The organism is Lyngbya sp. CCY1209 (assembly GCF_035615495.1).
Classification (GTDB): domain Bacteria; phylum Cyanobacteriota; class Cyanobacteriia; order Cyanobacteriales; family Microcoleaceae; genus Limnospira.
In genome coordinates this window covers 1-57671 of record NZ_JAJENU010000700.1, presented here as the reverse complement: position 1 = coordinate 57671, position 57671 = coordinate 1, and the positions used below count along the sequence as shown (strand labels likewise).

Sequence of the window (57671 nt, the reverse complement as noted above, 5' to 3'; positions counted from 1 at the left end):
GGTTTTGACTTTCTGTCACCATCACCTCGGGGGGGGAGGTGCCGTTGGTTTTGCGGAGAAGGGCGTGGGCCAAACTCAGGCCGCTAATACCGGCGCCGACGATTAGGGTATCGAGTACGTTTGTCATAGAGGAATCGGTCGAAAAGTTGGGAATTGGACAGCAAGCCGGGGAGTCCGACAAATGGGGGGGCTGACGTCCTAGGCTAACCGGTCGGACTGGAACAGCGTTTCGAGGTAAATCCGGGCGGCTTGGCGGCAGCTCTGCAGGGCCTCCGGCGTGTTATTCCTTCCATTTTGCAACAAAAACAGTGACAGGGCTGCGGAAAAGACCCGATCCTGATCCCAGTCCGGATGCGTTTCGAGGTAGCCCTGGAGGGATTCGTGCAGCGTTTCAGGAATTTCGGCAAAGATGCTCACACTTGTGTTCATGAAACTGCTCCCAGGGTTGAAGGTACAGGACAATCCGCAATTTTTAAAGCTGGGAGGAAGGGGAGAATGGCCCGCTTTCCGATCGCCACTCCAAAAATTGGGTAGTCGATTTATTGTGTGCTATTGGGGGGTGGGGTTGTCAATGTTGCAAAGTGTTACAACCCCCGTCCGGGCGGGCCGGACTTCACGACGGAATGGGATTTTCAGCCCTTTTTTTGTTACAGAGCTTTACAAGAAATCGAAAATTTGCCCGTCGCAATGGGGGCGATCGCGAAATCCCCAATTCGACCGCAGGTCGTCATTCTGCGACGATTTCCTGTGGAAAAAAAACCGAAATCTGTGGAAAACCCCGGGAAAGCCTGTGGAAAATCTGTGGAATTTCTGGGGAAAAATCTGCGAAAAGATAAGAATTTTAAAGCGGGGGCAAAATGGGGAAAAGCGACCCGGCGTCCCCGTCAACCCCGGGAGTTCCGGTGCCAGTCCGCGGCCTTCTCGGCGATCGCGTCCAGTTCCTCCGGGTCGATCCGGTCCAAGTTGGCCAGCATCAAATTCATCCGCCCCAGGGACTTGAGCTTGTCCCGGTGGCGGGCTAGAAAGTCCCAGTAAAAGAAATTGAAGGGGCAGGCCCTTTCCCCGGTGCGATCGCCGCGATCGTACCCGCAGCCCCGGCAGTAGTCGCTCATGCGATCGATGTAATTCGCCGACGCCGCGTAGGGTTTGGTCGCCAGCAACCCCCCGTCCGCGAACAGTCCCATCCCGATGGCGTTGGGTTGCATCACCCAGTCGTAGGCGTCCACGAAAGCCGCGTGAAACCAATCCTCCACCGCCTGGGGAGAAATTCCGGAAATCAGCGCGAAATTCGCCAGCACCATCAACCGCTGGATGTGGTGGGCGTACCCCCGCCGCTCCACCTGGGAGAGCACCTGACGCAGGCAATTCATGTCCGTCTTGCTCCCGTCCCAAAAAAAGTCCGGCAGGGGGCGGTCATGTCCGAACCAGTTGCTCTGGAAATACTCCTCGTCCACCCAGCCGTAAATCCCCGCCATGTACTCCCGCCACCCCAATACCTGGCGGACAAACCCCTCCACGCTGTTGAGGGGCAAATCGCGGGTTCGGTAAGCCTCTTGTGCGGCTCGAACCACTTCCAGCGGTTGCAGCAACCCGAGGTTGAGATAGGGGGAAATCAACCCGTGCCACATCGTCTCCTCCCCCGTCACCATCGCATCCTGGTAGGGGCCGAAGGTGGGGAGGCACTCGTCCAGAAAATACTCCAGCACCGCCCGGGCTCCGTCGCGGGTCACGGCCCAGCCGAAATCGTCGAGGCTCCCGTACAGGGGAAACGGCAACTCCCGCACCCGTTCCATCACCTCCCGGGTGATGTCGTCCGGCTCGAAGTGTGGGGGTGACGGCCTGTCGGGGAGATTCTTGGGGGGTTTGCGATTCTCCCGGTCGAAATTCCAGCGTCCCCCGGCGGGTTCGTCGCCATTCATCAACACCCCGAACCGCCGCCGTCCTTGCCGATAAAAATCCTCCATCACCAGCCGCTTCCGACTTTCGGCCCAATTCTGAAATTCCGCCCGACTCCAGATAAAATGATTGTTGGGGATGCGGCGAATCGCGATCGGCAACTGCAAATTTTCAATCAAATCCCCAAAGGGGCGATCGCTCGGTTCCATCACCCACAACTCATCGACATCGTTGGCCTCGATCCAACGATTCAGGGGCACCTCAAAATCGTCGGCCTGGCGGACGTAAGTCACCGCCGCCCCCGACTCCTCGAGTTCCCGCGCAAAATGGCGCATGGCAGACCAAATCAACGTCAGTTTTTGCCGGTGGTACGGCCGGACCCGGGCGCGAGCGAGGGACTCGATCAGGATGACGGGGGTATCTGACAGGTCGCACTGTCGGAGGGCGGCCTGTCCGCGCCAGAGCTGATCGCCTAAAATCCAGATGCCAGTTGTCATAACAATTATGGGTTGGATTGGAAATTTTCCAGGGGGAGTGAGGCGCTAGAAATCCGGCCCCCCAAAAATGGCTCGCCCACTCGATTCTATATAATGAAGTGACAACAAAAATCAGACTCCGAGCCATATCCGCGCATCCGCTCCGCGATCGGCCTCGTGGCACGCTCCGCGATCGCACACTTCAGTTGTTGACCAATTCAGCTTATTATACGGGTTGACACCGACCAGTTGGGCGAACGACTCCTGAAAATCGAGCTGCCGTTGGGCATTGCACCTTCAGTTGGATTTGAATTATGCCTGAGCTAGGTCAATCCTCCTTTCGCCGTCTTCTTCTATCCCGGATTTTGCTGTTGAGCCTTCCGGTCCTATTGATTGGCGAGTACGTCACCTATCGTAAGGCTCGCTCGGGGTTGCTGGAAACGGCCCGACTCAACTTGACCGAAAGTGCCGTCAAAAAAAGTCAAGATATCGACGAATGGTCCCGTTCTTTGAAGTCGAGTTTGATTCTCGCGGCCCGCAGTTCCGTCTTGCAGTCGGGAAAACAGGAAAACTTCCAACCCTTTCTCGAACAACTCACCTCCCAGTTGCCGTTTATCGTCAACTGCCTGCAACTGAAGGATTTGCAAACCGATCGCATCGTGGCGAGTACCTGCGGCGATCGCGCGATCGGCCAGATGCCCACGGACTTGTGGCCCGCCTCCCAACCGCAAAACTGGACCCTCAATCAATCCCAAGTCTACATCTTCAATGTCGGCCTCCCCGACCTGACCACAACTTTGACCCCCCCCGGCGACGAGGCCGAACCCGACACCGGGGGCCAATCTCCCGTCGAACCCATCCCCCGGACGCCAGAAAATCAACTGCGGTTGGTCTCCGTCGCCCCGATTTACATTTCCGACGGGAAAACCAACCAACTCCGCTACGGGTTGGGTTTGGAATCCTCCTGGATGCTCGGCGGGTACGAGATCCCCAAATCCCTCACCGGAACGACGGTGATTTTGGATCAGGCGGGAACCATCGTCGCCCACCCCAACCCCCAATCCGTGGGCTTGAATATCGAAGAATACCCGGACTCGCTCCGGCTTCAGAGCCTGCTCGCCAGCGCCCTGGCCGGCCGCAGCAACTTCATCCACCTGTTCTCATTTGAACAGGATGGGGAAGAATTGCTCGCCGGGTACAACGCCATTCCCAGCCCCATTTCTCGGACACCGGAGAGTCAGTGGGTAATCCTGGCCGTCGCCAGTTTGGACGATGCCCTCTCCGGGCTGCGGGATATCAATTCAGTTTTGATCGTACTCACCCTCAGTTTGATCGTGGCGAGTATCATCGCGGCCCTCTACCTCTCCCGGGATCTGGCCCGCCCCCTGGAAAAGCTCCGAGATTACGCCCAGCGCGTCAACAGCATCGAATCCCCGTCGCAGGTCCCCCAAAATCTCAAGATTCGCGAGGTGGAACAGTTGGCCCAAGCGTTGCGGACGATGGTCGATCGCCTCCAGTCCCGGGCGCAAGCCCTGGAGTTCGCCACCCGGGAAGCCCAAGTCGCCAACCAACTCAAGGACGAATTCCTGCGGGTGATCTCCCACGAACTGAGGACTCCCTTAAACGGGATTTTGAATTCCCTGAACTTGATTCAAGAGGGGTTTTGCGACGATCGCGACGAGGAAATGGAGTATTTGCAGATGGCCAACGATTCCGCCCTGCATTTATTCAACATCGTCAACGACATTTTGGATATCGCCCTGATCGAAGAGGGCCAGTTGTCCCTGATGCTCGAACCCACCGACCTCAACGAAGTCCTCCAGGAAGCGATCGCCCTGCAAACCCTGGAACTCCAGCAGAAAAACCTGGATTTGCAAGTGATGCTGTCCCCCGAAACTCTCAACGTCCAGGCCGACCGGGACAAACTCAAACAGGTATTTCTCAACCTCCTCAACAACGCCGTCAAATTCACCAAAAAAGGGAGCATCACCGTTTCAAGCCAACTTGAACGCCTCCCCAATTCTCTCCCATACACTTCGTCGAAATCCCCCGACTCCGCCCCGTTTTTGGAACGGGCGAGTGTCACCATCGTCGATACCGGAATTGGCATCCTCCCCGAAAAACAATCGCAACTGTTCAAACCCTTCGTGATGGTGGACGGTTCCACCACCCGGGAAGCCGGGGGCGTGGGGTTGGGATTGGCGATCGCCAACCGCCTCATGGAGATGATGGAAGGCCGCATCGAACTCTACAGCGCCGGCCTCAACTGCGGAACTCGAGTGATCGTTTCCATGCCCACCCTCAACACCGCCTTGCCCTCCGCCCAACCCGCCCGCCCCAAACGGAAAACGAAGAAGCGGGTCAAGAAATAATTTTAGATTTTAGATTTTAGATTTTTATCCTCACCTGTTATAAATTAGGTAAAACTGACGGCATTCACTAAATTTTCCCCATGACTGAACCGATCGCCCCGGGATGGCACGGCCTTCTCAACCTCACTTATGCGCCCCAAAATGGCACGACTAAAATTGTCGATAAATATGCGCGATCGCCCTTTAAAATACAGCGTCCATTTTATCCCGCCGGCGAGGAGATTTGTCAGAGCGTGGCCCTGCACACGGCCGGGGGAATGGTGGGGGGCGATCGCCTCTCCCAAACCCTCCATTTAAAACCGGATGCCAGGGCATTATTCACCACCGCTGCGGCGAGTAAAGTTTATCGGAGTGCCGGAAAAACCGCCACCCAAACCGTCGATATCCGCCTAGAAACGGGATCTCATTTGGAATATTTTCCCCGGGAAACGATCCTGTTCGACGGGGCGATTTACCGTCAGGATTTGCGGGTGGAGTTGGAACCCGGCGCCACCTGGCTGGGGTGGGAAATTGTCCGGTTCGGCCGTTCCGCCCGGGGGGAACAATTTTTAAACGGGGAGTGGCGATCGCATACGGAAGTTTGGCAAAATGGATCGCCGCTGTGGGTCGATCGCCAGTGGCTACCGGGCGATCGGGCAATTTTGGAGAGTCCCCACGGTTTGGGCGGATGGCCCGTGGCGGCAACCCTCGTCTGGGTGGGACAACCCGTCGCCGAAGACACCCTAAATCGTGTTAGAATCCTCTGGAATCGAAGAGGGGCAAAAGGAGAAGCCGGGGCCACTCAACTTTTATCGGGGTTATTGTGTCGCTATCGCGGCCCTTCCACCGCAGAGGCGATCGCCTGGTTCACCGAAATTTGGCAGGGACTCCGCCCCAATTCTGCGGGACAAAAAATCGCGCCACCCCGAGTTTGGAGCGTTTAAAAAAATCGCCTAATTTGAGGAGTTATGAATGCAACTATCACCCCAAGAAAAGGATAAGTTACTGATTTTTACCGCTGCGTTACTCGCCGAACGGCGGAAAGAACGGGGACTGAAACTGAACTATCCCGAAACCGTCGCCTACCTCTCCGCCGCCATTCTGGAAGGGGCGAGGGAGGGCAGGACGGTGGCGGATTTGATGAGTTACGGAACCACATTATTGACCCGCGATGATGTCATGGAAGGGGTGCCGGAAATGGTGGAAGAAGTCCAGGTGGAGGCGACATTTCCGGACGGAACCAAGTTGGTGACGGTACACAACCCAATTCAGTAAGTCAACCGCCCTAATATAACCATCCAGCTTTTTACAGGCAGGATGCCTGTGCTACCTACGTTTTAAAGTTGATAAAGGAGCTATGATTCCAGGAGAATTGATTGTAAAACCGGGCGAAATCGAACTCAATGCGGGTCGCCCGACGCTCAATGTCACCGTAGCAAATGCGGGCGATCGCCCCGTGCAGGTGGGTTCCCACTTTCACTTCTACGAGGTCAATTCCGCCCTGCAATTTGACCGGGAATTGACCCGGGGAATGCGGCTGAATATCCCCGCCGGAACCGCCATCCGCTTTGAACCGGGGGACGAACGAGAAGTGGAATTGGTGGCGATCGCCGGGAGTCGCGAAATTTATGGTTTTAATGGCTTGGTGAATGGGGCATTGGAACCCAAAGCGTCAGGGGAAAAAAAGAAGAAAAAGGACAAGGATAAAAAGGGAAAATCGAAGAAAAAAAATAAGTGATGGGACTCTAGCCAACGCCGCCCTTGCCAGGTCGCACCGGGAACCCACCAGCCATTTTTCAGCGGAGAATGAAATGGTAAACTATGAAGTATGTTTGACAACGTTTGTCGCTACCTGACCGAGCACTTCAGTGCCGATATCGCCTCCTGGTTGTTGGGCGAACCCGTCGCTCTGACGCGCCTGAGTCCGACGGAACTGTCCCTGCAACCGTTGCGGGCAGATGCCCTGATTCTTCTCCAATCCGAGACGGTGGTGCTGCACGTCGAATTTCAGACCCAGCCCGACGCCGAGATCCCCTTTCGGATGGCGGACTATCGCCTGCGGGTGTTTCGTCGCTTTCCTCAGAAACGGATGCGTCAAGTGGTGGTTTATCTGCGAGAGTCTGCCTCCCCGTTGGTGTATCAAACCCGGTTCGAGCTGCCCGGAACCCGACATGAATTTCAGGTGATTCGTCTGTGGGAACAGCCCGTCGCGACCTTTTTGACATCGCCGGGATTGTTGCCCTTCGCGATATTGGCTCAAACGGGCGATCGCGCGGGGGTTTTGCAGACCGTCGCCCAGGAGCTAGAGGCGATCGAGGATTTGACAAGGCGGAGTGATTTGACGGCATCGGCGGGGATTTTGGCGGGGTTAGTATTAGAGAGAGAACTCATTCAACGACTGTTGAGGCAGGAACTTATGCGGGAATCTGTTATTTATCAAGAAATCTTGCAAGAAGGGGAAGCCCGGGGCAAAGCCGAAGGTAAAGCCGAAGGCAAAGCCGAAGGCAAAGCCGAAGGCAAGATGGAAGTGGCCATGAATCTGCTGACATTCGGGATGCCCATCGCCCAAATTGCCGAGGTGACGGGATTGACCCTGGAGCAAGTTTCACAATTACAAGCCGATCGCCCGGAAGCGGGGGAAGCGGAGGAAAATCAATAGCGTTTTTCAACTGTTATTTCGCCCTTTTGTCCCGCCGGGTCGTTTCATTCTCCCCTGAAAAATGGGGAGGATAGAACGGCTTTTCCCCGACCGAGGGAGAGGAGGTAAAATTATCGTTATCAATTGGGAGTAAAAAATGAGTTATCGGATGGATCGACAAGCCTACGCGGAAACCTTCGGACCGACGGTGGGCGATCGCGTGCGGCTGGCGGATACGGAATTATTTATCGAAGTCGAACGGGATCTGACAACCTACGGCGACGAGGTGAAATTTGGGGGCGGAAAAGTCATCCGGGACGGGATGGGACAGTCCCCCATTTCTCGGGAAGATGGGGCGGTGGATGTGGTGATTACCAACGCCTTAATTTTGGATTGGTGGGGGATTATCAAAGCCGATGTTGGCATTAAAGACGGCAAAATTTACAAAATTGGTAAAGCCGGAAATCCCTACATTCAAGATCATATCAATATCATTATCGGGCCGTCCACAGAAGCGATCGCGGGGGAAGGAAAGATCCTCACCGCCGGGGGAATTGACAGCCACATTCACTTTATTTGTCCCCAACAAATCGAAACCGCGATCGCCTCTGGAATTACGACGATGATCGGCGGCGGGACGGGGCCGGCGACGGGGACGAACGCCACCACCTGCACCCCCGGATCTTGGAACATTCACCGAATGTTGGAAGCGGCGGAAGCGTTTCCCATGAATTTGGGATTTTTAGGAAAGGGAAATAGTGCCCAACCCCAGGGGTTAGTCGAACAGGTGATGGCGGGGGCGATGGGTTTGAAATTGCACGAAGATTGGGGGACGACTCCGGCGGCGATCGACACCTGTTTGAATGTCGCCGATCGCTACGATATTCAAGTAGCAATTCACACCGACACCCTCAACGAAGCCGGGTTCGTGGAAAACACCATCGCGGCTTTTAAAGAACGGGTGATTCACACCTACCACACCGAAGGGGCCGGCGGCGGACACGCACCGGATATTATCAAAGTTTGCGGCTTGAAAAATGTGCTCCCCTCCTCCACCAATCCCACCCGTCCCTACACGACAAATACCCTCGAAGAACACTTGGATATGTTGATGGTCTGTCACCATCTCGATCGCAACATTCCCGAGGATGTCGCCTTCGCAGAATCCCGCATCCGCCGGGAGACGATCGCGGCCGAAGATATCCTCCACGACCTCGGCGCCTTCAGCATGATCGCGTCCGATTCCCAGGCGATGGGACGGGTGGGAGAAACCATTATTCGCACTTGGCAAACCGCCCATAAAATGAAGGTGCAACGGGGGTTATTAACGCCGGAAAATGAGGGAGAAACCCACGATAATTTCCGCGCCAAACGCTATATCGCCAAGTATACGATCAATCCTGCGATCGCCCACGGAATTGCCGATTCTGTCGGTTCTATCGAAGAAGGAAAACTCGCGGATTTGTGCCTGTGGAAACCCGCCTTTTTTGGAGTGAAACCGGAAATGGTGATCAAAGGTGGTGCGATCGCCTGGTCGCAAATGGGCGACCCCAACGCCAGTATTCCCACCCCCCAACCGATCCACATGAGGCCGATGTTTGGAAGTTTCGGAGGTGCGATCGCGGCCACATCCCTCACCTTCGTTTCCCAAGCCTCTTTGGAAGGCAAAACTCTGCAAAAACTGGGATTGAAAAAATCTTTAGTTCCGGTTTCAAATACCCGCAATCTGAGCAAATCTGACCTGAAATTAAATGAGTTTTTGCCTCAAATGGAAGTCGATCCGGAAACCTACGAAGTGCGGGCGGACGGGGAGTTACTGACCTGCGAACCCGCGACAAGTTTGCCAATGGCACAACGTTATTTTTTGTTTTGATAATAACGAAATTTTCGATTCAAAGTCCCCCTTTTGAAGGGGGATTTAGGGGGATCTTCCGGTTTCGGCAAAAGTGTAGATCCCCCCCAGCCCCCATCCCCCCCAGCCCCCATCCCCCCCAGCCCCCCTTTGTAAGGGGGGAGAAGGGGGGAGAAGGGGGGAGAAGGGGGGAGAATTGAACTCAAAGTCCCCCTTCTTAAGGGGAGAATTCAACTCAAAGTCCCCCTTATTAAGGGGGATTTAGGGGGATCTCTTAGCGAAAACCGCTATAATGTATCAACAAAAATATGGAGGAATAATGGTCGAAAATACGCAGACGCCCAAAGTCGTCGTTGTCGGGGCGGGTTGGGCCGGTTTGGGGGCGACACACCACCTGGCAAAACAGGGTTATGACGTGACACTGCTGGAGGCGAGTCCCCAGGCGGGGGGTTTGGTGGCGGGGTGGAAAACTCCCGGCGGACGTTCCGTAGAAGCCGGAATTCACGGGTTTTGGTATCCCTATCAAAACATCTTTTCCCTAGTCCGAGAATTGCGATTAGATCCATTTACCCCCTGGACTCGTTCCGCCCAATATTCCCCCGATGGGTTAGTTGTAGAATCTCCGATTTTTCAAGATTTGCCGCGTCTTCCGATGCCGTTGGGGACGTTTGTTTATACGCAATTTAAACGGTTGCCTTTGAGCGATCGCCTGTCCGCTTTGCCCCTTTTATATGCGGTGATTGATTTCGACAATTCCGAGGAGGCTTGGCGGCGTTATGACTGCATCACCGCCCGGGAATTGTTCAAACAATACGGCGTTTCTGCACGACTGTATCACGAAGCATTTAATCCGATGTTGTTGGTGGGTTTGTTCGCCCCTGGCGAACAGTGTTCTGCCGCCGCTGCTTTGGGGATGTTGTACTATTTTATTTTGGCACATCAGCCGGATTTTGATGTCGTTTGGTGTCGCGGAACGGTGGGCGATCGCATCTTCAATCCCTGGATAGAAACTATTGAAAATTCCGGCGGAAAAGTCCTGACTAACAGGCGAGTCAGCGATTTAAAATTGGACGAAACCGGAAAGGCGACGGCCGTCATTTGCGGGGACGAACAGTTCGATGCCGATGCGGTTATTTTTGCGGTGGGAATTGGCGGCATGAAAAAAATTGTCGCCGGAAGTTCCGCCCTCCAAAACCATTCGGAATTCCGTAATATTCAGAACTTGGGTGGGATTGATGTCTTATCAACTCGCCTGTGGTTCGATCGCAAAATTACCATTCCCAAACCATCAAACGCCTGCTTCGGTTTCGACCCGACGACGGGTTGGACGTTCTTCGATTTAAACGCCCTCCACGACGAATTTAAAGACGAATCCGGAACCGTCATTGAAGCGGATTTTTACCACGCCAACCAGTTTTTACCCCTCGACGACGATGAAATTGTGGATATCGTCCACGGGTATTTGAAAACCTGCATTCCCGATTTTAAGTCCGCACAAATTTGCGATCGCAGCGTGGTTCGCCTCCGCCAAGCCGTGACCCATTTCTTCCCCGGTAGCCACCAATTTATGCTTCCCGCCACCACCAGTTTTGAGAACGTTTTCATGAGTGGGGATTGGATTGTCAACCGCCACGGTTCCTGGTCCCAGGAAAAAGCCTATGTGACGGGTTTGGAAGCTGCAAATTTGATTTGCGATCGCTTCCAATACGGCAAAAAAGCCCAGATTATCCCCGTCGAACCGGACGAAGACCACGTTCAAGTTTTGCGACAGATGAATCGAAGCGTCCGAGATATTGCCAAATCGGTCATTCCCGATCTTTGGTTGCCGTAATGTCAGCCGAATTGGTGGGTTGTCAAAAAAATCAAAGTTTGATAAAATATCATTTGAGCTTGGAGAAAAATCCGATGGTTCAGGAAATTAAAACTCCGAAACAGTCGGGCATCGTTTACCCGGAAAGCGACGGCAAGCCGATGGCAGATAATACCCTTCAATTTCGTTGGATCGTAAAAATCAAAGAAAACATCGATTTTCTATTTTCCGATCGCGATGATATCCTCGTCGTCGGCGATTTGTTGTGGTATCCGGAGGAGGGAAATAATCAGATTTCTCGTGCCCCGGATGTGATGGTCGTTTTCGGTCGTCCGAAAGGCGATCGCCGTTCCTATTTGCAGTGGAGAGAAAACGACATTCCGCCCCAGGTGGTGTTTGAAATTCTCTCCCACAACAACACCCTGAAGGAAATGGCTCAAAAGCTGGATTTTTATCGGAAATACGGGGTTGAGGAATATTATCTTTACGATCCCATGTCCGTCGATTTCTGCGGGTGGCTGCGTTCCGAGGACGGTTTTACGGCTATTGATGAAATCGATAATTGGGTGAGTCCTCGGTTAGGAATTCGCTTTGTTTTGGGGACGGAAGAATTAGAAATTTATCGCCCCGACGGGAAGTTATTTTTAACCCCGGTTGAGTTGGCAAAACAGGCGGAACAAGCCGAAAACCGAGTCCGACAGTTGGAGGAACGGTTGAGGCAGGCAGGAATCGATCCCGAACAGCTTTAAAAAGCGGGGATATGTCGGCGACAAAATTTGATCGCGATCGCCCGATCTTCCGTGTATTGAGGATAGGCAATTTTGGGGCGATCGATGATAATTAAAGGCACTCCCAATTCCCTCGCAACCTTCCGTTTTATCCCCTCTCCCCCGGCGTTTCCCGATGCCTTGGTGACAGCCAGGGAAATCCCCCACTGTCGCCATAATGAGGCTTCCAACTCCGCCGAAATGGGGGGGCGGATGGCGATAATGCGATCGCCCGTAAAACCAGAATTTAGGGCGACTTCCAGCGAGACTAAAGACGGGAGAATCCGGGCAAATAATACCGCCCGATCCTGCCATATTTTAAACTTCGGTAACGTGCGATAACCCAGCGTCAACATCACCCGCTGTCCGGCGAGGTAATCCCCCGAAACGAGGGTATCGAAGCCGTCCAGGTGCAGGACATCCGATTCGGTCGTTTTATCCAATTCTTGAATTTGGGGGCGTTCGTAACGCAAATAGGGGACGTTGCGTTCTCGGGACGCAGCGATCGCCAACCGGGAAATTTCCGCCGCGTGGGGGTGGGAGGCGTCCAAAATTGCGCCGATGTTTTGCTCTTGTAAAAATTGCTGAATTGTGGTAAGATTAAGCTGACAGACCACAATTCTTAATTGCGGACAATTGACCGGATACAAACCCTTCGCCGATTCAGTGGTGACGGTAACGGTAAAGGGAATTTGAAGGGTTGCGATCGCACCCGCCAAAGCCGCACTCTCACTGGTTCCGCCGATCAGCCACAGCCGAGGATTCGAGTCCATATTTAATCAATTTAATAGAGCAATTTTCAATCCAATGAAACAGAGTCAATCCCCCTAAATCCCCCTTCAATCCCCCTCCCGTCCCCCTTAGTAAGGGGGAAGCCCAAGGATGCTTCGCTTTGATTTATACGGGGACTTTGACTCCCTCTCTCTGTGTCCTCTGTGCCTCTGTGGTTAAAATCCAACTTAAGAAAACCGCACTTTATACATTTGAAATAACTCTCCAGACTGCCGTTTAACAACCTTCGCCCCCGAATTTTTAATCAACTCCTCCCAATCCGCGATCGCCTCCAAATAAACCTCCGTCCCCAAATACGTCTCCAAAATTGCCCAATCTTCCGCCAGAGGCATTTCCGGATTGAGGACATCAAAAACGAAGATTCCCTCCGGTTTCAACACACGTTTAACTTCGCCGATTACCTCCTTCCAATAATCCAGAGGATAGTAACAACTAAACCCCGTCGCGATCGCCAAATCGAACTGTCCCGCATCGTACTGAATGTTGTGCGCGGGGGCGAGTTCCGCCCCCTTAAACAGCTTGGAATTCAACTGCGGCCCCCTCGACAGCAACGCATCCCGCGCCACCGAACTGACATCCTGGCCGTAAAATAAAGCGTTCCAATCCCGCCAGGGGTAAATCAAAAAGCTGACCCCGCAGCCGAGATCCAGACAGTGTTGATTCTTCTTCGGTTTGGCGATTTCCCAAAACGGAGACGTCAGTTTTTCTTGGAGGACTCCCGAGACGCGATCGCGAAAAATCGGCATCGTCTCCACCTCCTGCGGGAGCTCGAACGGTTCCCCCCGATACTCCTGATTGAAACGGCGGGCGACGGCGACAATTTGGGACTGCCATTCGTCACCCGCGCCGCCACTCAAGCCGAAAAATCCTTCTGGATGGTTGCGATCGGGGGTTTTAGACATTACAATTTCCGAGAATTACCGATTCGATCCTTTCAGTGCTTTGGTAAAGTTTTGTCGGTAGGAACGGTTGGCGATCAGCAGCACCGGCCACAACAGCGACAGGGTGACGCGATTGCCAAAACTCTTTTCAAAATTCGTGCGGTTAAATCCCGACCAAAATTTCCAGACTCCACCGACGTAGACAATTAATAATGCGATCGGAATAAGGGGATTCATGAGATCAATTGCCCTAAGAAGTGAACTAGAGAATCACTACCCTTTCTGTTGTATCTTTTCGGAAAAGGTCGTCAATTGAATAGCAGATCGGGCGGATAGCATCAGCGATCGCCTTCTATCGTACCAGAAATATCCGACTTGGGGGAAGCCGATCCGATCGCCCCCAAATCCTCCGGCCTATTGCAGTTGAACAGCATTTCCGCTTCCGCCTCCCCCACCGCCAGGGGTTCAGCTTCCACCCGACTCAGCCACCGTTGCAGCGATCGCCCCCCAGTTTCGATAGACTCTTGCAGTGACTCCAGGGCCTCCCGGCGGTAAAATCCGCACAGGGGCTCCCACCTCGACCCGCGACGGGGCACCACCGCCAGACGCGATCGCGGCACCTCCTCCAACCGGGACGTCCACCGCCGCAGGATGTCCGATCGCAATTGCGGCAAATCGCAGGCCAACAGCAACAGCCAATCCGTATCAATTCGCGTCAGTCCGTCCGCCAACGCCACCAAAGGCCCCTCGCCGGGGTGGGTTTCCAGGAGAAACGGATATTCGCCCTTCACGATATCCCGGTAGCGTTCCGGCCAGGGTGTGAGGATGTAGGCGCGATCGCAACACCCGGCCGCGGCCCGACACACCCGCAGCAGCAGGGGAATTCCCGCGATCGCAATTGTCGCCTTATCCCGGCCCATGCGGGAACTTTGCCCCCCCGCCAGGATCAAAGCGGTCAGAAAATGAGTGTTCATTGTATTGGGGGAATGGGGGATGGGGAATGGGGAATGGGGAATGGGGAATGGGGAATGGGGAATGGGGAATGGGGAATGGGGAAAAATTGATACAGAGGGCAGGCACGGAGGCACTGCCCCTACAGTTATCTGATTATGATAATGTGGTGGCAACCGTCTCTGGTTGCCGGGGCTCCCCCCCGCTTCCCCCCCGCTTCCCCAAATTTAAATCAACCCGTCCATCTGCAATTCTTCGATAATCTGCAATCCTCGGGGATCGCCGACCCGCAGTAACGAGGATTTGGCATCGTCCCGGACGCTGAGATCGTCATCTTCCTCCAGGGACTCAATTAAAGCATCGATCGCCACCGCATAAACCACGTTCGAGGGCAATTCCCGACTCAACTGGCCCAAGGACCAGGCGCAATTGCTGCGGACGGCGGCCACCTCATCCCGCCGCAGGGCCTCGATCACCGGGGGCACGGCCTTCACCACCACGTCATATCCCACCTTCGCCATCTGGCCGAGGGAACTCGCCGCCCACAGCCGCACGGCGGGAATGTCCGTTTTCAGGGCGTCCAGCAGGGTATCCAAAGCCCGGGCGTCGCGGCAGTTTCCCAGGGCCCAAACCAACCCCTTGCGGACGTAACCGTTCCAATCGCGGTTGTATTGGTCGATCAGCGGTTCCACCGCGTCGGGGCTGGGGTTTCGGCCCAAAGCGTAAGCCACGCTCACCCGCACCAGGGGGCAGGAATCCTGCAATAAATGAATCAAAGGCGCGATCGCGCGATCGTCCTGAAGTTCGCAAAACGCCCGCGCCGCAATCATCCGGTGTTGCGGTTCCGGCGATTCGAGCAACGGCAACATCTCCTCCGGATCGGGCTTCGGCGCTTCCTCCTCTTCCCAGTTGTCCAGGGGACTCTCAGCCGTCGGCTGGAAATTAATTACACTCAGTTCATCATCCTCCATATCAATCACTTTACATCAGAGCGAACGCAGATGGAATAATTAACAATTGATAATTGATAATTGATAATTGATAATTGATAGTTATCAATTCATGAGCTTTTCCCCGACTCCCCACTCCCCACTCCCTACTCCCCTGACAGGGGTTTGATCAGACTCAGGGATTGGGACTGGTAGCCCAATTTTTGATAGAGGTTGAGGGCGGGTTGGTTGTGGGTGAAGACTTGGAGGCCGATCGCGCGATCGCCCCGGTTTCTCGCCCAGGTTTCGGCGTATTGGATTAAAGCCGAACCGATGCCCCGGCGGCGGTGTTCCGGGCGGACGTAGAGGAGGAAAATGTGGGAAGTGCGATCGCCCGTCACCTGGTCGATCGCGCTTCCCATCCACAGACAGGCGATCGCGGATGGGTTGTCCCCCCGGTTCGCTTCCACCCACCACAGGGGCGTCCGGCCAGAAAAATACTGATCGACGGTCCGCGCCAGGTGGGAAAATTCCCCGTCGGGGAAGAGTTCCCGGTAGGTGCGGTTCATGAATTTGACCAATAGGGCGCGATCGTGGCCAGACCCCCGGCGGATATCGTAACCCGAAATTAAAGCCTCAGACACGGATCGACGAAACCACCCCCCGCGCCTGTTCTCCCAGATGGTTAATTAATAACCCCACCGGGGCGGGCGCCTGCAAATCTCCCGGCAGGAAAATCCGGGCGCTGACGGCCACCAAGGCCACCAAAAAGATCAGAACCACGATCAGCGGTGCGATGTACTGACGGAAAAAAGCCATATCGGAAATTTCAATGGTTGATGAGAAAAATGGGAAGATCCCGTAACAAATTGTAACGCTTTTCCGGCAATTGCGGCTCTGGGGGAGCGGAGGGGGCGGAGGGGGCGGAGGAGGCAGAGGAGGCGGAGGGGGCGGAGGGGGCAGAGGGGGCAAGTTTATATTAGATTCTGTACAAACTCCCCAATCATCTTTAGATGATTTTGGCTGTTAGCTTGGGAATTGATTCCCAAGCGGGTGTCGTTTGGGCGAGAGAATTGGGGGTGAAAAGAAACCGGGTTTCTATGAGAGTTCCTCGTTCTTAATCCGATAGTCCGCTAGAAACCCGGTTTCTAATTGGCGGTGAGATTGAGGACGAAGAAACCGGAAAGTCCAAAACAACAAAGGCGAAAAATGGTGGGTTACGGCGCCGATGAAAAGTTGTGGGTTTTTCCGAAAAATTACGGCGGCGCCTAACCCACCCTACTGGACTAGGGGGGCGAGAGAATTTGGGGTGATAAGAAACCCGGTCTGCTACACCCTAAATCAAATCCTCATCGTCCAAACCGGGGCGCGGCATGGGGAGCGATCGCGCTTTCGACAACTTTCGCAGCCAGACGCCGCCCACAACCGCCACAATTAGAGACACCCAGGCGACGGTTTGTTGCAATAGCAAAAATCCGCCCGTCGCCAATAGCGTCCCCAACAATAACAAAATCGACGCGAGGACTTTTTGCAAATCCAATTCCAAATCCTGGGCAGGAGATAAACCCGTCTTCACCCGCTGCCGCCGCCAACCTGGTCCCCCCGGTCGCGCCCGTTCGTAGAAAGTTTCCAGGGTATCTTCCGACTCCGGCGCCGTCAGCAGCAGCACCGCCACCCACAGCAGCGTCACGCTGGCGGTGATGAATATGATCCGCCAACCGAAATCCTCGATTTTGAACCCGGGGGAAAGACTCGTCAGCATCCCCACCAAAAAGCTGCCGACGATCGCACTTAACTCCGCCGCCGCGTTCACCCGCCACCAGAACCACCGCAGGATCAGCACCAACCCGGAACCCGTTCCAATGGCAATTACCAAACGAAATACCGTCGCCACGTCCGTCGCCAAAAATGCCGCGATCGCCCCCAAAACCGTCACCAGAACCGACGAAAGCCGCCCCACCAATACCAACTCCCCCTGAGACGCCGCCGGGTTCGCAAACCGCAAATACAGGTCGTTGGTGATGAACGACGCCCCCCAGTTGATGGAAGTCGAAACCGTGCTCATGAACGCCGCCAGCAGCGACGCCGCCACCACCCCCAAAACCCCCACGGGGAGAAAGTCCAGCATCAATTTCGGATAGCCCAATTCTTTATCTGCCAAATCAGGATAAAGAACAATAGAAGCCAGGGCGACCAAAATCCAGGGCCAGGTGCGGATCACATAGTGCATGATATTGAACGTCCAGGCCGCCTTTTCCGCGTCCGCCTCATTTTTCGCCGCCGCGAACCGCTGCACAAATTCCCCGCCGCCGTCACTCCGTCGCCAGGACCACCATTGAATAAAGATATAGGCGAAAAAGGTGCTCGCCGTAATTCCGGCGGTTTTGCTGAAGGAAATCCACCCGTTTTCTCCCCCCACCGTCAGGGGTAAAAGGGAGAGGATATCTTTGTCGGGGGAGGCGAGGGGAACTTGTTCCACCAAGGCATCAATGCCCCCCACACTTCCCAGGGCGAAAGCCGCCACCACAACGGCGCCGAATAATGCCAGAAAAAACTGGAAAAAATCCGTCGCCACCACCCCCCAAAGTCCGGCTAAACCCGCGTAAATCAACACAAAAATGCTGACGCCGATCACGCTGAACAGTTTCAGGTTATTATCCCCCGCCTCGATACCCAAACTCTGCCAAATTTCCAGGGCATCCACCACCTTCACCATCGCCAACATCGCGTAGCCGATCGCGATACAATTCATGGGAACGGCAAAAATAAACGCCTTCACCCCCCGCAGGATCGCCCCCATCCGGCCCCCGTAGCGGAGTTCCGTCAGTTCGGCATCGGTGAGCACTTCCGATCGCCGCCACATCCTGGCGAAAATGTAGATCATGATCACATGGGAGATGCCGAAGGTCCACCACTCCCAGTTGCCGGCGATGCCGCGGTTGGCGACGACGCCGGTGATGTAGAGGGGGGTGTCGATGGAAAACGTCGTCGCCGCCATGCTGATGCCAGCCAGCCACCAGGGCAGCGATCGCCCCGAGACGAAGAAATCGGCCAGACTTTTCGACCCCTTCCGCGACAGGTACAGCCCCATCGCCATCGTCAAAATCAGGTAAATCAGGACAATCAGCCAGTCGATCGGATGCATGAATTGAAGTTTCCGGAGTTTGGGGGATCTATCATACTTTGCCCGGTCCGATCTCGTCTAGCCGCCGCTCCGCGTTTCTCGGGGAAGATCCGGAAAGATCCGGCGGCGATCTGAAAAGTTGTCAAAACGGTAATTATGCTGTTATCTTGCAAGTGTAATCCGTTGGAGATGAGTCCTCGAATTGGCTGCATTCTACACACTTATTTTGAAGGGCGGTTGACGGTCGGATCGGAACCCTTGGGAGCGATCGCCGGACTCACCTCACGACCGGAGCTATGGGTGCATTGTATGGCGATCGCCAGGACGGTCGGGACATCTGAAAATCCCCAAACCTCCCCATGACGGACAGTGGAGCGAAAGCCGATGGCTGAAAGTTGACTGCCGATTGCTATATCAACCCCCAAAATTGACAAAATTCGATCCGTTCGTTCCCCATGTTCGGGTGGATATCCAGGCGGAGATAGATGTTATGGTGACAAATTCGCAGATCGGGAAATACGGGTTGGGGGAGCAACTGTTTCAATATGCCGTTTTGAAACGGATCGCCTTACAGAGGCATTACCGGTTGCGACTCAACGTATCCCACAAAAATTTCTTGTTGTCAGAATTTAAGATCGGAAATTATGAAATTATCACCCCGGAGGAGGCAGAAAAAATTACCAATTTATATCAAGAAAAACACTTTCACTTTGACCCCGGCGTATTAGCCGTACCTTTCGATACCGACCTGCGCGGTCACTTTCAATCCGAGAAGTATTTCCGACCGATCGCCGACATCATTAGAAAAGAACTGACCTGCCAAAATCAAGCCATTACTGAAACCGTTAATCATTTCACAAATCGGCTGAGGATAGATGGGTCTGAATTGATTTCAATTTATGTAAAACGGGGCAATCTTTTGTTAGATAAAAGTCTGGAGATTGACACTTCACCGGGCTGCAATTATTATCGAAAGGCGATGGATTATTTTCAAAAAAATGGCGATCGCCCGATCTTCGTTATCTGTTCGGACGATCTCGAATGGTGCCGCCAGAATTTCCAACATCCAAACGTCGTCTATTCGCCCTTCGCGACGGAACTGGAAAATTTGGAATTGATGCGGAGCTGCGATCGCAATATCATCGCCAATAACGCCCTCAGTTGGTGGGGGGCTTGGCTCAACGACAGTCCTCAAAAACAGGCGATCGCCCCCAAGCAGTGGTTCGGACTCGGCCTGCGCCGGTTGGGGATTCCCTTATCCCTGAAACTGCCCGACTCGACCCAAGATTTGATCCCGAAAAGCTGGATCACAATCTGAGATCCGGGATTTGATATTAACTCACTTTCACCTCGTCGGCAAAACTCGCCCAGCGCACGAATTCAAACGGTCCGGCGATGGAACCCCAGAGGTGTTCGTCGGTTTCCGGGTCCATGCCGCGATCGTGGCTGACGAAGCGATCGGCGTCGATTTCAAACCGGCTGTCCAGGTAGGTCCGTTTCCCCTTCCGTTCCACCATGCAGCCTTTCCCCGGTTCCACTTCCCCCTTGAACCCCGTCCCCGTCCAGTGGGTGATGAACGTGCAACCGGGCAGTTTTTGCAACTGTTCCGTCTTCATGGTTTTCAGCCGTTCCGGTTGCCGGGAGGCCCCGAAAAATTCCTCCTGGCCGGCGATCGCGTAATTTTCCACCTGGATGTGATCTCCGGCGGGAACCAGCTTCAGCACCCGCACCCGATAGGGCCGCATCAGGTCGATATCGTAGGCCTGTTCCAAATACAGGCTCAGACCGTCCGTCAGTTCCCAGGGGAGGGGACGCACGCAGACGCGGATGTGGGCGAAAAAGGGCGGATTTTCAAAGGCCTGGGCCTGGTTGCTGAAGTCGGAAGCCAGCCACCGGCCCAAGGTGAGAATATCTGTGGCGTGTGTCATGGAATGGAAAAAATTCAGTTCGCAACACTCAACCTTTCAGGATACTACAAAACAGGGTGGAGGGAGCGGGGGAGGCGGAGGAGGCAACGGTGAAGCGGAGGGAGTGGAGGAGGGCAGGCACGGAGGCAGAGCCCCTACAACTCGGGATTTAGGGAATCTAAAATCTAACATTAGGGCGCAAGCCTTGTGCCCCTACAATCTAAAATTCCCTAACTCTCCCGGAGGCGGAAGAGGAACAGCCGCGTCGGGTTGTCTGCGATCGCGATCAAACTTTGTCCGCCGTCGGGGAGCCGGGGACCCAGAGTCATGGCGGTGACGGCGGCATCGATGCCGGAGGCTGGCCAATCCAGCAGCAGTTGTTTTCGCAGGGGTTGCACTTTGGTCAGTTCTCCCCGCAAACTGGCGATGCGGGTGGTGTCGGTGGAGTCGCCGCTGAACACTTGATAAATAGCCGTTCCCAGGCCGTCGGGCGATCGCTCCAAACTCAAAAACGAGCCGCCCCGGTTGAGGGCGACGAATCCCGCCAGGTCGGTTCCGGGCGAGTTTTCATCAAAAGGATACAGGTTTTCGGAGACGAGGAAAGACGCGCGATCGGCAATCACATAATGCAGCAGGCGCACTTTTGGCGGGCGATCGCTATCTAAATCCTGCAACAGCGGGGCTTCCGGGGCGACAAATAACCGAAACGGGTCCATTCCGCCGGCACTGAAGCCGTCCGGGGCGATGGAAAGGGATTTCAGGCCCAATTTGGGTTGCAGCCCTTGTTCGGCATCTTCCCGGGGAAAATAGGTGGGGGGGAGGGGGACGTCGTTTTTGAGTTGTCCGGTTTCCAGGTCGTATTCTCCCACCCGGAAGGGGCGATCGGGTTCGTCGGTGGCGGCGGCCACAAAGACGGATTTTCGGGGGGAAAAGACGATGCTGCGGGGATGGACGGCGAGGGGCTCGCCGGTGGATTCCCGCAAAATGGTGGTGTCTTCAAGGGCGATCTCGGAGATGTCGTCCCCGTCCCCAAATTCCAGCCGCAGGGTATAAAATTCCGGATCGCTGGCCGCCAACCCGTAGAAGCGAATTCCTTTGTCGGCGGGTTCTCCGTAGCCACTAATCTCGTAGGTGAGATCCGAAATGGGTTTGTCTTCCGGTAACTGGTAGTCCCCCAGATACTCCAGGGACAAGTCCAGAAACATTCGTTGCTCGGCGGAGACTTGGGGGATGTCGCAACCCGTCAGGAGAGTCAGCAAAAGGGCGGTGCACAGGGCGATCGCTCCCCGGAGGCACGGGAACGGGCTAACTTTAGCATATGGCTGAAATTTACCATATTTTCGATCAACTGTCAAGATTTGACTCCTTTTTTTTACAATTTCCTAATCTTAATTTAAGGGTTTTGGGGCGCGAGATTGCATCCGCAACGCTTTGCGATCGCACCTTTTTAAATTTGACAAAACTCGAACAATCGATCGCTCGTCCTGTCGGAGTCGTCGAGGGGGATGGTGAAGTCCGTCATCATTTTAGGTTGAAGGATTGTAATCGAATTCGATCCAATTATACTATGGGAGTGCATTGGGAGGTCAAAAAAATTTTCCCCCGAGGCACGGAGGAACGAGTCGATGTCGATCGTTCCGAATCTCAATGTTACTATATCTCTTTTTTGGGATGGCGTGGGAGGCACCGAAGGTGAAACAAAAAGCGATCGCACTTTTTCAGCAATATCGATGCGACATGATTTTACTCGTCTCTCTGCTGATCGCCGGAATTAAGCTGGTTTTAAATATCGATCGCGTCAGCGATTTGCGGATGTTCGACGAGACGATATATTTGGCTTCCGGCTTGCAGTTGATCGAAGACGGACTCCCCGATCCGCAGTGGGGGCCGCTTTATGGAGTGTGGTATTTTCTATTATCAAGATTGACATCCGATCCCGTCAATCTGCATTTTTTTAATCAGCAAGTTTTGCCGATCACAATTGTCATCGCACTCTATCTCTATTTGCGGACGCTGGCGGTTTCTCCGGCAATCTCCCTCGCCGCGTCCGGTTTATTTTTGATATCGGATATTTTGGAAATCGATCCCCGTCCCACCCATTTCGCACTGCTGATTTTACTGATAACTTTGATTGTCGCCACTCCGACTCGAACCGCGATCGCCTATTTATCCCGTCTGGGCATCGGGGTTTTATTGATGTCCTACGTCCGTCCGGAATATACGCTGTCGGTGGTTCTGATTTTGGCGATCGCTATTTATGAACTGATCTACAGTTTCAAAACACCCGTCAATCGAAAACGCAATTTTTCCGAAATCGGCTTATTCTTGTTGTCCGCCATATTATTACTAATTTTGATTGGCAATCCCCTGGCAGGCGGACGCAGTTGGTTTGCCTTCAGCCAGCATTTTTCCCTTAATTGGGCGGCTTGGAACCATCTCACGTTAAATCCTTGGGATCATCATGTCGATTGGATTCCCATTCTGTTTGACGGTGCGGATAACCTCGCCGAAGCCTTTGGGAATTCCCCGGTTTTATTCGTCCGCCACATTCTCGCCAATTTGAATCGATATCTCAACACATCCATCGCCATCCTCTTTGTCTCTTTTCAATCCTTCGGTTGGAGTTCGGTTTTTGTCGATAAACTGATTTTTGCCGAAATCGTTCTGTTGGCGTTTATCTGTCGGCGCATCTTTCAAAAAAGAACTCGAATTATTCAGAATTTGGATCGGAAACAGTGGCGGCGTTTGACTGTCACCGCTGCGGTTCTTTTTCTGGCGATTTTTCCGTCGGCAATTCTGATTTATCCGCGATCGCACTATTTAATTATTCAGGGTGCATTTTTGTCGATCATCTTGGCTGTCTTATTCGATGCCAGCATCGCCACATCCCCACGACAACACTTGAGGATCGATCGGGCGATCGCAGCGGGAAGCATTCTGATTCTGTTGACTCCGAATCTGGCGTTCGGGTGGTGTATCGCCTACGACTGGTGCGGCATTCCCCGCCACTTTGGTTCGGTAGAACTTCCCCACCAAAACACCGTCAATTTTATCCGAAATTTGAACATCGAAACCCCCGTCAAACTGCTGGATGCCGACGGCGGTTTCGCCACCTATTTGGGGGACAACTACACTGGGGTTTTGCCGTGGGACAAATCCCGCGATCGCACCATCGACGAATTTCTACAAAACAATCAAGCCGACGCCATATTGGTGACACCGACACTGACGGGACATCCCAACTTTCGGGGCGATCGGCAATTCCAGGATTTACTCAAAAATCCCCGATCCCGAGGATTTATCGAATATCTAATCCCCCAAACCCAATTTCGCTTCCTCCTCAAACAAAAAGAATAATATCTCTCTGTGTCCTCCGTGTCTGGAGTGGTTAATTTAATAATTTAAAAACCCGATTTCCAGGACAATCCTAGAAATCGGGTTAGAGGGAAAATTGAATTGATGCCAGATGCCAAAAATTAGGATTTCACACTCAAACCGGCTTGGGCTTGAACGTAATCCGCCAATTCGATGGGGACGGCTTTAGCTTGCCAGATTTCCTCGCAATATTCGCGGATGGCGCGATCAGAGGAAAACTTGCCGCTGCGGGCGGTATTCAGGATGGACATCCGCAGCCACAAATCGCGATCGCGCCACACTTGAGACACCCGATCCTGGCAGTCGATATAAGCCTGATAATCGGCGAATAGCATATACTGATCTTGGTGCAACAAGGAATCCACCAACGGTTGAAAGAGGGTGCTATCCCCGTCGGAAAAATAGCCGGAACTGATCGCGTCGATAACCGCCTTCAATTGGGGATTGCCATAATAGTAATCCCAGGGATTGTAACCCTCGGCTTTGCGTTGGTAAACCTCCTCGGCTGTCAAACCGAACAGGAAGAAATTCTCCTCCCCGACCTCTTCGCGGATCTCGATATTCGCCCCGTCCAGCGTTCCGATCGTTAGGGCGCCGTTGAGGGAAAACTTCATATTTCCCGTGCCGGACGCCTCCTTTCCGGCGGTGGAAATTTGTTCGGACAGGTCGGCGGCGGGATACACCATCTGGCTGTTGGTGACGTTGTAATCGGGGATAAAGACAACTTTCAGGCGATCGCGGACGTCCGGATCGTTGTTCACCACCTCACCCACCGAGTTGATCAGTTTGATGACCAATTTTGCCATAAAATAACCCGGCGCCGCCTTGCCGCCAAAAATAAACGTGCGGGGGGCAATATTAATGTCGGGGTCTTCTTTGATGCGGTTGTAGAGGGTGATAATGTGCAGGACGTTGAGATGTTGGCGCTTGTACTCGTGGATGCGCTTCACCTGAATGTCAAACAGGGATTCGGGGTTCACCGTCACGCCGACTTTCTGTCGGATGCGATTCGCGAGATCTCCCTTGATCTCCAATTTAATCTGTCCCCAGCGATCGCGAAATTCCGGATCGTCAACCAACCCTTCCAACTTCCGCAATTCGTCCAAATGGGTAATCCAATTGTCGCCAATTTTATCGGAAATCAACTGAGTTAAACGGGGGTTATTTTCCACGATCCAGCGGCGGGGCGTAACACCGTTGGTTTTGTTGCTGAATTTCTCCGGAAACAGTTCGTAAAAATCTCGCAGCGTGTCCTGTTTTAACAGTTCGGTGTGGAGCTCCGCCACCCCGTTGATGGCGTGGCTTCCCAGGCCGGCGAGGTTCGCCATCCGAATGTAGCGTTCCCCGGCTTCATCGATGAGGGACAGCCGCGAAATTTTGCCACCGTCGCGGCCGTTTGTATTTTGCAACTCTTCCAAAAATCGGCGGTTGATTTCGTAGATAATTTCTAAGTGGCGGGGCAGGAGGCTTCCGAACAGACCCACCGGCCATTTTTCCAACGCTTCCGGCAACAAAGTGTGGTTGGTATAGGCGAAGGTTTTCTGGGTAATTTCCCAGGCTTTATTCCAGGGTATCCCTTGTTCGTCCACCAACAAACGCATCAGTTCCGCCACGCCGATGGAGGGGTGGGTGTCGTTGAGTTGGACGGCGAATTTTTCGTGGAATGTTTCCAAGCTGCCGCCGGACTGCAAATGGAAACGGATCATGTCCTGTAAGGAACAGGAAACAAAGAAAAATTGCTGTTCGAGTCGCAGTTGTTTTCCCTGGAGGGGTTCGTCGTTGGGATAGAGAACTTTGGTGATATTTTCGGAGACGACTTTTTGATCGACGGCCCCGTAGTAATCCCCCAAATTGAAGGCTTGGAAATTGAACGATTCGGGCGCCTCGGCTTTCCACAGGCGCAGGGTGTTGACGGTGTTGACTTTGTAGCCGGTGATGGGGGTGTCGTAGGGGATTCCTTTGACAACTTGGTGGGGAATCCAGCGGACTCGGTACTCACCCGTTTCGTCGGTGTAACTTTCGGTGTAGCCGCCGAATTTCACTTTCACCGCCGCTTCCGGCCGGGCGATTTCCCAGGGGTTGCCATTTTGCAGCCATTTGTCCGTAATTTCGACTTGCCAGCCGTCTTTAATTTCCTGGTCAAAAATGCCGAATTCGTAGCGGATGCCGTAACCGATCGCCGGAACTTCCAAGGTGGAGAGGGAGTCCATGTAGCAAGCCGCCAGACGCCCCAAACCGCCGTTGCCCAACCCCGGTTCTTCTTCTTGTTCGACTAATTCTTGAAAGTTCAAACCGGAGGCTTCGACGGCTTGACGGACGGGCTCGTAAATTCCCAAGTTGGTGAGATTATTAACCAAGTGAGGGCCGAGGAGAAATTCCGCCGACAGGTAACAGACGACTTTCACGTCGGATTTGAGGGTCGCCGTGCGGACGGTATTCAGCCACCGCTGCAACAGACGATCGCGGACGGTGTAAGATAAGGCCAGGTAGAAGTCATTCAGGGTGGCAATTTCCGGATATTTTCCCTGGATATAAAACAGGTTATCTGCAAAAGCACGCCGCAGAGTTTCGATGTCCAATCCCGTGCGATCGTCTTCGATGGTAATGTTTCCGAAGGCCGGTTGTTCCTGTGGAGTTATGGTCATGGCTGGTTCCCACCTTTTAAATAATCGTTTCCATGTTGACATCAAGTCTTGCCCCTCCGAAATTTAATGGATTGTCCGGTTACACTTTCCTGAGTGTAGGTCGATTGACGGATCGGACAACTCAAGTCTTCAGTAGGGTAACGCTGTCAAGTTAAGGTTAGCTAAAAATTCGGTTAAAATGGAACAAGTTTTGATTTTTTTTATAAATTCAACCGGAAAAGGACTCCCCGTCCCCCACCCCCGGATCGCCACTGTATCAAATTGGCCAGAATTTGAACTCGAAAGTCTGAATTTTGTCCCGTCTGAACGTCCGTTCCGGGACTAAATGGGCGGATCTTTTTGGGGTCGAATTCTTGCCTTTAAAGATTGAGATCTGCACGGTTTTTTTTCCCCTCGTAAACGCCGATCAATAAAACCGCAACGACCAAGGGGAAAAAATAGTAGATTCCTCGAAAAACTAGCAGCAGGCTAAACAACGTCGTTTTTTTTATCGCGGGAGTCAGAGACAAAAGGAAGACGGTTTCAAAGACACCTAATCCTCCCGGAACGGTACTGAGTAAACCGGCGACCATCGCCAGCATATAGATGCCGAAAAATTGCGGATATGATAGGTTATATTGTCGGGGTAATAGCAGATAAAGTGCGGCGGCTGCAAAGCCCCAATCGAGTGTAAAAACTACAATCTGTCCGAGGGCGAGTTTGAGGGAGGGAAAGCGAAATGAGAGCGATCGCAGCCGCAACGGCGATGGGTGCAGCCCACAAATTCCTAAATAAAGTCCCGTCAATAAAAGAAAGGTAATTCCCCCAATTCGCAGAGAGTCAAATGGCAGGTCTAATTGGGAGGGGAGGATGAGGGGTTCGATTAAAAATACCCCACCGCCGATCGCACAAATTCCCACCCACAGGCTGAGGTTTGAAAAGACGATCACCTGGGCAATTTTGAGGGTTGATATTCCCCAACTTGAATAGAAACGATAACGGATCGCACCGCCACTCAATGCGGCGAAACCGATACTGGGACTGACGGCATAGGCGATCAAGCTGGCAAAGGCAATTTTAGCGCGAGATAGGGGTTGTTTGATGTAAGCAAAAGCCAGGATATCATAACAAGCGATCGCCCCGTAACTGATCACCGTAAAACCAACCGTCCCCAGCAGGGTATGGGGATCGAATTGCCGGAGATTGATCCAAATTTTACGATAATCTTGGGCTTGTAATTCTCGCAATATCGCGACGATAGCGAGACTAAAAATTACCAATCCAAGGAGGGAAAATAAACGGCGTATAATTGGAGAATTTGATGGAGGCATTAATGAAGCAGCAGATTCACGCTCGGATCGGCTGAAATGGAATCAAAGGCGATCGCACCTTACCATCATAGCATCGCCGTTCGGATTGTGAAGCGATCAAGGGCTGTCCGTCAACTTGCGTTGCCAATGATCAGATCGTAGATGAAAACGATTTCCGAACCCATGAGAGCGATCGCCCCGCCGGAGATGCGCCGATTTTGAAAAGGGATCTGAATCTGTTGTAAGATGATCGATCAGTTACCATTGGGTGATCGCCATCACATCGAGCTATGACCGCAAGCGACAAAATCAAGCCGGACTGGGCGGGGGAAGACCTGCTTTCCCGTTTCGTCAACCTCCTGATTCAAACGAAGCCGATTTATGCCCTCATGAAGCAACAGGCGAGACGGGTACTGATCAAAACAGCCGAAAAAAAGGGCATCCCCTGGCGGGACAATTCTCGCCAACTGGAAGCCTCCGACGCCGCCGAGTTGTTCGACACGATCGCCGATCCGAATTGGGTTTATCCCGACTATTATCAACTGCCCTTCCACGCCTATGACCAGGGGAATTTGTGCTGGAAAGCCGCCTTCGAGGCGGAGTCCGCCACCTACGCGATGGCGTTGCGGGTATGGCCCGGGGAAGAGTTGACTTGGGAGGCGGCACAGGAACGGTTGCGATCGAGTTTTCACCAAGTGTTAGAAACCTACAGCCCCCACCCAGTCCGGGATGTGTTAGACCTGGGGTGCTCGGTGGGCATTTCGACGCGGTGGCTGCACCGATTTTATCAAAATCGACAAGAAACCCCCGTGCGGACGGTGGGTTTGGATTTGTCGCCCTATATGTTATCGGTGGCAAAGTTCCGAGATTCTCAAGGGGAAATCGCCGAATGGAAGCACGGGAACGCAGAAAAAATGGACTTTCCCGACGAGTCCTTCGACGTAGTGACGTTGCAGTTTTTAATTCACGAATTGCCCCGGACGGCGACGCGGGAAATCTTCCGAGAAACCGGGCGAGTTTTGCGTCCCGGCGGCTGTCTGGCCATCGTTGACAATAATCCCAAGTCCCCGGTGATTCAAAATTTGCCCCCCGTCCTCTTTACCCTGATGAAAAGTACGGAACCTTGGACCGACGATTTTTACACCTTCGACGTGGAGGCGGCTTTGCAAGAGGTCGGATTTGACTACAAAACCACCGTCGCCAGCGATCGCCGCCACCGCACGATTATCGCTCTCAAGCCGAAACATTAAAATTTTGTTAAAATTTTGCAAAATTTCGACTTTTTTTTGGCGATCGCTTGCCTTTTCCGAAAAATTTTGATATGCTTTTTATATAATGGGAATATTTGCAAAATTTTTATTTGTGTTACCACTCCCATTGTGGAAGCTTATGTCAATATTCTACCCCCCGCCCCGGCCACCTGTCAACCCCTTTTCCCGACAAAAATCGATCGCGATGGGGGAGTCACGTCAGTCGCTTCGGGAATCGAGGATCGGGGAAGCCTCAATAATTATCAATTCTCAATTATCAATTCTTCCCCGCCCCTCATTTTTCGACCCAAACAGACTAGGATTTATTACCCAAAATCTGTTGCCTGAAAGCGTTAACTTCATCGACCAACTCTTGGCGGGTCGAGGCTTTGAGAAGGTAGCGGTAAACGAACCAGGCGGCGTATCCCATGCCGATCAACTCAAAAGTCGGAGCCAGCAGGGGGATGTCATTCAGGGCATCGACCACCGCAAACAGCACCTTGACCGTGACGATCGCCGCCACGATCAAGAGGACCGTAATAATGGGTCTTTGGTACTCTCCAAAAAAGCGAGAAACATAGCCCGGAAGTTCCGATAAAAAGACCACAACTTTTTGTTTGATCTCTTCAAATTGATCCGTTGCCGGTGCCGTTTCGGAGGCGGGGGTCATCGTCCCCCCCGCTTCCGTACTCGCGTCAATTGGGGTCGTCGTGGGGTCGGGACTCTGGGTGGGTTCTACCATGTTTGAACTCCTTACACTTCATTACAATTACAGTGCCATGATCAGACGGCTACCGAGGTATCCGGCTATCAGTAGAGACAAGAGTAGCAGTCTTGTAGCCATCGCCGCCACTGATTTTCGTCAAACGTAAAGTTCCGGACAACCTCAGCAGTCCAGGGGCAAACCGCACCGTTCCAGGGTATCGCCATCTTCCAACAGATCGGGTGTGGGCCGGTCTACTTGAATTTTTCCGTCCCCCAAAACCAGCGATCGCCCCGTGACCCGCCCCACCCAGCGGAGATCGTGGGAGGCGATCAGCAGGACTTGCACCGGCAAATCCTGCAAAATTTCGGCCAGGTGCCGCCGCCACCAGGGATCGAGGCCGTTGGTGGGTTCGTCGAGGATCAGGACCGACGGATTCAGGGCCAAAATCGTCGCCAAGGTCGCCAACCGTTTCTGGCCCCCCGAGAGTTCGTGGACGGAACGGCGGGCGCATTGGGTCAGTCCGAATTGGGCCAGCAGGCGATCGGCGCGATCGGCCGCTTCGGCAGGGGGGACGCCGTAATTGCACGGCCCGAACATGACATCATCAAAAATCGTGGGCATGAACAGTTGGTCGTCGGGATCTTGGAAGGCGAAGCCGATCTGGCGGCGGACCTCGGAGAGGGTGTCGGGTTTCAGGGGGGTTCCCCCGATCCAAATCTGTCCTTCCTGCGGCCGTTTCAACCCGATCAAATTTTCCATCAGGGTGCTTTTTCCGGTTCCCGTCGGCCCAAGGAGGGCGATGCGCTCTCCCGGCGTGAGGTCAAAAGAAATGCCTCGGAGGATAGGAGTTTCGGGGGAATAGCCGAAGACGAGATCCCGAACCGCAACGCCAATTCTCTCCGGGGGGTGGGTTCGCGTCATGGGAGCGTAACAATCGAGTGGGTGAGAGGGGGTGGGGCTCAACGTTCCAGATCCTTCAGGTGAATATCTCAAAACCGACAAATCCCGCCGCCAGACCGATACAGGTCCCGAAGGCGATCGCGCTGGGGCCGTCGGGGAAAAGTCGCAGGCGCCCGTCGGCTTCGGATGCCGTTCCGTAGCCCCGCAGTTGCATGGCCTTGTAAACTTGCTCGGACTGCTGGTAGCTGCGGATCAGCAGGCTGCCGGCCAGGGCCGCGTAGACTTGCAAATTCCGCCGACTGAGTTGCCGGGGTCGGAAGCCCCGCAGGACGGTGGCCCGCCGCATCATTTGAAATTGGTGGCCCAGCTCGAAGATATATCGGTAAGATATCAGCAGCATATCGGCCAAAATCGGGGATAAGCCCAGCGATCGCATTGCTTTAATCAGTGTCAGAAACGAGCTGCTTCCCAACAAAACGACGCCGACCGTAAAAATTGCCAAAAACCGGCTGGCGATCAGCAATACAGCCAAAGACCCCTCCCGCCACACCGTCACCGGCCCCCAGGTCCACAGGGGAGTTTGGCCGGAGAAAAAGGGCAGCAGGGCCACGACCCCGAGCAGAAATAGGCCGGGATATTGCAGCCGGGAGGCCAAAAAGGAGAAGGGCAATTTGGAGAGCAGGTAGAGGGCGATCGCGACGGCAAACATCGCCGGAATCAGCCGCGGCGTCTCCACGGCGGCGAAGGCGAACATCAACGCCAGCAGTCCGATCAATTTGGATTGGGGATGCCACCGATGGATGGGCGAATCGAGGTGGGCATACTCATCGAGCCTGAAATTCATTATAGGGAATCGGGAATAGGGAATAGGGAGTAGGGAGTCGTGACTTTTCAGATCGTGAGGTGTCGGATACACGTCCCTTTAGGGCGGGGAGGATGTCAACCCACCAACAATTCCGGTTTCACCCGACTCAAGAAACTGACCACCATCGCGGTAAAAACTCCTTCAATTCCCATCAGCGGGACGTGGGCGATCATCAGCCCGACGATCGCAGTCCGTTCCGTCTCGGTGTCGAAACCCGAGGGCAAGTTGGTGATCACCAGGGTAAAAAAGATTGTCGCCGCCAACCCCACCCCGATCGCCCCGGACAAAAATCCGAAGACGTTCAGGGCGAGGGCGTCCCCCATGCGATCGGCGAATCGGTTTCGCAACTGAAAGAGCGCGGCTGCCACCAGGGCCGGGACTCCCATGATCGTGGCGTTCACCCCCAAGGTGGTGAGTCCGCCGTGTCCGAACACGATCGCCTGGAAGATCAACCCGATCAGGATGGCAGGAAAGGCGTAGCAGCCCAAAACCGCCCCCAACAAGCCGTTGAGCACCAGGTGGACGCTGGCGGGGGGGATGGGGATGTGCAGGGAGGAGGCAACGAAGAACGCCGCCGTCAGCAAAGACGCTTTCGGAATGCCTTCGGTGGGGTTATTTTGTCGGTTGATTTGTCGGAGGGAATACCAGGTCGCCAAACCGGTGATTCCGTAACCGGCGATACAGATTTGGGCGGGGAGAATCCCCTCGGAAATATGCATAAAACTTCGCAAGTCAAAAGTCAAACGTCAAACGTCAAACGTCAAAAGTCTTACCGATCGAGAAGAGAGAAACGGTTTTCTCACGGCTCAAAAGGAGAGGCCTTTGACCCGATTTGTCGGCGGTGCGGATCGGAGCCCGCGTCAACCTTCCGATTCCTGACTCCTCACCGACCGGGTTTCGCCCGGTTTGGAGGGGGCGGGTTTGAACCGCGAAAAGAACAGGGCCGTCCCCACAAATCCCCAGATTACCGCCGCGGCCGTGACCCAGGTTTGTAGGGAATTTGATTGTAATGAAGAATTCGGCGCGATCGCATCGGTCCGGGAGCGGGTATCCCCCGCCGCTTCCGCACCGGCGGCCGGACCCACGGGGACGGCGATCAGGTCGCCGTGTCCCGCCTGACGGACCTTGACTTCCCACAACCCGCTTTTGTCGGGGTCGGGAATGAAGACGAACCGGCCCCGGCTGTCGGTGAGTCCGGTTTTCCAGGGCTCGGCCGGGTTGTCGGGGCTGTAGACGCTAACTTGGGCGTCGGCCATCGGCGTCCCCGAGTCGTAGCGGGCCTCGATCTCGACGGCCGAGGTCTTTTGATATTCGATGTTGGCCCCGTGGGCGATCGCCCGTTCCGGGATGCCGGCGGCTGAGAATAACAGCAACGGAAGGGCGTATTTCCATCTCACGTCTCAATCTCCTTCAAATTACGGCACTCGGGGCGATCATCTCATCCTCCCGGACTCGGGGGAGTTTCTTTAAGGTCAATTCCCAAATTCCGATCAGCCTTCTCCGCCACTCATCTGGGTTTCGGTGCAGTGGCCCTCCCCGACGTGGGCCAGGTTGGGCAGGATCTCCATCAATTGTTGATACTCGGCTTCGGAGAGTTGGGCTTGCAGGGTGTCGAGATCCGCGTCCACGCTGCCGTCAGTGGCCATCGCCGCGATGGGGTCAAATCCCAAGGCCCCCGTGTTGATTTCGTCGTCCGGGGCGGCTTGGCCGTCTCCAAACAGGTGGTCGAAGTGGAACGTGGCCTCCATTTCGGCCCGATCGCCCGGTTGCAATATCCCCTTGCGATCGTCCCCGACATAATCCCCGCAGGTGAACGCCAGTTCTTCGTTGATCTTGAGGGTGAAGGGCACGGTTTGGCCGTCTTTGGAGGCCGTCCCTTTGATTACCAACGGATAGCCCGCGGCCGGTCCTTCTGGGGCCGGAACCATTTTCCAAGACAGGGCGCTGTAACGTCCCGGAGGCGCTGGAACTTCGTTCACCAAAATAGTTTCGGCGTCCTCGTCCCCCGCCGCCAAATCCACCGTTTTGGATTCCACCAAACTGATGATCTGTTTGACTTGAGGTTCGCCCCCCGCGTCGGCATCGTAGGGCACCAGCGTCTCGTAAGCCCGGGCTTCGGCAAAGTTTACATAGAGATTCTCAAAGTCAATTTGCCACCCATCTTTGCTGACAAAACCCTTGCGGACGAAGTCCTCGCCGTTGGCCCGAAATTCCATCGTCCCCACCTCGCCGCCGACCGGTTGCGCCGCCGTCGTTTCGGGGGTTTGACTGTCGGAAACTTCCGGCTCCGAGGTCTGCGGTTGGGAGCAGCCGAACAGCGGGATCGGCCCCAACAACACCCAAGTTGCGATTGTGACCCAATGTTTTTTCATCTCGCACGACACGGTAGAGTTGACCCCAAGCATTATAGATAAAACAACTGGTATTTGCCACGACAATAAAAATTCGGTTCTGGCAATCCCCAGGGGGGGCATATTCGGGCAGTTTCTACCTTTCGGTAGGGCCGCGATCGCCAATCATTGGCGATCGCTTCGAGTCGAATCGTGGACAATTGATGGGTTTTATAATCCTCAAAAATGACCGAAATTTTTTCAATCAAATACCTAACCAAAATCGATGATTTGTTTTTCCGTCATATTGCTGTGGAGAGGGGGGTGTACAAATTAACCACAGAGGCACGGAGAACAGGGAGGAATTTTTGGGGTTGATGCTTGAGAATCGCGATCGCGATTTCAGACCCCAAAATGCGATCGCATCCCCAAAAACGAAATCCCGGACTTCCAACCCAACTTATTAAATTTTCCTGAAAAAACTTGACAAATACTCTATTTTGTGAAACAAGAGGGCATCGGGACAGCCCGAGTCCGAGATGTCGCAGAGCCTACAAACCGAAACTATAAAATCCTGGCATAATATTCAGGCAGTCGTTATGCGGGGTTGCCCGACGGATATTACTCAGCATGAGAGATCTTGACCAGAACAAAACAATCGAACTCCTCAATTCCATCATGGAATTCGAGTTGGCGGGAGTCGTCCGATACACCCACTACTCGCTGATGGTGACCGGGCCCAACCGCCTGCCCATCGTGCAATTTTTCCAAGCCCAAGCCACCGAATCCCTCACCCACGCCCAGCAGGCGGGGGAAATTCTCACCGGTTTGGAGGGACATCCGAGCCAAAAGATCGCCCCCATCGAGGAAACTTACCAACATTCCGTCAAGGATTTATTGGAGGAAAGCCTCGTCCACGAGAAAAAAGCCCTGGAGATGTACAAAACGCTCCTCGGCGTCGTCGAAAATGCCAGCATTTACCTGGAAGAATATGCTAGAACAATGATCGGTCAGGAAGAACTGCACAACATCGAGATCCGCAAAATGCTGCGGGACTACAGCGGCAATTGACCTGACCGATCGCCCACTGAAAAAACCGATTCCATGAACTTCAGCGACGCCCTCCCCACCTTTGCCGTCACCCTCCGAGAAGGGTTTGAAGCCGCCCTCGTCGTCGGCATCGTCATGGCCTGCCTGAGTCGAGCCAAACAGACCCACCTCAACCCCTGGGTGTATTTTGGCATCGGGGCGGGACTGCTGGCCAGCGCCGGCGTGGGGGTTTTATTCGCGGCCTTAATTCAGGGCGTCGCCGCCTCGGAAAATCCCGCCGCCCCAATTTTCGGACAGTTGTTGGAAGCGGGGTTCGGCGTCGTCGCCATCGCCATGTTGAGTTGGATGCTGATCTGGATGACGCAGCAGGCAAAATCCCTGAAAGCCGAAGTGGAAGGGGCGATCGGTTCCGTTATCAACCGCGGCGGGACGGCGGCGGGGTGGGGCGTTTTTACCCTCATTTTCATCGCCGTCTTGCGGGAGGGGTTTGAAACGGTTTTGTTCATCGTGGCGAAGTTTCAACAGGGACTCGCCCCCGCGATCGGGGCCCTGGCCGGAATTGCCGCGGCGGCGGGTTTGGGAGTCCTCCTATTCAAGTGGGGAATCCGCATCGACATCCGCCGATTTTTCCAGGTGATGGGCGTGTTTTTGCTGCTGATCGTCTCCGGTTTGGTGATTTCGGCTTTGCGGCATTTCGACGCGGCGGCGGCGTTGCAGGGGGATCTGTGTTGGGCTCAGGCGTCGTGCATTTTGGGGCCGCAGGTTTGGAATTTGCACGAGATTTTACCCGATCGCGAGTTTCCCGGCGTCCTCCTGAAAGCGTTATTCGGCTACCGCGATCGCATTTATTTAATTCAGGCGATCGGCTATTTGTTATTTTTGCTGACGGTGGGCGGCTTCTACTTCCAAAGTTTGACGGGACAAACGCCCAAATCCGAGAGATCTCCGGGCAACCAGAGACGGTTGCCCCCACAGTATGAGTCAACAGAATGAGTCAAGAGTCAGGACTCATATCAGATCGGGTTTTTGACTGATATCAGATCCGGTTATCCCCTCCCAAACCTCCCCAATCCACGAAGCGAGGATTTTTGCCACAAGAAAAGGGAATTGATTCCCGAGCGGTCTCGCATATCCGACACGTTTTTTTTCCGGGCATTCAACCGGATTTGATATGACAATCGATCTGCAATCCTCTGCAGAGGATTTTTGCTATTGGCGTGGGAATTAATTCCCGAGGGATTCTCAAGTTAATCCGAAGGCGGAGAATGCCGCCCAATAGTAGGGATTGGAGAAAGGATATTCCTGCATTTTAAAACTTGCCAAACTGGTTTTTTGGTCGTTAATTTTCTTGGAGTTTTCTTCCCCTTGAATTTTTTCGAGATAAGCCAATAATTCGACTTCGTAGGTTTCGGATAATTCGGTTTGGGATAAGCTGCGGAGGCGGATGTGAGCCTGTTGCAGGGCTTCCGCGACGCCCAATTCCCGGCGATAGTGATAGTATAATCGGGCGAAAATGGCGGTTGGAATTTCTCCGACGCACCACAAAGGCGCGATCGCAGTTGATGCCCCCATGCATAGAAAGGCACTGTTAAAATTGAGCAGTTGTTCGGTTTTGGGTTCTGAGGTTTCACCCATTGTTTGGCAGCGAGATAGAAACACTTCCAGCAATTCGGGCGATCGCCAACTCAGCAAGTGTTGCAAAGATATGGTTTCTGAAAATAGGTTGATTGGGGATGATAGGGGAGTATCGGAATTGAATTGAATGGCTTGTCCGCAATACAAAACCTGCACTTCATTCAGGAATTTTTTGTAGCGATCGCAACTCAGATTTTCACCTTTTAAATAGTGGCTCTCGGGAACCCGGAACTGTTCCGCCAACGCCTCGCATTCATAACCCGCCAGGATAGATTCCGGCCGGGAACTTTCCGCCAATCCAAAAGTCGTGGAAGTCGATAAGGTGGGGAGGTTAGAAACCGTTTGAGATCGCCCCTCCCGCACCTGGCGGGACAGATCCAAAACCTGGCAACTCGGGGCGATTTTGATCCGGAAGCGATCGCCGAGATAGCCTTCCCCGCCGGAAATCGGCAACGCCGCAAACGGACAGCAATGTAAACCTAAATGGGGGATAATTAACAATTCTTGAATGCCATCAAGATGCTCTGCAATCAGGCGATCGAGCTCTAACCGCTGCGATAATTCTGCCAACATTTCCACCATGCGATCGCGCCAAGACGACGTTTTTTCGACATCCGGTTGCAGCCAATTTTCTGCCAGCCACGCCCCCAAATTGTCCCGTCCCTGTCCCCCACAGGTGTGCCGGGATATATTGAAACTGTCGGTTTCCGCCCAAGGATCGTCTGCCTTGCCCCGCCGCAGGACGAAAACGTGGGTCGCAGCCTCCGCAATATAGACGCTCAACAGGGCAGTTACAGAATTAGAAATTAACGCCGAAATTCGGTCTGTTTCCAACGGTTGAACCCGCAGCATCCCCGCCCACACCGGATCGCGATCGCGGATCTTCGCCCACATCTTTTGCTTTTCGGCTTCCAAGCCGTTCAGCGTCACGGTTTCCGCCCGGAAAATAGCGATGTGATTCATGCGAATTCCCGCCGCCGCGAACTGTTTCATTTCCTCCGACTGGCGCCGGAAGTGGAGGGTATCCATTTGCTCTTGGAAGCGGTGATAATTGTCCAACAATTCGGTCAGTTCTTTTTCCGTCCCCCCGTACTCCCGCGAGAGAAGAGAAACCCACTTTTGAATTCGCGATCGCTCCCCGTATTCAAACGCCCGCTCCAACCCGCCGGCATCCTCCGAATTGCCATTAATATAAGCCTGTACGATGCGATCGTAGAGTCCCGTCGCTTCCGCCACAATTTCCGATCGGCGGGGAGAAGTCATCGTGCCGCTGCAACTCTGTTCCAACGCCTCGATCGCCCGAGAATACCCCTCGATCGCCAACTCCCAATTATCTTGATTAAATCCGATATCTCCCAAGTGCCGTCCCGCCGTCAGACAGTCCATCGGCAACGTCAAGGGTGTCGCTTTTTCCAGACTCTCCCGAAAGGCTAGAATGGCATCATCAAACTGTTCCGTAATTTGATAAATTTGGCCGAGATTGTTGACGGCCGTAACTTCCTGGCGGACGTCCCCCATTTCCCGGGCGATCGCCAACGCCTGCCGGTAATGTTCGATCGCCCCGGTCCAATCTTCTTTGAGTCGGTAAGTATTGCCCAAATTCATCAGGGCCGTCCCTTCCCCCTGCGGCGACGGAATTTTTCGCGCTATTTGTAAGTGTTGTCGGTAGTAGGCGATCGCCTGGTCGAAATCCCCCTTCAACTGATAGGTGGTGCCGATATGACTGAGGCTGTTGGCGACCCCGAAATCGTAATTGATGCCACGGGCAATTTTGAGAGCCTGATGGTGGGCGACGGTGGCGCGATCAAACTGTCCCAGCGCCGCGTAGGCGCTGCCCAAATTGGCGAGAAAATTGGTTTCCCCGAACCGGTAGCCGAGCTCCCCCGCCTTCGTCGCCGCCCCTTCGATGTGGGCGATCGCTTCTTCATAACGGCCCAAAGTCGAATACAATTGACCGAGGCTACCCAATATGTTCACCTCCCCAAATCGATAATTCGTTTTTTGGGCAATTTCCAAAGCTTGCTGGTAGCCGAACAGCGCCTGATCGTGCTGCCCGACGGCATAGCAGACGTGGGCGAGGCTGCTGTAGGCGTTGGCTTCTCCCTGGGGATATTGCATTTTGCGGGCAACGGCGAGACATTGTTTGTGAGCTTCGATCGCCTGTTGGTACTGTCCCAAAGAATGGTAAACATTCCCCAATTTGCCCATGCAATTAATCGCCCCCCGGTGATTGTTCACCTCCTGATACAGGACCAGAGCCTCTTGCCAAGAGTTGAACGCCTCCTGGAACTGGTTGCCTTGAAACTCCTGGACCCCCCGCTTGAACAGTTCTTCCGCCTTCGACTGTTTTTCCGCCGCCACTTTTGGATCGAGTTGCGGTTGGGGCGGTTGGGGCGGCGGCGTCTGGGGAGTGGGGGCGGGTTGCGGTTGGGGCGGCGGCGGCGGCGCGACGGGGCGGTTTTGTTCAATCCAGGTGGCGATGCTTCCCGCCGCTTCGATGCGATCGGCCATTTCCCTCAACCGTTCGGCATCTTCCTGACAATTGCGTTCGATGAGGGTGGCACAGACTTCGCGGAGGAATGGCACGAACTCCTCGTCCGCCAGGATGCCCAGGTGGGAATTGAGGATTTCGGGAGATTGAGCGTCAGAGTTGATGAGCAAGCTGTAGACAATTTCGTAATACGTCTGTTTGATCGTGTTGTCCATTGCGATCGCGATTGAATGTTGGTTTCGGCAGGTGAGACACCCTTCTATCCGGGGTGAGAGGACCCCGCAAAGTCCCGAACTGGAACGACACCCGACCGCCACACCGACAGGTTGCAATCCGGTTTTCTCCCAAAACTGTATACTATTTTCCCCCGCGATCGCCAGTCCGCCACCGTAGGGGGTGGGGAAAATGAAAAATGAAAAGTGAAAAGTGAAAAATGACCGACTCCCTAATACCGACTCCCGACTCCCTAAATTTCCACTAACTAAATTGTTGCGAGTAAAAATAGGCGTAGCGATCGCCTTTTTTCAACAATTCCGCGTGGGTGCCCGACTCGACAATTTTACCGCCCTCCACCACCAAAATCCGGTCGGCGCGGCGCACCGTCGCCAGTCGGTGGGCGATAATAAATACCGTCCGCCCCTGCATCAGCCGTTCTAAAGCCTCCTGGACCAGGGTTTCCGACTCCGAATCTAACGCCGACGTCGCCTCGTCCAAGATTAGAATTCTCGGGTCCAGCAATACCGCCCGGGCGATCGCGATTCGCTGCCGCTGTCCCCCGGAAAGCGTGATTCCCCGTTCCCCAACCACCGTTTGATAGCCCTCCGGTAGCTGGCTGATGAAGGGGTGGGCGTTGGCGATTTTGGCGGCCTCCTCCACCCGTTCGAGGTCGTAGTCGGCCCGTCCGAAGGCGATATTTTGGGCGATCGTACCGGAGAATAATATCACTTCCTGGGGGACGATGCCGATCTGGCGGCGGAGGCTGGGCAGGGTGACGTCCCGGATGTCGATCTCGTCGATGCGGATCTCCCCGGATTGGCGATCGTAAAAGCGGGGCAGAAGGCTGACAATCGTGCTTTTTCCGGCTCCTGACGCGCCCACCAAGGCGACCATTTCCCCCGGTTGGACTGAAAGATTAAAATTGTCGAGGACGGGCAGATTGGGTGCGAAATCCCCCGCCCCGATGCCGGCTTTTTCCCCGAATGTCGGATAGGTGAAACAGACGTCGTGATATTCGACTTTTCCCTTGACGTGGGGGAGCTCCCGGGCGCCCGGTTTTTCGACGACGGTAGGTTGGATGGCGAACAGTTCAAAAATGCGATCGCACGACGCCTGACCCTGTTTGAATTCGCTGTAATTGCTGGTGGTCAAAGAAATCGGATCGATCAACAACGCCACGGCCGTGACGTAGCTGATAAAATCCGTCCCGGTGATGTGACCTTTGGAAATTTGCCACCCCCCCAAAAAGAACAAAAATATCACGCTCATCGCCTCCAAAAAACCGACAACGACGAATTGCAACGCTTTGATTCGTTCGGCCAAAAATCTCGCCCGCCGGTTGTGTTCCGCCTCCAGAGAAAACCGGGACACTTCGTAATCTTCGGCGGCGAAGGCTTGCACCAACCGGATGCCGCCGAAAACTTCTGTCAGCAGGGCGGATAAATTGGAAATGCGGGTTTGGCTGTGGCGGGTAAAATGGAGGAGACGTTCTCCGAACCAGCCGATCAAAACCGCCATCAGCGGGGCGATAATTAAAGTCGCGAGGGTGAGTTGCCAGTTGATATAAATCATGTAGCCGAGGACGACGATCAACTGCAAAATGCAGGGGATAAACTGGTGAAAAAACTTGTTGATCACTTCCCCGACGCGATCGATATCTTCGGTGAGGCGGTAGGCGAGATCCCCCGTTTTTGCCGTTTCAAAATAGCCGACATTCAGCCGGTGCAGATGGCGGTAAGCCTGCTTTCGCAGGTCGAGGGCGACGGTGAGGGCCGCTTTCGCCATCAGGGTGTCCTGGCCGTATTGCACTGTACCACGAATTAGGAATATAATTGCCGCCACCCCCGCCAATTGAGCGATCGCCCCCACCTCTCCCCGGCCGATATACCCCGCCATCCGACCCATCAGCCAAGCCAGCAGCGGCCAAAAAACCGTAAAGGCGAGGGTGCAGACTAATGCTTTGGCGATGGTTCCGGCCTGGGGGCGGATGTAGGGCAGCAGTTGCCAATAACTGGAGGTTTGTTTCAAGGGGAATGACAGATCTCGATACCACTTCTTTAGGGTATCAGGTTTGGGGTTCCGGAAACTGCCAATCCGGAGTTGAAGTTGGCGATCGCATTCTCTGTAACAGCCACCGAGAGGTTACACTATTTTTATTCCTGTTACCTGCCGTATTTGCAAGGGGGGGAAATGAATGAGAAATTGACGCCGGAACAGTTCAACCAACTCGTCGCCGAAGTCGATCGCCTGTCGCGGGTTCGGGACGCAGAACTGGATCGAGAACAGGTGAAACAAATTTTGCAGGAACTCCACCTGCCGACGGATCATTTAGACGAGGCATTGATGCAGGTTCGTCGCCGGGAAGCGTTGGCGAAGGAACGACGGCGGCATCGTTTTCTGATGGTGGGATTGGGATTAGTGTTCGTCGGAATTGCCGGGTTGGGGTCGTTCCAGTTTCATCGACAACGGCAGGCGTTCGCAGCCGTTTACGCCAATCCCAATCAAAGCCGTCTCACCTTGGAACGATACGATCGCACCCACGACTTTAAAGTTATCGAACGCCAAGGATATCCCACTATTTACTATCAAGTAAAACTACAACAAACCCCCGTCGGCCGACAACTGACCTGGGGGTGCAATTAGACCAATCCCCTGGGTCAACTCGCCCACCAAAATCGCTACCAAACCCGCCCCATCGAAAAAAACGTCTGGAACACCCGCTGCCACCAGTTGGACGCCAATTCCCCGCCGGGAACCTGGCGAGTCGAGATGTTTTTGGGCGATCGCATTCTGAGTCAATCCGAATTTACAGTCGAGTAAATAACATCCCATTATGAACGTCAAAAAACCGGAAAATACAACCGATTATTCCCGCGTCAACTTGCCATTTTCCGCCGAATTGGCAGAAGAATTATTGGACAATTACGGTTCTCCCTTGTACGTCTACGACGGCGACAAATTGGCCGCAACCATCGCCGAAATTACCGCCGCCATTCCCCACCCCAAAACCCAGTTTCAATTCGCCAGCGTCACCAACGGCAATATTTCATTGCTCAAAATTTTCAACCGCCACGGCTGGGGGCTCCACGCCAACACGCCGGGAGATGCCTTTTTGGGATTGAAAGCCGGATTCGATCCCGCCACAATTGTCTTCACCGGCAGCAACCTGAGTTCTCAGGAATTTGAAATGCTACTCAACTGGGGCATCGCCACCTACAACTTGGACAGCCTCCAGCAACTGCAAGAATTTGGCGAAATTTTTCAAACCGTCAAACCTCCACTCTCACCTCGCATCGGGTTTCGTTTAAATTATCCCGAAATCACCGGCGAAAGTCGCATCGGCATCCGCCCCCAGGAGTTCCCCGATGCCGTCAAAATTGCCGCATCCTGCGGCTTAAAAATTACCGGACTGCATTTTTATCGCGGCACCGGAACCAACGCCACCCCCGCATTTACCCAGTCCATACAACCGATTTTGGCGATCGCCCAAAACCTGCCAGATTGGCATTATCTCGACTTTGGCGGTGGATTCGGCTACCCCTACCAAAAGGGAAATGTCGCTTTCGACTGGCGGATGTTCGGACAGGAAATCACCGCCGCACTGCGAAATTTAAACCGAGATATCGAGTTAATTATCGAACCGGGACGGGCCGCGATCGCCGGTTGCGGAACCCTGCTGACAAAAGTCATCTCGGTGAAACGGCAAGACCAAAAAAGCGTTGGGAAAATCAACATGATATCGCCAACGCATTTCCCGTCAAATCAAAAGAATTGGAGACGTGGTTAAATCGTTGGAGTCAAGTCAACGGCGAACCCGAGAAATTATTGCCCTCTCCCAAAGAAGAAAATTCGACAACTTTTGTCAGTCCCGAAATCAGTTCCTACAGCTTCGATCGCGTCATCGTTTGCGACCGATCCGCGATCGCCCAATTTCTCCTCGCCAACAACTTTCACTTCGAGCATAACTGTGCCATCTTGAGTATTACCGGATATCCCCAAAGCATTTTTCGCACCGTTCTAGAAATGCTCAAACGCAACCCCAAATTGACCGTTTATGCACTCCACGACGCCAGTCCTCGCGGTGTCGGCTTGGTACACCACTTGCGGAATACTCCCCAATGGTTCGGCGATCGCGATATCGAAATTTATGATATCGGCTTGCGGCCCAGCCAAATTTTTTCGGGTCGGGATTTCTTCGTCCGCAATTCTGCCGAGTCCCAACAGCAGGCGAACCAAATTTCAGTCGCAGTGAAACAAACCCTATCCCCCGAAGAAATCAAATGGTTGGCAAAAGGAAACTTCGTGGAATTGGAGTCATTGACACCCCGAAAACTTCTGCAAATTCTCGCCCAAACCTTGACCCTGAGTCGCACCGAATGGACGGGTCAAGCCATTGACGGAACGAGCGACACGACAACGACGACGGAGATCGCAATTTTCAGTTCTTCCAGCTTCGGATAACACGACGAACATTCACCAAAAAGGCAAAAAAAACCTCAAAAACCCTCTGTGTTCTCTGTGCCTCTGTGGTTAATCCCCTCCATAAATTAACATCAATCTCGATAAGTTTGCAACCAAATTTCCAAACTCACCAACAGCCACAATTTAATCCCAAAGCGATGGTAAGCCGGACTCTCCGGATTGAAAAACTCCCGGATAAACCCCTGATTGATATAAGGTGCGATCGCGGCATTTTTATTCAACAGCAACGCCTTCGTCCGCCACCGCCAGTGCCGGGAAAACCACCACCCCACGGGAACCCGCATTCCGCTTTTGGGACGGTGGATGATGGCATCCGGCAAAAGACCCGCCGCGGCCGATTTCAACACCGCTTTTTCGTCGGCGACGGACAATTTATATTCGGGGGGAGTTCGCAAACTCAACTCGACAACACGGCGGTCAAATAACGGCGATCGCCCTTTCAATTCCGCCGCCGTGGTTAGATTATTCACCTTCGTCAAAATGTGATCCGCCTCGAATCCAATCCCCCGGATAAATAAGCGCCGACGGGTTCCCCTTGGGGTAAGGATTCTTCCACGATCGCACCCAACAGCGATCGCAATTTTTCGCCGTGGAATTCCAAAGGACGATCGCGATCGCCGATTTTTTCTTCCGGTTGCCAATACACTTTTATCTGTGGTGAAATCGACCCTTCAGACCAGCGGTGTAGGGTTCCCGGACGCAGTTCCCGAACCCCCCGCCAGAGGGTCTGTTCTCCGGGAACAAATGCACAGGAAAGATAATCTCGCAACGCCACAGAATCCAATTCCCGCGAATGAAATGCTGCCAACGTTCTCAACCGAGGCGCGACCCGCAGCGTCCCACCGACGGCCGTATAATACAACGTTTTCCCACCCACCGCATCCCGCGCCAGCCACAATTCCCGATTCTCCCGATCCCAAATGACCAATCCAAATATCCCATTCAATTGGGCGATCGCACCGGGAATGTCGCCACAAGATGCGAAAAATTCGGCGATAAAATCGGGTTTATATTGCCCATGATTTTTGTCAATTAAGTCGCCCTCTCCCACCACCACAAATCGCCCATTCGAGCTGACGGTCGGTCGAGTTTGATAGACGGCGATCGGCCCATCTTGCCACGTTCTCTCCCCCGCCGGAACCCTTTCGATGCCGAAACTCACCCACCCGTTTTGAGGCGGCGGTGAAACCGGAAATAAATCACGGTGGGGGAAACTCAAAAACTGAAACGGAGACAAAAGAGACATACTCGAATTTAAACCCAAATCAATCGATTTTAATTGCCAATTTTTTTATTCTAAAAACTGTTGAATTGTCGCCACCAACTGCTTGAGTCTGACCGGTTTGCTGAGGTAATCATTTGCCCCGGCGGCCAGAGAGCGATCGCGATCGCCCGCCATCGCCAAAGCCGTCATCGCCACAATCGGAACCTCGACTAACTGCAAATCGTTGCGGATCTTTTCCATCGCCTCCAAACCGTCCATTCCCGGCATTTGAATATCCATCAAAATCAAATTCGGTTTGTGAGTCCGGGTCAAAGCGATCGCCTCCTCCCCATTTTTCGCCACCACGACGCGATACCCTTTCGCATTCAAATAACTCGAAATCGTACTCCCATTCGCCTCGTTATCTTCGGCCAGCAAAATCAACGGCGAGATCGGCGGTCGAACCGTTTCAATTTCTCCCCCCATTTCGGGCCGATTTTCCAGTTCCGGAGCTGGGGGGGCGATCGCGTCGCAGGGCAAATCCACCGTAAAACAACTCCCCTTCCCCACTTCGCTGGCGAGCCCCACTTCCCCGCCGTGGAGTTCGACGATGCGCTTCACCAAAGCCAATCCCAAACCCGTCCCCACATTGGTGCGATTCAAGGCGCTGTCGATTTGAACGAAAGGCCGGAACAGTTTTTTGATGTCCTCCGGCGCGATGCCAATGCCCGTATCCGCCACCGCAATCCGCAGGTAATTTTTATCATTTTCAACGGATAAAAAAGAAACGTCCAGGGTGATACGACCCCCCTCCGGCGTAAATTTTACGGCGTTGTTGAGCAGATTAATTAATACTTGGCGAATCCGACGCTCATCCACTGATACATCGGGGAGATTTTTCGGCAATTTCGTCATCAATTGAATATTTTTTTTGACCGCTCCATGTTTGACAAATTCCAAGCTAGACTGACACAAATAAACCAGGGATGTGGGGGCGCGATCGAGCTTGATTTGACCCGACTCGATTTTTGAGAGATCCAAAATATCATTGATCAGCTCCAACAAATGGGAACCGCTGCTTTCGATAATTTGCAGCGCCTTCATCTGCTCCCCAGTCACCGCCCCCAAAACCCCCTCTTGCAGCCCCTCCGCCATGCCCAAAATCGCGTTCAGGGGGGTGCGGAGTTCGTGGCTCATGTTCGCCAAAAATTCGTCTTTGAGGCGGGTCATGTGAGCCAAAGCCCGGTTTTTTTGCTGCAATTCTTGATTGAGTTTCCGGAGCGTCAGGTGGCTTTTAATCCGGGCTTTCACCACCGGCGGATTCAGGGGTTTGGTCATATAATCCACCGCCCCCAACTCGAACCCTTTGGTTTCGTTGCCCACCTCGCCGAGGGCGGTCACAAAAATCACCGGAATTTCCCGAGTCTCGGGGTGGGCTTTCAACCGGGTACAGACTTCGTATCCGTCGATTTCGGGCATGACCACATCCAAGACGATCAGATCCGGAACCGGTTCTTTGACGGCCAGTTGCAGCGCTTTTTCCCCCGTCGTGGCGGCGATGACCGCATAATCCTCTTTGAGGATCTGCATCAGCACTTGTAAGTTGTCGGGGCTGTCATCGACAATCAAGATTTTGGGTTTCATCATCAAACACCGATTCACCGTTATCAATTTTAGGTCGGAATTGGAGGCATCAATTCGCCTTAGAATTATCTAATAATTTTCTAACGTTTGGTCGAGATCGCGCAGCAAATTTTCGGCTTCGTCGGTGTCGAATTCGGCGAGTCGCCGGGCGATCGCCTCCACCCGATCGCGCAGTGACTTGCCCCCCACCTGTCGCCGCAGGGTTTCCAAACGGGCGGTCGCCTCCCCCAAATCCGCTTCCAGCAGCCCGATGATGTCGGCGATCGTTTTGGCGATCGCCGCGACATCGAGAGGCTCCGCGGCGGACTCGGGCTCGGGTTCGGACTCGGGTTCGCCCCACTCCGCCAGCAGGGCGTCGATCGCCTCCATCACCGCCGCGAGATCTCGGCTCAAATCCTCAGTCTGGGTGGTTTGGGATATTTCCCGCCGCAACTCCCGCTCCAGGCGGTCAGCCGACCGGTAGAGGTCGTCGGCGCCGATATTCCCCGCCGCCCCCTTGAGGCTGTGGACAAGATTGAAAGCCGCGGTGCGATCGCCCCCGTCCATCGCCGCCCGGATCTCCGAGGCGGACTCCGCGTGGACCGTGCGGAACCGCCCCAGCAGCCGCCGGTAAGCCTCCGAATTGCCCCCGATGCGGGACAACCCCAGCTCCACATTCAATCCCGGCCTCGACGACACCGCCGGGGGCCCCGAATCCGCAGGTAGCGCCCCCGGCGGGGCGGGACGGAAATCCCGGCGGGCCGGGACGATCCACTTCGCGATCGCCCCGTACAATTGCGGCGGGTCGATAGGTTTGGAAACGTGGTCGTTCATCCCCGCCTCCAGGCTTTTGGCGCGGTCCGTGCTCATGGCGTGGGCGGTCATGGCGACGATCGGCACCGTGGCGAACCGCTCCGTTTCCGGGTCGCCCATCACCGCCAGGGAGCGGATCTCCCGCGTCGCCGTCCGCCCGTCCATTTTCGGCATCCGCACGTCCATCAAAATCAAATCGTAACCCGACGAGCGCACCTTCTCCACCGCCTCGATCCCGTTCCAAGCCACATCCACATCCATCCCCGCCGCCGCCAACAACTCCACGGCGATCTGTTGGTTGACCTCATTATCTTCCACCAGCAAAATCCGCGCCCCCCGAATGGCAGACAACATTTCCAGTTCCAGCGCCGGCTGCTTCCTTTGCTTCCGAGTGGGAACCCCGCAACCGAACACCTCCGAAATCGAGTCGAACAGCCGGGAGCGATCGATCGGTTTCGGCAGCAGGGCCTCGATCCCCACGGACGCCGCCAACTGCCGGATATCCGGTCGGTTGTAAGCCGTCACCATCAGGATGTGGGGGATGTGAGACAGTCGGGGGTCCGCTTTGATGTGTCGGCTCGTCTCGATGCCGTCGAGGCTCGGCATACACCAGTCCATCAACACCAGTTCAAAGGGGTCGTCCGAGGGGGCCCGCCGCAACAGTTCCAGGGCTTCAAACCCGGAGGTGGCGGAGGTGACGCGCAGCGACAGGGACTCCAAAATCTCCGCCAGAATCTCCCGCACCTGGGGATTATCATCGACCACCAGGGACTTGACCCCGCGCAGGTCGGGAACGGGCGCCTGTCCGAAAGCAGAGTTCACTTCGCAGAGGTAGCCGAATTCGATGTGAAAGTAAAAACTGCTGCCCCGGCCGAGCTCGCTTTCCACCCCGATTTCGCCGCCCATCAAATTCACCAGGCGCTTGCAAATCGCCAGCCCCAAGCCGGTGCCGCTGTATTTGCGGGTGGTGGAGGCATCCGCCTGGGTGAAGGCTTCAAACAGGTTGTCCATTTGGGACGGACTCAGGCCGATGCCCGTATCCCGGACGGTAAATTTGAGCCTCACCGTCCCCTCGGCCGCGCCGAGGGTTTCCACCGACACCAGCACGCTGCCCTCGGGGGTGAATTTGACGGCGTTACCGGTCAGGTTCATCAGCACCTGGGACAGGCGCAGGGAATCCCCGACCAAGGTGGGCGGCACGTCGTCCCCGGTGCGAAAGATCAGTTCGATGCCCTTTTCGACGGCCTTGAGGGCGAGGATGTTGGAGATGTTGTTGAGAATTTCGTCGAGTTCAAAGGGGGCCGACTCCAGTTCCAGCTTCCCGGCCTCGATTTTGGAGAAGTCGAGGATGTCGTTGATGATTTGCAGCAGGGATTGGGCGGAAATCTCAATTTTGCCGAGGTAGTCCGTCTGCAGCGGCGTGAGGTCGGTTTTTTGAGTCAAATAGGTCAGCCCCAGGATGGCGTTCATGGGGGTGCGGATCTCGTGGCTCATCAGAGCCAGAAATTCGCTCTTGGCGCGGTTGGCGTATTCGGCCGCCGACCGGGCTTCGTGCAACCGCCGTTCGGCTAATTTCCGCTCGGTGACGTCCTGCACCGTGCCGACGAGTTGGGTGACGTTGCCGGCGGCGTCGCATAGGGGTTCGCCCCGGGCGACGATATCGATCCAGGCACCATCGGCGCGGCGGACGCGGGATTCGAGGTCGTAGGGACTGGCGGTGGCGATCGCCCGTTTGACGGCGGTTTCGTGGATTGGGCGGTCGTCGGGGTGGAACAATTGCGAGATCGCCTCGAATGAGGGGGCTTGCGTCCCCGGTTGCAGCCCGAAAATGCGGAAGGTCTCCTCCGACCAGGTGACGCGGCCGGTGGCCACGTCCAATTCCCAACTGCCCAGTTTGCCGATGCGCTGGGCCGTCCGCAGGTGGGCTTCCCATTTGAGCAGGGTTTCTTCGGCCCGCTTGCGATCGCTGATGTCGTAGTTGATGCCGATCATCCGTTCGGGGTTGCCCACTTCGTCCCGGTTCACCAGGGCGTAGCCCTTGATGTGGCGCACGCCGCCGCCGGGGAGAATCACCCGAAATTCGGGGTCGTAGTCTTTTTCCCCCCCCAGGGCCTCGGCGATCGCCCTCTCGGCCGAAAGGCGGTCGTCGGGGTGGACGCGGTCGGCCCAGCCGTCGTAAACGTTGCCGAATTCGTCCGGGGCGATGCCGTAGAGTTCATACATCCGGTCGTCCCAGGTGAGGACGTTGCGGGTCACGTCCCAATCCCAGATCCCGATCGCCCCGGATTTGATCGCCAGTTCCAGGCGGTCGGAAAGGTGGCGGAGTTGCTCTCGGGACTCTTGCAGTTTGGCGGTGCGGCTCTCGACCCGGTTTTCGAGTTCCCGGTTGAGCCGTTCCAGGGCGATTTCGGCCCGCCTGCGATCGCCGATATCCGTCACCGTCCCCAAGTAGCCGACGACCTCCCGCCGCTCGTTGACTTCGGGGACGCACTGGCCGTAGACCCAGGTGATCTCCCCGTCGGCCCGCAGAAACCGGTATTCGAGTTGGAAGGGGCGATTTTCTGCCACCGACCGCTCCCACTCGGCGACCACCCGATCGCGGTCTTCGGGGTGCAAGCTCTCTTCCCACCGGCGTCCCCGGGCGGTTTCCGGGGTCAAACCCAGCATCTGGCAGCAGCGATCGTTGATATAGGTGCAAAATCCCGCCCGGTCGGTCTGAAAGATGCCCACGGGGCTGGCGGCGACCAGGGAGGCGTAGCGGCGCTCGGCTTTCCGCCGTTCGGCCAGTTCGGTGCGGGCGGTTTCGTAGGCCGTCGCCTGCCGGATGGCGATCGCCACCTGGGTCGAGATCTGCCGCAGCAGTTCGATTTCCTCGGGTTGCCATTGCCGGGGTCGGTCCCGGTGACTGGCGATCGTCAGCCCCCACAGTCGGTCATCCACCACCACCGGCGCCATCAGCTTGGCGCGGATGTCGAAGCTCAACAGCATTTCCTGGTGGCACAGGGTCATCGACGCTTCGTAGATGTCGTTGACGACCCGAATTTGACCTCGCCGGTAGGGTTCGACCCACTCCGGGCTGACGCAGGGATCGTGGACTTCGGTGTGCAGGACGCTTTTTCCCCCCTCCGAGATCGCTTCGGCGACGACGGTGCCGCTCAGGTCGGGGCGGAACTGGTAAATGATGACGCGATCGCAGGCCAGGGCCTCCCGGAGTTCCCCCACGGTGGAATCCAAAATGGTCGGCAAGTCCAGGGAGGCGCGGATCTGGGCGGCGATGCGGGACATCAGCCGTTCCCGCCGCGCCAGGGTTTCCAGTTCCCGAGTCCGTTCGGCGACCTTCTGTTCCAGGGTGCGGTTGAGCGCCAGGGCGTCTCGGTGGAGTTCGGCCTGTTGGACGGAGACGCCCACCTGCACGGACAATTGTTGGAGGAGTTGGATGTCGGCCTCCCGCCACTCCCGGGGTCCGCCGCACTGGTGGACGATCAGCAGCCCCCACAAATAGGGCAGCGGCGCGTCCGGCAGCAGCACCGGCACCACCAGGTTGGCCCGCACCTGGAACCGCTCCAGCATTTCCCGGTGGCAGGGGTTCAGGTCGGCGGTGTCAATGTCAGCGATCGTCAAGATCCGGCCCTCCCGGTAGGGGTTGGCGATCTGCGCCGATCGAAAGCAGGGCTCGACGATCGGGGTATTCAGGCAGGGGGGATATTCTCTGAGGGTGGACTCGGCGACGATCGCCCCCCCCATGTCCGGCTCGAACCGGTACAGGAGGGCGCGATCGGCTTTCAACAGTTCCCGCACCTGTCGGATGGCGGTCTTGAAAATCTCGTTTAATGGGGCCGGCATTGGGGGTTCGGGTCTCCTCCTGCCATCAATGGGACTCGGCGGCTTGCAATAAAGCGATCGCCCCCACCAGGATCTGATGTTCCAACACCTGAATGCGGCGGTGGAGGGTTTCTCGGGTGTCATCGGGCGCCACCGGAACCGCCGCCTGCATCAAAATCGGGCCGCGATCGACTTCCAATTCCACCAGGTGCACCGTACACCCCGTTATTTTGACTCCAGCCTCCAAGGCTTGTTCCACGCCGCGGATGCCCGGAAAACTCGGCAGCAGGGCGGGGTGCAGGTTGATCATTTTGTGGGGAAACGCTTCCACCAAAACGCGGGTGGCGATCCGCATCCACCCCGCAAACACGATCAAATCCAAATCGTATTGATTTAAAGTTTTGACAACTGCCGCGTCGAAGGCTTCCCGAGTGTTGTATTCCCGATGGTTGACGAGGATGGCGGGCACGTCGAACTTTTCCGCCCTGCGGATCACCCCGGCTTTCGGGTTGTTGTGAATTAAAATTTCGATCTGGGCGTTGAGCTTCCCGTCGCCGATCGTCCGGGCGATCGCCTCAAAGTTGCTGCCGCTCCCGGAAGCCAAAACCCCCAACTTGAGGGGTTTCCCCGGTACGAACAGCGGCGAGGGCACCGGCGGTGAAATCAGGTGGGACGTGGTATCGACGGGGGTCGGATGGAGGTTCATGAACTCAAACAATGGATGGGATCGCGGAGCTGACCCGATTCTCGGGCCGAAAAACTCCCCCATTGCGGGGGGCTTTTCAAATTGCCTGCTTGAATTATCGCAGCTATCTCCGATCCCGTCACGCGATCGCTCCTATCGCTGCTGTTGATAAAATTGCAGCACCTGCTGGGTGTAATCCGCCGTCTGGGGGGCGTCGTACTGGTTCGGGTCCCCCGTCATCCACCACGCCGCCGCCCGGCGCACCGCCACCATCTCGTTATTGCCGCTGTTGGCATATTCCTCTTCCAGGATATCTTTCATCACGCACCCCAACACCTGGCGGGCCTTGGCATCGTTGGCCTCGAACTGGGCGGGGGTCAGTTCCTCGCCGATGCAGAGTCTCGACCACCTGGGGATATTCTCCGGCTTGATCTGCCAGTCGCTATAGAGTCCGTCATCTGCCGTCCCCGTCTGCGGTGCCGCCCGTCGCAGGGCCTCCACCAGCGCCCGCACCTGGGCGTCTGAAACCTGGGCTAACACCGGAGTCGCCCAAAGTAAAACAGTTGCCATCAATCCCAATACGCTTCGCATCATTCGCTCCGATCGCAACTTGACAATCATGTTGAATTACGATAGCGCGTTTGGATGCGATCGGCCTCCGTCCGCAGGCGGTGGCGGCGATCTGTATCCGGCCGTCAAAAAAAGGCCCCGCGAGTCGGGGCCTTTTGCTCAATCTAATCCAATGGGTTGCCGGTTTGAGGCGAACTCAGCGGATTGCCCGTCCGTCGCCCTCAAATGATCAGAAAATTGCTCTCACCCAAGACCGTGGCATCCACGCCGACCAGAGTCGCCAACACCTCGCCGGTGGCCGCCACGATAATATCGCCGCCGGAGAAACTCAGGCCCTCCAACCGCAGGCCTCCCGACAATCCGATGGTATCGATCGCCTCAAAGTCGGTGATGCGATCGGTCCCTTCCCCCGGTCCGAGTATGAATAAATCGGCCCCACTTCCCCCGGTCAGGATATCGTTGCCGAGCTCCCCGTCGAGGATGTCATTTCCGTCACCCCCCAAAAGTTCGTCATCTCCTTCTTTTCCCTTCAGGTCGTCATCCCCGAGGTCGCCGTTGATCGTATCATTGCCGAGACCCCCGTTCACGGAGTCGTTGCCCTGGCCTCCGAAAAGCAAGTCATCTCCGGCATCGCCTTTGACGAGATCGTTGCCTTCGCCGCCGAAGAGTTCGTCGTTTCCGCCGTCGCCCAATACCTCGTCGTCTCCCTTGTCGCCGAAGATCAGGTCATTTCCATCTCGTCCCTTGGCCAGATCGTTGCCCTGGCCCGCAAATATCGTGTCCGCTCCCTCGTCGCCCCGGATTTCATCATCTCCCAACTGACCCAACAGTTGGTCATTTCCGGTGTCGCCCCTGAGCAGGTCGTCGCCGTCGCCCCCTTCGAGGATGTCATCTCCGTCGCCCCCGAAGAGTTTGTCGTCGCTGGCATCGCCCCGGAGTCGGTCATCTCCGGCATCGCCTTTGACCAGGTCGTTGCCGTCGCCCCCGGTGAGGTCGTCATCTCCGTCGCCGGCGAGGAGTTTGTCGTTGTTGCCACCCCCATCAAGGGTGTCATTGCCGCCATCGGCCCGGAGTAGGTCGTTACCCGCCCCGCCGTCGAGGGTGTCATCTCCCTCACCGGCGAGGAGGTTGTCGTTTTCGTTGCCGCCGTCTAAGAGATCGTTTCCGTCTTCGGCTTTGAGCAAGTCTTTGCCCTCGCCCCCGTCGAGGATGTCTTCACCTTCCCCGGCGAGGAGTTTGTCGTTGTCGTTGCCGCCGATTAATTGGTCGTCTCCGGCTTCGGCTTTGAGCAAGTCTTTGCCATCGCCCCCGTCGAGGGAGTCCGCCCCTTCGCCGCTCAGGAGCTTGTCATTGCCCTCGCCACCGTAGGCGACATCATCTCCGGCGTCTCCCCGGGCTAAATCGTTGCCACTTCCCCCGTTCAGGGTGTCGTTATCTTCCTCGCCGAAAAGTTTGTCGTTGCCGTCCGAACCGGAAAGGTCATCGGCGCCGGCCCGTCCGAAAATGATGTCGTTGCCGGTCAGCCCATCAATCGCATTTTCTTCGGAGTCGCCGAAAACTTTGACATTGTTGTTCGCACCTGGAATCGTTTGATTGGTCAGCATTTTTTATTCCTTTGTTTCCTGTCGATGTTCCATCGGTAGTCGCAAACCAAAACAGCTATCAATTGGGGAATTCAATTCTCTAAAATTGAGTTCTTTTTTGGGAAAACCAGATAACATTATTTGAGGGTATTTATATTTTTTTGCGCTCTGGACGGGGGAAGACTGACGCTAAAACCCGCAAGGTAAAAGCGTTTTTTTTGGGCATTGACTGTTGCCTTGTTCCGGCGGTCTGCCGGAGATAAAATTCCGGTCGCCGACCCAAAAATTTGGGGTTTCGGTACGGGGGAGAGTCGAGGCGCAATATGGCCGATCGCACCAATATCAGCGGGATTGACGGTCGATTGACGGTCGAAAACCGGATCTGATATAAGATCAAATCCGGTCCGATTTCCCGGGTTTCAGGGTTCTCATCAATCCACAATTTATCCCCCTCGACAAGGGGGAGCTGGCGGCGATCTGCCATCGCGTTTCGGTCAACAACCGGGTCTAATATAAGCAGTTAAAAAATAGAATAAACGGCGCGATTTATGCGAGTCAATCGGGTTTTTTGAAAATCATCGGAATTTGTGTAAAGTTTTCGTGAAGTCCCCGGGGCGGCGGGATGTGTCTCTAATGCTGGCATCGGGGACAAAAATGGGCCGATCGCCCCGCCAGTTTGAGGCGTTGAATGGGAGTTTCGCAAACCCGGCAGGGTTCGCCCTCGCGGTTGTAAACCCAGGCGCGGCCGCCGTAGTTGCCGTTGACCCCTTCGACGTTGAGGAAGTTGCGGATGGTGGTTCCCCCGGAGGCGATCGCATCTTCCAAAACCCGGAGGATCTGGGGGTGCAGGGCTTCGACCTGTTTGGACGTCACCTGACAACTGGGGGTGGTCGGTCGAATTCCCGACAAAAATAGGGCTTCGTCGGCGTAGATATTCCCCAACCCGGCGATGAAAGACTGGTCGAGGAGGGCGGTTTTGACGGGACGCCGCGCGAGCCGCAGCCGGCCGGCTAAATATTCGGGAGAAAATTCTTCGCTCAGGGGTTCGGGTCCCAATTCCCGCAACCCGGAAATCACGTCTGCGGCGACGACATCGGGGGGCACCCACCACATCTGGCCAAAGGTGCGCTGATCGACGAACCGCAGTTCCCGTCCTCCCGCAAAGAAGAGGCGGACGCGGGTATGTTTTTGCAGGGGTTCTTCCGGGGTCAGCCACAGCAGTTGTCCGGTCATCCGCAGGTGGACGCCCAGCCAACCGGCTTCGGAGGTTTGGGTTTCGATTCTGGGGGTTTCGATGGCGGGATCGGGTTGCCGGCCCGGTGGGGCGAGTCGGGCCAACAGATATTTTCCCCGCCGATACCAGCGGGCGATCGCGACATTTTGCACCCCCGAGATGAACTCGGACGCAGAAAGCGGGCGGGCGATCGTGCGCGTCAACAGCACGTCCCCACCCACGATATTCTGGTCGAGGGTCGTCTGGTTCAGACCCTCCTTAACGGTTTCAACTTCAGGTAACTCCGGCACCGAATCGGGCGATCGTATTGAGAGCGATCGTTGCGCCTACTTCTTCTTAGCCGGGGCGGCAACTTCCATCAACTCGTCTTCTGCAAAGTTGTTGGTATTGACACCGCCATCGACGCCGGAGTAGGAGTTGTAGTTCACTTTTTCAAAGCGAACGATCACCGGATAGCGAATTCCGCTTTGATCGACGGAAACGACGGTTCCAACTTCTTGATACCAGTAGGACTCTTTCCGCAGGATGCGAACTTTAGAACCACGTTGAACCATGGGCTTCTTTTCCTCTGTACTGTAAAAACGGATAAAAGCGTGTGGCACTCCCCGCCCGCAAGGGACGGGGATTCTTGCTTCACCGGGAGCCGGAGTTTTACGACGTCCGGGTCGTAGCCTAGCCCTCCACAAGCTTTCACGGCCTGCCCGACCGTGAGTTTGAGTTTAATTAATCTACAGCCTACTACTGGATCTGCGTTCTAGTTCACTTCATTCTTTTAAGTTTTATTGCTAATCGATCCACTCGACCCGGACGAAGTGCGCCGGACGTTCCCACCAGTCCCGGGTTGCGCTCACTTCCACCACCCGCAAGTTGAAGGGAATGGCGGTGGTGACGTATCGCTGGGCCAACTGTCCCAAGTCGGGACTCAACTGGGTCGCCACCGCCGCGGCCATTCCGAGTCCCAGCAGTTGTTCGACGGGGCCTTTGGGCAGCAGCCAGCTCATGCCCACGGCCAACCCCCCCGCCATCAACATCCCTACGGATAGATTCGTCCCGCAGCGGGGGTGGACCGCCAGATCCCACTCTCCCCGGGTGAGGCGGTGCAGGGCGATTTGTACGGCTCGCCGCAGTCGCTCCGAGTTGACCGGCCCGTAGAGGTAAAATCCGGTTTCGGTGGACATCCCCCCCAGGCGATCGCCCCGGGACCCGTCATTTTCGGCCCCCGCCATTTCCTCCAACACCCAGACGGTGGCGTGTTCGAGGGCGTGGACCTGGCGGATGGTCAGCACTTCCTTCAACCCGGAAATGAACCCCAGGCGATCGAGAAGCTCCCGATCTTGGCCGGGGTCGGCGACGAACTCGAAGGGAAAGGAACTGGAACTGGAGGCAGAACTTGCAGAAGATGTCATGTGAATCTGGGGAGAAGTGGTGAATAATTGATAATTATCAATTGTCAATTATCAATTATCAATTGTCTTGTCGCTGGCCGTCGCGGAAGGTTCCGGGAAAGCGCTTTCCGCCGGGGTCGATCAGCACGCCCTGGCCGTGGGGGATGCCGCCCCGAAATTCGCCTTCGTAGCGAAAACCGTTGGGGAAGGTGCAAGTCCCCTTGCCGTCAAGTTCTTGGTTGAAGAACTCTCCCTGACAGCGGGTGCCGTCGGTGCGGGTGAAGGTACCCCGGCCGAAGGGTCCGCCGGCGAAGAATTCGCCCTCGAAGCGATCGCCGTTGGCGTAGATAAACTCTCCCTGGCCGTCGGGTTGGCTGCTGGTCACGCCGCTGCCAATTTCAGTCACCAGCTCGAATTCGCCGACGTAGCGATCGCCGTTGGGGAAGATGACGGTTCCCTGGGTGATGTTACCGTCCTGGAACACCCCCACCACCCGGGAATCGTCCGAGAAGATGAACACCCCCTGACCGTTGGGGAGGCCGTTGCGAAATTCGCCCTCGTAGCGATCGCGGTTGGCGTAAACGTAGACGCCCCGCCCTTCCGGCTGGCCGTTGACGAAGCCGCCCTTGTAGTTGTCGCCCCCCTCGTAGTTACATTTCACCTGTCCGGTGGGGAGTTGCCCCTCGCACACCGGAGGACGCCCTCCCGCATCCTGAGCGACAACCGGCAGCGAAGGACCGAGGCCCAGGGTTCCCGCACAGGCGACGGTCGCCGCGGCCGCAAAACTCAATTTTTTTGGCGTGGAATGAAACATGACACTGACCCATCGCGCATTTGGAGTTCGATTCAATCCCGACCCCCTAGAATTCGGAATGGTGTAGGGGTCGTTGCCCTCAAGAGCGATCGCGAAGCCGTTCGGAGTTCGGGGGCATCACAATCATGTTGGCATTTTCCCCTGGGGGTTGGGCGGTATTAGGGTCGAGAGAGAAGTCACCTTCTCTCCCTCCCATTCAGAACCGTGCATGAGACTTTCGCCTCACACGGCTCCTAGTTCAGTCGTCTCGTTATCATGAGTACGACTCTTGCTTAGGCTACCATCTATGGCAGTCTTGGCATCGTGACAGTGGCGGTGCAGCAGTTGGAG

General features: G+C 55.1%; 50 protein-coding genes and 1 pseudogene (1 of these 51 running past the window's edge). 17 read left to right on the top strand and 34 right to left on the bottom strand.

Going from position 1 to position 57671, the window contains the following annotated elements; all coding sequences use genetic code 11:
• The 3 genes from hemG to LKE08_RS29055 all read right to left on the bottom strand — a co-directional run.
• Positions 1–127: the start of a protoporphyrinogen oxidase gene (gene hemG / locus LKE08_RS29065; RefSeq protein ID WP_324707791.1), read on the bottom strand. Its footprint begins 1319 nt before the window's first position; the window shows 127 of its 1446 coding nt (coding positions 1–127); the start codon lies at positions 125–127; the stop codon falls past the left edge of the window.
• Positions 128–198: 71 nt separating this feature from the next.
• Positions 199–429: a DUF2811 domain-containing protein gene (locus LKE08_RS29060; RefSeq protein ID WP_324707790.1), complete on the bottom strand. Its 231-nt coding sequence runs from the start codon at positions 427–429 to the stop codon at positions 199–201.
• Between the two features lie 455 nt (positions 430–884).
• A complete protein-coding gene (locus LKE08_RS29055) occupies positions 885–2393 on the bottom strand; it encodes a cryptochrome/photolyase family protein (RefSeq protein ID WP_324707789.1) in 1509 nt (502 codons plus the stop codon).
• A 293-nt stretch (positions 2394–2686) separates the two neighbouring features.
• Here LKE08_RS29055 and LKE08_RS29050 point away from each other — a divergent pair, with 293 nt between their 5' ends.
• From LKE08_RS29050 to LKE08_RS29015, 8 genes and pseudogenes are all read left to right on the top strand, one after another.
• On the top strand, positions 2687–4744 hold the full coding sequence (locus LKE08_RS29050; protein WP_324707788.1) for an ATP-binding protein: 2058 nt from the start codon (positions 2687–2689) through the stop codon (positions 4742–4744).
• Between the two features lie 80 nt (positions 4745–4824).
• On the top strand, positions 4825–5667 hold the full coding sequence (locus LKE08_RS29045; protein WP_324707787.1) for an urease accessory protein UreD: 843 nt from the start codon (positions 4825–4827) through the stop codon (positions 5665–5667).
• A 28-nt stretch (positions 5668–5695) separates the two neighbouring features.
• Positions 5696–5998 carry an urease subunit gamma gene (ureA, locus tag LKE08_RS29040; RefSeq protein WP_324707786.1) on the top strand — a complete coding sequence of 101 codons (303 nt, stop codon included), beginning with the start codon at positions 5696–5698 and terminating at the stop codon, positions 5996–5998.
• Positions 5999–6080: 82 nt separating this feature from the next.
• Positions 6081–6386, top strand: a pseudogene (locus LKE08_RS29035) (urease subunit beta); the annotation flags it as partial.
• 165 nt (positions 6387–6551) lie between these two features.
• On the top strand, positions 6552–7382 hold the full coding sequence (locus LKE08_RS29030; protein WP_324707785.1) for an Rpn family recombination-promoting nuclease/putative transposase: 831 nt from the start codon (positions 6552–6554) through the stop codon (positions 7380–7382).
• 136 nt (positions 7383–7518) lie between these two features.
• The gene (ureC, locus tag LKE08_RS29025; RefSeq protein ID WP_324707784.1) at positions 7519–9234 is read left to right on the top strand and encodes an urease subunit alpha; all 1716 of its coding nucleotides are present in this window, start codon (positions 7519–7521) and stop codon (positions 9232–9234) included.
• 298 nt (positions 9235–9532) lie between these two features.
• On the top strand, positions 9533–11044 hold the full coding sequence (locus LKE08_RS29020; RefSeq protein WP_324707783.1) for an FAD-dependent oxidoreductase: 1512 nt from the start codon (positions 9533–9535) through the stop codon (positions 11042–11044).
• A 74-nt stretch (positions 11045–11118) separates the two neighbouring features.
• Positions 11119–11772, top strand: coding sequence for a Uma2 family endonuclease (locus LKE08_RS29015; protein WP_324707782.1), 654 nt, complete (start codon positions 11119–11121; stop codon positions 11770–11772).
• Here the strand turns inward: LKE08_RS29015 and LKE08_RS29010 are convergent.
• The 8 genes from LKE08_RS29010 to LKE08_RS28975 form a co-directional block, all read right to left on the bottom strand.
• Positions 11769–12563 (bottom strand): cobalt-precorrin-6A reductase, encoded by a 795-nt coding sequence (locus LKE08_RS29010; RefSeq protein ID WP_324707781.1) that lies wholly within the window; start codon positions 12561–12563, stop codon positions 11769–11771. The genes LKE08_RS29015 and LKE08_RS29010 overlap by 4 nt on opposite strands.
• 186 nt (positions 12564–12749) lie before the next feature.
• Positions 12750–13484: a class I SAM-dependent methyltransferase gene (locus LKE08_RS29005; protein WP_324707780.1), complete on the bottom strand. Its 735-nt coding sequence runs from the start codon at positions 13482–13484 to the stop codon at positions 12750–12752.
• A 15-nt stretch (positions 13485–13499) separates the two neighbouring features.
• Positions 13500–13700: a hypothetical protein gene (locus LKE08_RS29000; RefSeq protein WP_324707779.1), complete on the bottom strand. Its 201-nt coding sequence runs from the start codon at positions 13698–13700 to the stop codon at positions 13500–13502.
• A 101-nt stretch (positions 13701–13801) separates the two neighbouring features.
• Positions 13802–14437, bottom strand: coding sequence for a molybdenum cofactor guanylyltransferase (locus tag LKE08_RS28995; RefSeq protein ID WP_324707778.1), 636 nt, complete (start codon positions 14435–14437; stop codon positions 13802–13804).
• Between the two features lie 204 nt (positions 14438–14641).
• Positions 14642–15385, bottom strand: coding sequence for a HEAT repeat domain-containing protein (locus LKE08_RS28990; RefSeq protein ID WP_324707777.1), 744 nt, complete (start codon positions 15383–15385; stop codon positions 14642–14644).
• A 125-nt stretch (positions 15386–15510) separates the two neighbouring features.
• Positions 15511–15987 (bottom strand): GNAT family N-acetyltransferase, encoded by a 477-nt coding sequence (locus tag LKE08_RS28985; protein ID WP_324707776.1) that lies wholly within the window; start codon positions 15985–15987, stop codon positions 15511–15513.
• Positions 15980–16162 (bottom strand): hypothetical protein, encoded by a 183-nt coding sequence (locus LKE08_RS28980; protein ID WP_324707775.1) that lies wholly within the window; start codon positions 16160–16162, stop codon positions 15980–15982. The genes LKE08_RS28985 and LKE08_RS28980 overlap by 8 nt, the downstream gene beginning before the upstream one ends.
• Positions 16163–16679: 517 nt before the next feature.
• On the bottom strand, positions 16680–18488 hold the full coding sequence (locus LKE08_RS28975) for a sodium:solute symporter family protein (protein ID WP_324707774.1): 1809 nt from the start codon (positions 18486–18488) through the stop codon (positions 16680–16682).
• Between the two features lie 168 nt (positions 18489–18656).
• Between LKE08_RS28975 and LKE08_RS28970 the strand changes: the two genes are divergently transcribed.
• Positions 18657–18830 carry a hypothetical protein gene (locus LKE08_RS28970; protein WP_324707773.1) on the top strand — a complete coding sequence of 58 codons (174 nt, stop codon included), beginning with the start codon at positions 18657–18659 and terminating at the stop codon, positions 18828–18830.
• 127 nt (positions 18831–18957) lie between these two features.
• Entirely contained in the window at positions 18958–19785 is an 828-nt protein-coding gene (locus tag LKE08_RS28965) for an alpha-1,2-fucosyltransferase (RefSeq protein WP_324707772.1), read from the top strand.
• Between the two features lie 16 nt (positions 19786–19801).
• Here the strand turns inward: LKE08_RS28965 and LKE08_RS28960 are convergent, their stop codons facing one another.
• Positions 19802–20395: a chromophore lyase CpcT/CpeT gene (locus LKE08_RS28960; RefSeq protein ID WP_324707771.1), complete on the bottom strand. Its 594-nt coding sequence runs from the start codon at positions 20393–20395 to the stop codon at positions 19802–19804.
• Positions 20396–20604: 209 nt separating this feature from the next.
• Positions 20605–21729, bottom strand: a complete 1125-nt coding sequence (locus LKE08_RS28955) for an esterase-like activity of phytase family protein (protein ID WP_324707770.1) — start codon at positions 21727–21729, stop codon at positions 20605–20607.
• A 292-nt stretch (positions 21730–22021) separates the two neighbouring features.
• Between LKE08_RS28955 and LKE08_RS28950 the strand changes: the two genes are divergently transcribed.
• Positions 22022–23731, top strand: coding sequence for a hypothetical protein (locus LKE08_RS28950; protein ID WP_324707769.1), 1710 nt, complete (start codon positions 22022–22024; stop codon positions 23729–23731).
• 119 nt (positions 23732–23850) lie between these two features.
• Here the strand turns inward: LKE08_RS28950 and LKE08_RS28945 are convergent, their stop codons facing one another.
• Together LKE08_RS28945 and LKE08_RS28940 are read right to left on the bottom strand one after the other, a co-directional pair.
• Positions 23851–26394 carry a glycogen/starch/alpha-glucan phosphorylase gene (locus LKE08_RS28945; protein ID WP_324707768.1) on the bottom strand — a complete coding sequence of 848 codons (2544 nt, stop codon included), beginning with the start codon at positions 26392–26394 and terminating at the stop codon, positions 23851–23853.
• 359 nt (positions 26395–26753) lie between these two features.
• The gene (locus LKE08_RS28940; RefSeq protein ID WP_324707767.1) at positions 26754–27653 is read right to left on the bottom strand and encodes a lysylphosphatidylglycerol synthase domain-containing protein; all 900 of its coding nucleotides are present in this window, start codon (positions 27651–27653) and stop codon (positions 26754–26756) included.
• Between the two features lie 320 nt (positions 27654–27973).
• Between LKE08_RS28940 and LKE08_RS28935 the strand changes: the two genes are divergently transcribed.
• On the top strand, positions 27974–28933 hold the full coding sequence (locus LKE08_RS28935) for a class I SAM-dependent methyltransferase (RefSeq protein ID WP_324707766.1): 960 nt from the start codon (positions 27974–27976) through the stop codon (positions 28931–28933).
• Positions 28934–29249: 316 nt separating this feature from the next.
• Here the strand turns inward: LKE08_RS28935 and LKE08_RS28930 are convergent, their stop codons facing one another.
• The 6 genes from LKE08_RS28930 to LKE08_RS28905 form a co-directional block, all read right to left on the bottom strand.
• Positions 29250–29675, bottom strand: coding sequence for a CAAD domain-containing protein (locus LKE08_RS28930; RefSeq protein WP_324707765.1), 426 nt, complete (start codon positions 29673–29675; stop codon positions 29250–29252).
• Positions 29676–29819: 144 nt separating this feature from the next.
• The gene (locus LKE08_RS28925) at positions 29820–30560 is read right to left on the bottom strand and encodes an ABC transporter ATP-binding protein (RefSeq protein ID WP_324707764.1); all 741 of its coding nucleotides are present in this window, start codon (positions 30558–30560) and stop codon (positions 29820–29822) included.
• 55 nt (positions 30561–30615) lie between these two features.
• Positions 30616–31383, bottom strand: coding sequence for a cobalt ECF transporter T component CbiQ (cbiQ, locus tag LKE08_RS28920; RefSeq protein ID WP_324707763.1), 768 nt, complete (start codon positions 31381–31383; stop codon positions 30616–30618).
• A gap of 95 nt (positions 31384–31478) precedes the next feature.
• Positions 31479–32123: a cobalt transporter CbiM gene (gene cbiM / locus LKE08_RS28915; RefSeq protein WP_324707762.1), complete on the bottom strand. Its 645-nt coding sequence runs from the start codon at positions 32121–32123 to the stop codon at positions 31479–31481.
• A gap of 141 nt (positions 32124–32264) precedes the next feature.
• Positions 32265–32801 carry a carboxypeptidase regulatory-like domain-containing protein gene (locus tag LKE08_RS28910; protein WP_324707761.1) on the bottom strand — a complete coding sequence of 179 codons (537 nt, stop codon included), beginning with the start codon at positions 32799–32801 and terminating at the stop codon, positions 32265–32267.
• Between the two features lie 93 nt (positions 32802–32894).
• A complete protein-coding gene (locus LKE08_RS28905) occupies positions 32895–33776 on the bottom strand; it encodes a DUF4382 domain-containing protein (RefSeq protein ID WP_324707760.1) in 882 nt (293 codons plus the stop codon).
• A gap of 588 nt (positions 33777–34364) precedes the next feature.
• On the opposite strand from LKE08_RS28905, the gene LKE08_RS28900 reads away from it, so the two are divergent.
• Positions 34365–34805 carry a ferritin-like domain-containing protein gene (locus LKE08_RS28900; RefSeq protein ID WP_324707759.1) on the top strand — a complete coding sequence of 147 codons (441 nt, stop codon included), beginning with the start codon at positions 34365–34367 and terminating at the stop codon, positions 34803–34805.
• Positions 34806–34838: 33 nt separating this feature from the next.
• Positions 34839–35777: an FTR1 family protein gene (locus LKE08_RS28895; protein ID WP_324707758.1), complete on the top strand. Its 939-nt coding sequence runs from the start codon at positions 34839–34841 to the stop codon at positions 35775–35777.
• Between the two features lie 249 nt (positions 35778–36026).
• Here LKE08_RS28895 and LKE08_RS28890 read toward each other — a convergent pair whose 3' ends face one another.
• Both LKE08_RS28890 and LKE08_RS28885 read right to left on the bottom strand, forming a co-directional pair.
• On the bottom strand, positions 36027–39125 hold the full coding sequence (locus LKE08_RS28890) for a tetratricopeptide repeat protein (RefSeq protein ID WP_324707757.1): 3099 nt from the start codon (positions 39123–39125) through the stop codon (positions 36027–36029).
• Between the two features lie 262 nt (positions 39126–39387).
• Positions 39388–41154 carry an ABC transporter ATP-binding protein gene (locus LKE08_RS28885; protein WP_324707756.1) on the bottom strand — a complete coding sequence of 589 codons (1767 nt, stop codon included), beginning with the start codon at positions 41152–41154 and terminating at the stop codon, positions 39388–39390.
• 162 nt (positions 41155–41316) lie between these two features.
• Between LKE08_RS28885 and LKE08_RS28880 the strand changes: the two genes are divergently transcribed.
• From LKE08_RS28880 to LKE08_RS28870, 3 genes are all read left to right on the top strand, one after another.
• Positions 41317–41769, top strand: coding sequence for a hypothetical protein (locus LKE08_RS28880; RefSeq protein ID WP_324707755.1), 453 nt, complete (start codon positions 41317–41319; stop codon positions 41767–41769).
• Between the two features lie 190 nt (positions 41770–41959).
• Positions 41960–42913 (top strand): decarboxylase, encoded by a 954-nt coding sequence (locus LKE08_RS28875; RefSeq protein WP_324707754.1) that lies wholly within the window; start codon positions 41960–41962, stop codon positions 42911–42913.
• Positions 42898–43587 (top strand): hypothetical protein, encoded by a 690-nt coding sequence (locus LKE08_RS28870; RefSeq protein WP_324707753.1) that lies wholly within the window; start codon positions 42898–42900, stop codon positions 43585–43587. The genes LKE08_RS28875 and LKE08_RS28870 overlap by 16 nt, the downstream gene beginning before the upstream one ends.
• 92 nt (positions 43588–43679) lie before the next feature.
• On the opposite strand, the gene LKE08_RS28865 is transcribed toward LKE08_RS28870, so the two are convergent.
• The 11 genes from LKE08_RS28865 to LKE08_RS28815 form a co-directional block, all read right to left on the bottom strand.
• Entirely contained in the window at positions 43680–44078 is a 399-nt protein-coding gene (locus LKE08_RS28865) for an asparagine synthase-related protein (RefSeq protein WP_324707752.1), read from the bottom strand.
• Positions 44079–44083: 5 nt separating this feature from the next.
• Positions 44084–44854, bottom strand: a complete 771-nt coding sequence (locus LKE08_RS28860) for an asparagine synthase-related protein (RefSeq protein ID WP_324707751.1) — start codon at positions 44852–44854, stop codon at positions 44084–44086.
• Positions 44855–44899: 45 nt separating this feature from the next.
• The gene (locus tag LKE08_RS28855) at positions 44900–46459 is read right to left on the bottom strand and encodes a response regulator (RefSeq protein WP_324707750.1); all 1560 of its coding nucleotides are present in this window, start codon (positions 46457–46459) and stop codon (positions 44900–44902) included.
• 66 nt (positions 46460–46525) lie between these two features.
• Positions 46526–51091 carry a PAS domain-containing protein gene (locus tag LKE08_RS28850; protein WP_324707749.1) on the bottom strand — a complete coding sequence of 1522 codons (4566 nt, stop codon included), beginning with the start codon at positions 51089–51091 and terminating at the stop codon, positions 46526–46528.
• 25 nt (positions 51092–51116) lie between these two features.
• Entirely contained in the window at positions 51117–51776 is a 660-nt protein-coding gene (purN, locus tag LKE08_RS28845) for a phosphoribosylglycinamide formyltransferase (RefSeq protein ID WP_324707748.1), read from the bottom strand.
• Positions 51777–51908: 132 nt separating this feature from the next.
• A complete protein-coding gene (locus tag LKE08_RS28840) occupies positions 51909–52349 on the bottom strand; it encodes a hypothetical protein (RefSeq protein WP_324707747.1) in 441 nt (146 codons plus the stop codon).
• A gap of 197 nt (positions 52350–52546) precedes the next feature.
• Positions 52547–53929 (bottom strand): calcium-binding protein, encoded by a 1383-nt coding sequence (locus LKE08_RS28835; protein WP_324707746.1) that lies wholly within the window; start codon positions 53927–53929, stop codon positions 52547–52549.
• Positions 53930–54538: 609 nt separating this feature from the next.
• Positions 54539–55432 carry a DNA-formamidopyrimidine glycosylase gene (locus LKE08_RS28830; RefSeq protein WP_324707745.1) on the bottom strand — a complete coding sequence of 298 codons (894 nt, stop codon included), beginning with the start codon at positions 55430–55432 and terminating at the stop codon, positions 54539–54541.
• Positions 55433–55468: 36 nt separating this feature from the next.
• Positions 55469–55696: a photosystem I reaction center subunit IV gene (locus tag LKE08_RS28825; protein WP_324707744.1), complete on the bottom strand. Its 228-nt coding sequence runs from the start codon at positions 55694–55696 to the stop codon at positions 55469–55471.
• 231 nt (positions 55697–55927) lie between these two features.
• Positions 55928–56548 carry a DUF6391 domain-containing protein gene (locus LKE08_RS28820; RefSeq protein WP_324707743.1) on the bottom strand — a complete coding sequence of 207 codons (621 nt, stop codon included), beginning with the start codon at positions 56546–56548 and terminating at the stop codon, positions 55928–55930.
• A gap of 58 nt (positions 56549–56606) precedes the next feature.
• Positions 56607–57341, bottom strand: a complete 735-nt coding sequence (locus LKE08_RS28815) for an MORN motif-containing protein (RefSeq protein WP_324707742.1) — start codon at positions 57339–57341, stop codon at positions 56607–56609.
• Positions 57342–57671: the final 330 nt, after the last annotated feature.

Coding starts and splice junctions, on each gene's coding strand:
- LKE08_RS28945 (WP_324707768.1), bottom strand. CDS start 26,394: ATGACCATAACTCCACAGGAACAACCGGCCTTCGGAAACATTACCATC.
- ureA (WP_324707786.1), top strand. CDS start 5,696: ATGCAACTATCACCCCAAGAAAAGGATAAGTTACTGATTTTTACCGCT.
- LKE08_RS28905 (WP_324707760.1), bottom strand. CDS start 33,776: ATGAAAAAACATTGGGTCACAATCGCAACTTGGGTGTTGTTGGGGCCG.
- LKE08_RS28970 (WP_324707773.1), top strand. CDS start 18,657: ATGAGTCCTCGAATTGGCTGCATTCTACACACTTATTTTGAAGGGCGG.
- LKE08_RS28825 (WP_324707744.1), bottom strand. CDS start 55,696: ATGGTTCAACGTGGTTCTAAAGTTCGCATCCTGCGGAAAGAGTCCTAC.
- LKE08_RS28925 (WP_324707764.1), bottom strand. CDS start 30,560: ATGACGCGAACCCACCCCCCGGAGAGAATTGGCGTTGCGGTTCGGGAT.
- cbiQ (WP_324707763.1), bottom strand. CDS start 31,383: ATGAATTTCAGGCTCGATGAGTATGCCCACCTCGATTCGCCCATCCAT.
- LKE08_RS29005 (WP_324707780.1), bottom strand. CDS start 13,484: ATGTCTAAAACCCCCGATCGCAACCATCCAGAAGGATTTTTCGGCTTG.
- cbiM (WP_324707762.1), bottom strand. CDS start 32,123: ATGCATATTTCCGAGGGGATTCTCCCCGCCCAAATCTGTATCGCCGGT.
- LKE08_RS28935 (WP_324707766.1), top strand. CDS start 27,974: ATGACCGCAAGCGACAAAATCAAGCCGGACTGGGCGGGGGAAGACCTG.
- LKE08_RS28950 (WP_324707769.1), top strand. CDS start 22,022: ATGTTACTATATCTCTTTTTTGGGATGGCGTGGGAGGCACCGAAGGTG.
- LKE08_RS28895 (WP_324707758.1), top strand. CDS start 34,839: ATGAACTTCAGCGACGCCCTCCCCACCTTTGCCGTCACCCTCCGAGAA.
- LKE08_RS28930 (WP_324707765.1), bottom strand. CDS start 29,675: ATGGTAGAACCCACCCAGAGTCCCGACCCCACGACGACCCCAATTGAC.
- LKE08_RS29000 (WP_324707779.1), bottom strand. CDS start 13,700: ATGAATCCCCTTATTCCGATCGCATTATTAATTGTCTACGTCGGTGGA.
- LKE08_RS29060 (WP_324707790.1), bottom strand. CDS start 429: ATGAACACAAGTGTGAGCATCTTTGCCGAAATTCCTGAAACGCTGCAC.
- LKE08_RS29015 (WP_324707782.1), top strand. CDS start 11,119: ATGGTTCAGGAAATTAAAACTCCGAAACAGTCGGGCATCGTTTACCCG.
- LKE08_RS29045 (WP_324707787.1), top strand. CDS start 4,825: ATGACTGAACCGATCGCCCCGGGATGGCACGGCCTTCTCAACCTCACT.
- LKE08_RS28960 (WP_324707771.1), bottom strand. CDS start 20,395: ATGACACACGCCACAGATATTCTCACCTTGGGCCGGTGGCTGGCTTCC.
- LKE08_RS29050 (WP_324707788.1), top strand. CDS start 2,687: ATGCCTGAGCTAGGTCAATCCTCCTTTCGCCGTCTTCTTCTATCCCGG.
- LKE08_RS28900 (WP_324707759.1), top strand. CDS start 34,365: ATGAGAGATCTTGACCAGAACAAAACAATCGAACTCCTCAATTCCATC.
- LKE08_RS28835 (WP_324707746.1), bottom strand. CDS start 53,929: ATGCTGACCAATCAAACGATTCCAGGTGCGAACAACAATGTCAAAGTT.
- LKE08_RS28815 (WP_324707742.1), bottom strand. CDS start 57,341: ATGTTTCATTCCACGCCAAAAAAATTGAGTTTTGCGGCCGCGGCGACC.
- LKE08_RS28965 (WP_324707772.1), top strand. CDS start 18,958: ATGGTGACAAATTCGCAGATCGGGAAATACGGGTTGGGGGAGCAACTG.
- LKE08_RS28980 (WP_324707775.1), bottom strand. CDS start 16,162: ATGGCTTTTTTCCGTCAGTACATCGCACCGCTGATCGTGGTTCTGATC.
- LKE08_RS29055 (WP_324707789.1), bottom strand. CDS start 2,393: ATGACAACTGGCATCTGGATTTTAGGCGATCAGCTCTGGCGCGGACAG.
- LKE08_RS28990 (WP_324707777.1), bottom strand. CDS start 15,385: ATGGAGGATGATGAACTGAGTGTAATTAATTTCCAGCCGACGGCTGAG.
- LKE08_RS28850 (WP_324707749.1), bottom strand. CDS start 51,091: ATGCCGGCCCCATTAAACGAGATTTTCAAGACCGCCATCCGACAGGTG.
- LKE08_RS28975 (WP_324707774.1), bottom strand. CDS start 18,488: ATGCATCCGATCGACTGGCTGATTGTCCTGATTTACCTGATTTTGACG.
- LKE08_RS28995 (WP_324707778.1), bottom strand. CDS start 14,437: ATGAACACTCATTTTCTGACCGCTTTGATCCTGGCGGGGGGGCAAAGT.
- LKE08_RS29030 (WP_324707785.1), top strand. CDS start 6,552: ATGTTTGACAACGTTTGTCGCTACCTGACCGAGCACTTCAGTGCCGAT.
- LKE08_RS28875 (WP_324707754.1), top strand. CDS start 41,960: ATGAACGTCAAAAAACCGGAAAATACAACCGATTATTCCCGCGTCAAC.
- LKE08_RS29010 (WP_324707781.1), bottom strand. CDS start 12,563: ATGGACTCGAATCCTCGGCTGTGGCTGATCGGCGGAACCAGTGAGAGT.
- LKE08_RS28860 (WP_324707751.1), bottom strand. CDS start 44,854: ATGTCTCTTTTGTCTCCGTTTCAGTTTTTGAGTTTCCCCCACCGTGAT.
- LKE08_RS28840 (WP_324707747.1), bottom strand. CDS start 52,349: ATGATGCGAAGCGTATTGGGATTGATGGCAACTGTTTTACTTTGGGCG.
- LKE08_RS28820 (WP_324707743.1), bottom strand. CDS start 56,548: ATGACATCTTCTGCAAGTTCTGCCTCCAGTTCCAGTTCCTTTCCCTTC.
- ureC (WP_324707784.1), top strand. CDS start 7,519: ATGAGTTATCGGATGGATCGACAAGCCTACGCGGAAACCTTCGGACCG.
- purN (WP_324707748.1), bottom strand. CDS start 51,776: ATGAACCTCCATCCGACCCCCGTCGATACCACGTCCCACCTGATTTCA.
- LKE08_RS28890 (WP_324707757.1), bottom strand. CDS start 39,125: ATGGACAACACGATCAAACAGACGTATTACGAAATTGTCTACAGCTTG.
- LKE08_RS29020 (WP_324707783.1), top strand. CDS start 9,533: ATGGTCGAAAATACGCAGACGCCCAAAGTCGTCGTTGTCGGGGCGGGT.
- LKE08_RS28880 (WP_324707755.1), top strand. CDS start 41,317: ATGAATGAGAAATTGACGCCGGAACAGTTCAACCAACTCGTCGCCGAA.
- LKE08_RS28855 (WP_324707750.1), bottom strand. CDS start 46,459: ATGATGAAACCCAAAATCTTGATTGTCGATGACAGCCCCGACAACTTA.